We start from the raw sequence: 57,671 nt of genomic DNA, 5'->3' as shown, positions 1-57,671 counted from the left end.
GTCTGACAGCTGTACTGGCCGTAGGAATTATGCTCCCTGCTTCTGCTTCCGCGGCAGAGGTGTCCACATATAAAGCTACTATTAAACTTACGGATGCAACTAGCCTGAAAACATTGCTTGAAAAGTGGATGAAGGATAACGGAATTACGGTATCAAATGGCCAGGTTGTCAAACAACCAGCAGCACAGCCTGAAACGACGAAGCCAGAAACAACAAAACCAGAAACAACAACAAAACCGTCTCAACCAACGCAAGAAGAGAAACCAGCTGCTACGCCAACGAAAAAGCCTGAGAACAGCAGCAACTCTGGTAATGCGAACAACACGGGTAACACAGGTAATAACACAAGCAACACTGGTAATGAGTCAACTCAATCCGATTTTGCAGCACAGGTTGTAAAATTGGTGAACGCTGAGCGTGCCAAAGCAGGTCTGAGCGCACTGGCATCCGATGCACTTCTGGATAAAGTCGCTCTTGCCAAAGCAAAAGACATGAGTAACAATAACTATTTTGATCACCAATCACCAACGTATGGTTCTCCTTTTGATATGATGAAACAATTTGGAGTAACTTACAGCTACGCTGGTGAGAACATTGCCAAAGGTCAAAAAACGCCTCAGGAAGTCGTTACTGCATGGATGAACAGTGAAGGCCACCGGGCGAATATCCTGAGCAAAAACTTTACTCAAATCGGTGTTGGATACTACAACGGTTACTGGGCTCAAGAATTTATCGGCAAATAAGTCATTTGAATGAATAACGTTCAGATTTAATTCGAAAAAAGGTTATGTCAGCACAGCGAAATCTGTGTGAGGCATAGCCTTTTTCCATTTATAAATTTTAAAAAAGAAAGAGCGGCAAAATTTGCAAATTAACGACAGAACATTTATGTTATTTAGAAAAAGCGTCATCTTAATGTCAAACCATTTTAAATTATAAGCACCCAACCAGGTGTTCATGAGCGGAGATGTGATTAATGAAAAGAAAAACCCTTGATTCAGCGCCATGGATCTGGAGAACGATCAGTACAGTGTCCATTTTGGCAACGCTTCTGTTATTATTCGGTTTTGGTTATGCCATAAAAGACGTCATCTTTCCTGAGGGGGATCCAGCTTTAGGGATGGGGCAATCGACGAAAACACCGGCCGATGAGGCCAGCAAACCTGCAGCTCCAGTTGATGATGGTAAAATTCGAATGGCCGTTATTGGTGATTCTCTGGCTAGAGGCACGGGGGATGATGAAGGACTGGGCTTTGTAAGGCGTGCAGGTAATATTTTAAAGGAACAGGGACATGATGTTCAGGTTCTGAACAACCTGGGAGTTAATGGCCTGAGAACGGATGCATTACTAAGTAAACTGGATGAACAGGGTGTACGTTATGTACTCCAGCAATCCAACTTTATCTTATTGTCCATTGGAGCTAATGATCTCTTTCAGGGTGGTCAGGTATTGCAGGGTGAGGATCCGCCGACCGCCGAAAACCTGGCTGCAGCATTGCCTGAAACGTCCAAACGTCTCCAGGAAATTTTGAAGAAAGTTAAGGAGATCAATCCGGAAGCACAGATTGCGTACATAGGTCTTTATAACCCATTTGGGGATGTGAAGGAGCTGGAGGTTCCCGGCAATGCGGTTGTAGCTGCATGGAATGATGCTGCGCTTCAAATCTTGAACCAAGAGGATAAGATGACGCTTGTACCCACCTTTGATCTGTTTGAAAATCATCTGGGTGAGTATCTCTCTTCCGATCACTTCCACCCGAACGGTGCAGGATACGAGGAGATTGCGGTTCGGATCGCGCAGGAATATCAGGCTGAAACACCGGCAGAAGGGAGCACGAACTAATGGCAGAGCCGCAGAGCGATTATGTGCTGTCTGTGCAGCATCTTAAGAAGAAAATAGGACGCAAATGGATTATTAAAGATGTCACTTTTGAAGTGAAGCCTGGAGAAATTTTTGGTTTTCTCGGCCCGAACGGAGCCGGGAAAACAACAACCATTCGGATGCTTGTTGATCTGATCAAACCGACAGAAGGCAATATTAAAGTCTGTGGTTATGATGTGAATCGCGATCCTGAGCGCGCTCTTCAATATGTCGGTTCCATCGTGGAAAATCCGGAGGTGTATACATACCTGACAGGTTGGGAGAATCTGGAGCATTTTGCCCGGATGCAGCCTGGTGTAGATCATGCCCGTATTCAGGAAGTGGTGGATATTGTCCGTCTGGATCAACGAATTCATGATAAAGTGAGAACCTATTCGTTAGGCATGCGCCAACGGTTGGGTATTGCCCAGGCCCTGCTTGGACGCCCACGTCTGCTGATTCTGGATGAGCCTACCAACGGACTTGATCCCAAAGGGATTAAGGAGCTCCGGGTGTTTATCAAACAACTTGCAAGCGAAGGGATGGCTGTATTCGTCAGCAGTCACCTGCTGAGTGAAATTCAGCTTCTGTGTGACAGGGTCGCGATTATAAGTGCAGGCCGCGTTCTTGCCGTTGGAGGCGTAGATGAATTAATTGAAGATCACTCCAAATTCGCCATATGGCATGTCTCACCTCTGGAGGAGGGCAGGAAAATGCTGCTTGACGCAGGTATAGCATTAGTGGATCGTCCTGCCGAGGTAATGGATGATACCATTATCGCAGGGCTTGGATCCAATGCGGTTGTTGCTGAAATGCACGAGGATCGCATCGCGGGTCTTGTGAATCAGATGGTTCAGGCAGGGATTCAGGTTGAAGGTGTGCAGCGGGTTCAGCCGACACTGGAACAATTATTCTTAAAGATGACAGAAGGTGAATCCATTGAGTAATATCATGCCGCTCATCCGAAATGAAACGATTAAGATGGTGAAGAAGAAACGTCTTTATATTATATTTATTGTACTTGCGGTTCTGGTTCCGATGTTTACGTATGCCCAGATGAAATCTGCGGAAAATAACCGCGACAAGTTTGGTGGCGACTGGAGACTTGAACTTCAGCAGGCAATCACGGATAATCAAAATTCACTGGGCAGCGACCGGGTGCCTGAGGAATACAAAAAGTACCGCACGGTTTATATCCAGCAAATGCAATATTACCTGGAAAATGACGTGAATCCGGAGGAGCCCAATGGCGTAACTTTTACCCGGGAATTCATGAACAATGCGGTTGGCTTGTTTATTCCGCTGCTTATTATGGCCATTGCCTCGGATCTGGTGTCGGGTGAGCGCACAACAGGTACCATCAAGATGCTGCTGACTCGTCCGGTCAAACGCTGGAAAGTACTGCTCAGCAAACTGGTCACCCTGATTATGTTTGTGTCTATAATCGTCGTATCTGCGTATATTATCTGTTACGTTATATCAGGTGCAGTTTTCGGATATAAAGGTTTCGGCATGCCGATCTTTACCGGATTCAAGGTCGTGGGTACCGATGTGGATATGTCTGCCGTACACGCCGTGGATCAATGGCTGTATCTTCTCATGCAGGCAGGATTGATATGGTTTGTGAGCGTCATTGTGGCCATTCTGGCTTTCATGGTTTCCGTACTGGTTCGCAGCACGGCAGCAAGTATTGTTATTATGATGGCTGCGCTTATTGCAGGAACGATTCTTACGAATATGGCTGCCTCTTGGCAGTCAGCCAAATACCTGTTCATGGTTAATCTGGAACTTCCGGATTATTTGTCCGGCGGATTGCCACCGATTGAAGGAATGAATTTGGGTTTTTCCCTTATTGTGCTTAGTGTTTGGGGCATTGCCTCACTCATTGTGTCATTCCTTGTCTTTACGAAACGGGATATCTTGAATTAAAATGGACAAGGATAAGAAAACATCTGTTTGCATTTTAGGTATTTTTTCAGTTGCAAGTTAAGAAGGGGGAGCATGAATGGTCGAGCAAATCGATATGTCGGCAGGTTCGACAGGCGGAGGACAGGGGTCTTCAGGCTACGACGCGGACGACATTCAAGTACTTGAAGGACTGGTAGCGGTTCGGAAACGGCCCGGGATGTACATCGGCAGCACCAGTACTTCAGGTCTGCATCATTTGGTATGGGAAATTGTGGACAACGCTGTCGACGAGCATCTCGCCAAATTCTGCTCCAAAATCGATATCACGCTGCATAAGGACGGTTCTATTACGGTTCAGGATAACGGAAGGGGAATTCCGACAGGTATACATAAAACAGGAATTCCTACTCCCCAGGTCGTGTTTACGATTTTGCACGCAGGCGGAAAGTTCGGTGGATCAGGATATAAGAAATCAGGCGGACTGCACGGCGTAGGTGCTTCGGTAACGAACGCTTTGTCGGAGTGGCTTGAAGTCGAAATCTTCCGTGATGGCAAGATTCATCGTCAACGTTTTGAATATTGGCAGGACAAAAAGGGTGTTGAACATGTCGGAGAGCCGGTAACGGGACTCGAAGTACTTGGGAATACCAACCGGACAGGGACTAAAGTAACGTTTAAACCCGATATACGTGTCTTCCAAAATGGCATTCAATTGAATTATGATACGCTGGCAGAACGGCTTCAGGAAATTGCTTTTCTGAACTCGGGCCTGAAAATTGTTCTGAAAGATGAACGGTCAGGCAATCAGGATGAGTACATGTATGAAGGCGGAGCAAGCCAGTTTGTTGCGTATTTGAACGAAAATAAAGATGTGCTGCATGATGTCATTCACTTCTATGCGGAGAAGGACGACATCGAGGTCGAAGTGGCGATCCAGTATAACGCAGGGTATACCGAAACGCTGGCTTCGTTTGTTAACTCGATCCCGACCAGGGGCGGCGGTACACATGAGACCGGATTCAAAACGGCGTATACCCGTGTGATGAACGACTATGCAAGACGTACCAGCATGATTAAGGAAAAAGATAAAAATCTTGAGGGTAATGATCTGCGCGAAGGCATGATGGCTGTCATCAGCGTAAAGATGTCCGAAGTGGAATTCGTTGGACAAACGAAAGATCAACTCGGCAGCGCTTCCGCTCGAAGTGCGGTCGATTCGGTCGTTTCGGAGAACATGCAGCGGTTTTTGGAAGAAAACCCGCAGGTGGCTCAGACGCTGATTCGCAAAGCGGTTCAGGCCTCCAAGGCAAGAGAAGCTGCACGCAAGGCCCGTGACGAGATGCGTACAGGCAAAAAGCGCAGTGAAAGTTCCAACCTGAATGGCAAGCTGACTCCTGCACAATCCAAGGATTTTACCCGGAACGAGCTGTTTATTGTTGAAGGGGATTCCGCAGGAGGCTCAGCGAAACAGGGACGCGATTCGAAGATTCAAGCCATACTGCCTCTGAAGGGGAAACCGCTCAATCCGGAGAAATCAAAGCTGGCGGATATCCTCAAAAACGAGGAATATCGTGCGATAACGGCTGCGATCGGAGCGGGTATTGGGACTGAATTTGCCGTTGAAGACAGCAATTATTCCAAAATCATAATCATGACGGATGCGGACACGGATGGTGCACATATTCAGGTGCTGCTGCTTACTTTCTTTTATCGTTATATGAAACCTCTGATTGATGAAGGTAAAGTATTTATTGCACAGCCGCCACTGTATAAGCTCACCCGCAAGTCTGGCAAAATGGCAAGTGTTCGCTACGCTTGGACGGATGATGAGCTGGCGAATTACATGAAGGAGTTTGGAAACAACGTCGAACTTCAACGGTATAAAGGTCTGGGTGAGATGAATCCGGACCAGCTGTGGGAAACGACGATGAATCCGGAGACACGGACGCTGCTCAAGGTGGAGATTGTAGATGCTGCCAAAGCGGAGCGTCGTGTGTCAACACTTATGGGTGATAAGGTCGATCCGCGTAAACGCTGGATTGTAGAGAACGTCGACTTTACAGAGTACGAAGAATAGAAGGTGCTTGGAATGAGTCTATCAGAACAATTTTTGCCGGCCTTTCTCGAAGAGGTCGTTGGTGACCGGTTCGGTCGCTACTCCAAATATATTATTCAGGATCGGGCCATTCCCGATGTTCGGGATGGGTTGAAACCCGTGCAGCGTCGTATTCTATACGCCATGTACGATTCCGGTAATACGCCTGAAAAGCCTTATCGCAAATCCGCAAAAACTGTCGGTGATGTGATGGGTAACTACCATCCCCATGGTGACTCATCCATCTATGATGGTATGGTGCGGATGGCACAACCTTGGAAAATGGGCCATGTGCTCGTCGACGGTCATGGCAACTGGGGATCGCAGGATGATGACCCGGCTGCTGCGATGCGGTATACAGAGGCCCGATTGTCGCCGATCGCGATGGAGATGCTGCGAGATATCGAGAAACGGACTGTTCTGTTTAAGGACAATTTCGATAATACGGCCAAAGAGCCGGTTGTGCTGCCATCTCGTTATCCAAACCTGCTGGTTAATGGCGTAAGTGGGATTTCCTCCGGCTTTGCAACCGAGATACCAACGCATAATCTGCGTGAAGTCATTGATGCCTGCATCGCGGTCATGGAAAAACCATCGATTGAGCTGGACGAGATCATGATGTTCATGAAAGGTCCGGATTTCCCTACAGGCGGCTTAATCATGGGTGGCGAAGGTATTCTGGATGCTTATCGGACAGGTAAAGGAAGAATTTACATTCGCTCCAAAACGGATATCGAGAACATGCGCGGTGGCAAGCAGCAGATTGTCATCACCGAGATTCCATATCAAGTGGTAAAATCCAGACTTGTGACAGCCATGGAGAATATTCGACTTGAGAAAAAAGTAGAAGGTATTGCCGAAGTTCGCGATGAGAGTGGACGTGACGGTCTGCGTATCGTGGTTGAATTGAAAAAAGAAGCGGATGCGCAAGGTATCCTGGCTTATTTACTGAAAAAAACCGATCTTCAGGTAACCTACAATTTCAACATGGTTGCCATCGTGAACAAGGCACCTCAACAGCTTGGGTTGAAATCCATCCTGGAAGCCTATATTGCCCATCAGCGTGAGGTAGTGACATTCCGGACCAAGTATGAGCTGGAGAAGGCGGAAGACCGTGCACACGTGCTGGAGGGTCTGGTCAAGGCGCTAAACATTCTTGACGAAGTCATCGCAGCAATCAAGGCATCCAAAAATCGTCAGGACGCGCAAAATAATCTGATGTGGATGTTCGGATTCTCGGAGCGCCAGGCAGATTCCATCTTGACGCTGCAGCTGTACCGTTTGACCAATCTGGAGATCTCATCCCTTCAGAAGGAGCTTGACGATCTGATGAAAAAGATTGCCCAATTACGCTCCATTCTGGATAGCGACCGCAAGCTAATTGGTGTCATCCGCAAAGAATTGATGGAGATCCGGGAGAAATATGGGATCGACCGTCGTTCGGCCATCCAGGGCGAGGTGGAAGAACTTAAGGTTAATCTGGAAGTCCTCGTTAACGCGGAAGATGTATTTGTTACATTATCCAAAGAGGGCTATGTGAAACGTTCGGGAATGCAGTCCTTTACTCGTTCAGGCGGCGAACGCAACGGAAGCGGTGTAAAGGAAGGCGACTATATTTCACAGGTGCTTGAAGTCAATACGCTTGAAAACCTGCTCGTGTTCACGCAAAAAGGCCAGTACTTTTTGCTGCCTGTTCACCAGGTGCCGGAATTCAAGTGGAAAGACCCTGGTACAGCCATTGTCAATGTCATCCCGTTAGCGAAGGATGATCGTATCGCGAGTGTGCTCGCAGTCAAGTCTTTCGAAGAAGAAGGTCACAGTCTCGTCTTCGTTACACGTAAGGGACAGGTGAAGCGTACCGAGCTGAAAGAGTACGTCACCAAACGTTCCGGAGCTGTAGCTGCTTGCAAAGTGGGTAAGGACGATGAGGTATTGTCTGTACATCTGAGCACAGGCGGCAAGGATATTATGCTGATCACCAAGGAAGCGATGGCGATTCGTTTCCGTGAGGATGAAGTCAATCCAATGGGACGGGTATCCGGAGGGGTTCGTGGTATTCAGTTAAAAGAGACGGATGAAGTCGTTTCTGCCCTATGGGTGGAAGGTGATGAGGGTGAGATTGCCGTGCTGACCGACTTGGGCTATGGTAAACGTTCGCTGCTGCTGGACTATGCATTGCAAAGTCGTGGAGGCAAAGGTATTGCCACATTCGAATTCAAAGAAGGCAAGCGTGTGAAGCCGAACGGAAGCCGCATAGCCGGAGCCTTCTATTGCAGGGAACAACGAAACGTTACGGTAATGACCAAAGAAGGGCAGGCGTATCCGATTTCTTCTGAAGGTGTACCGATTACGGAACGCAAACATATTGGCAAACTGCTGGTTCATGTGGAGAAACAGGATGAAATCGTGGAACTTCTCATGAATTTCGATGAAAATCAGCCAGCATCAACATCGTAAAATGAGTAAAAGGACTTTTTGCACAGCAGTTGACTCTGTCGTGCAAAGAGTCTTTTTTTGTTGTTCAAGCTCGGATTAAAAGAGGCTGTCCATGCGAAGTTTAACAACCTTCGTCGATTACGGTCGATCGCTAGGAAATTGAAAAAATGCAGCAGGAATGCGGGTTTTTAGCGCGAAAAGTTAAGCTAGTGAAGTGAAAAACCGGGTTGCAGAGAGGAGCGATTCAAGATGTATAATTCCGATTTTGCCAAGTGCTGGTCAAGGCTCACCAAGGACTATAAGCTGCATATGGATCAGGAACTGGCCCCCTCTTTAACAGAGGCACAGCTGGCTGTATTGGAGGTTCTTGAGGATCATCAGAAAATGAAACCATCCGATCTGATTCCTTTTTTGGCTACAACACCTGCGGCCGTAACCATGCTGCTTGACCGTATGGAAAAAAATAATTTGATTCGTAGAGATCGGGATGACAACGATCGAAGAATCGTATGGGTTTCCTTATCTGACAAGGGACGAATGGAGACGGAACGTGGCGTGGCCATTCGAAATGATTTCATGAATTCCGTACTCAGCAATATTTCAATGCACAACCAACAGCTGCTTGTCTATCTACTGGGTAAGATGACAGCCCCCAAAACAAAGGAGCATGCGTTGTCTTCCACATCCTAATGAATGATGATGGACAGGGGATAATTCATGATTATATGATTTAGAGTTAATGCTACACCATAGCACTCCTGCGGATACAAGCAGGAGTGCTATGGTATTTTATTTTGTCTGGAGTGAGATGATTTGTCTGTTTCATAGGGCTATGAATAATTTCAGAAAATTTATATGTAAAGAGTTGACTATGTCATTATTTTTGTTATAATAAATAATTGTTCCCCTGATATTTCGTGTGCGAAATATTATATTCCAAAAGTAAAAAGGGTGAATTAATGATTGATACGTATGAGGTATTCTACATTATCAATTCGTTCCGGCAAGTGAATCAAATGCTGTTTCGGGCATTCTGGAATGAAAACAAGCAGATCGAGTTAACTTCGATACAATTTATGGTGTTATCCATTTTGAAGGAGCGTCCTTCCATTGGCATCAACGAGGTGGCTGAACTGTGCCATATGGGCAGCAGTTCCATGAGTGCTGTGGTTGAACGTTTGGTCAAGGGTGAATACATAGTCCGGACACGTTCCCATTCTGATCGCCGATCCGTCATGCTGCAAATTACGGATAAAGGAGATAAGGCACAGCAGGAAACACACCAGTTGTGGATGGAAAGAGTATCTCCCATATTGGATATTCCAAAAGAAGATCTCGAGCATCTGCTAAGAATTCATACTCAAATGATTGAAAAGTTAGAAGGAAGAGAGATGAACAACCCATGAGTACTACCGCTGCAGCTCCATCCTCTGCGATGGACAACATTAAGAAGGGACCGATTGTAGCCGCGCTGCTGATTGGTGCATTTGTAGCCTTCTTGAACCAAACCCTGATGAACGTGGCTCTTCCCAAAATCATGGAAGATCTCGGTATCGGGGCTAATACAGCCCAATGGCTGACAACGGGATACATGCTTGTCAATGGCGTGCTAATTCCGGTTACGGCTTATCTGATTGCCAGATTTTCAACACGTCAGATCTTTATTACGGCGATGACGTTATTTACATTAGGAACGCTCGTCTGCGGAATTAGTCCGAATTTCTCCATTCTGATGGTTGGTCGTGTGATTCAAGCAGCAGGCGCAGGTATTCTGATGCCTCTGATGACTGTCGTATTCCTGACCATTTTCCCGATCGAGAAACGCGGTCAGGCCATGGGTACAATGGGGATCGCCATGATCCTTGCTCCGGCCATTGGACCAACGCTTTCCGGTTATGTCGTTGAACATTATTCCTGGAGACTGCTGTTCTACATCATCTTGCCATTCTCCATAATTGCAACAGGAATCGGTATTGCATTTGTCAAAAATGTAACCCGTCAATCCAAACCGAAACTCGATTATCCAGGGGTTGTTTTGTCCACACTTGGATTTGGTAGCTTGTTGTACGGTTTCAGTGATGCTGGTACAGATGGATGGGGAAGTGCAATTGTTATCAGCTGCCTGGTCGTAGGTGCCATATCGCTGATCCTGTTCGTTGTTCGTCAACTGACAACGGATCATCCGCTGCTGGAGTTCCGCATTTTCAAATACAACATGTACACATTAACTACAATTATTAATATGCTAGTGACCATGGCGATGTTTGCCGGCATGATTTTGCTTCCGATTTTCCTGCAAAATATTCGCGGCTTCTCACCAATTGAATCAGGTTTGCTCATGATGCCTGGTGCGATTCTGATGGGGATTATGTCACCAATCACAGGCCGTATCTTTGACAAAGTTGGGGCTCGCTGGCTGTCCGTTGCAGGTCTTGCGATTACTGCAATTACGACATGGGGACTCAGCCGTCTGTCAATTGATACAACATATGGCTACATGATGTTCATCTATACTGCACGGATGTTCGGTATGTCGATGTTGATGATGCCGATTCAGACTGCAGGTTTGAACCAACTGCCACAGCGTTTGAATGCACACGGTACAGCGATGTCTAATACACTTCGTACGGTTGCTGGTGCGATTGGTACAGCCATTCTGGTTACGATCATGAGCAGTAAATTGAAATCCCACCTGGCAGATACACTTGCCTTGGGACAGATTAATCCTGAAGATCAAGCTGCTATGCTCGGTGCTACGGCAGATGCAACCATCTACGGGGTAAACTACGCATTTACGGTAGCTACCTGGATGACCGTTGCCGCAATGCTTCTGGCGTTCTTTATCCGTAAGACGAAGCCGGCGATTGAACCGACACCGGTGGAACAGCATCAAAAAGCGAATGCAACAGCTTAAATATATTACTGGTATCATCGTTTAATATTTATACGATCTACGCTTGTTTACAGAGCGATTGAATGAGAGAGAGCCCCAGCAGTTTGAACTGCTGGGGCTCTTTTTGTATTGGAGAAAGGGGACAAGAATTATTCCGGGTTATCCGATAAACCGTCAAGAAATACCGGCCCAGGATCATATCCAAACTGCTGGAGGTTAATGGTCCCATTCAGCTGAAATTCAATACCTTCGCTGATGAGCTCGGTCTCCTGCATCATGCGAGAGTGTTCATCCGGAATGGCAATCTCTCCTTTGGCGTTAACGACACGATGCCAGGGAAGTCGCTCCTTGCGGCTCATGGAGTGAAGAATGCGCACAACCTGCCTTGCAGCACGTGGGCTGCCCGCAAGAGCGGCTATCTGGCCATAGGTCATGACTTTGCCTTCCGGTATAGATGCAATAATGGCCACGACTTGTTTAGTGAACGGTGTCATTTGAATGCAAACTTCCTTTCTCCATCCAGGAGTACTGGCTCTGTTCTCTAACAGATCTTCGTTTTATCTTGAATGGTCGTAATACATCGTCGTCTCGATCAAGAAACATTGTTAAAAAAACCGTGTACCCAGAATATAGATTCGGATACACGGTTAGTCCATTATTCTTTAAACGCATCCTCATACACGCCAGATGGCCATTCCGTCCATGGGAACTCGCGGGGAGGCAGCGATCTTAATGTGATCTCTTCCTTGGTTACCGGGTGCGGAAAAGCCGCGATGGCAGACCAGAGAGCGATCTGCTGTCCAGGCTTGTTCACACCTGCACCGTACTTCTGATCTCCAAACAAAGGACAGCCAGATTCTTTCATTTGAACTCGAATCTGGTGCGATCTGCCGGTGTGAAGTTCGATGTGTACAAGACTGTATCGGTCCGTTTGACCGATAACCCGGTAATCCAGAACAGCGTCTTTCCCGCCGGGTGTACCTTTTGGTACAGCTGTTACTGTGTTCGTTCGCGCATCTTTCAGCAAAGTATGCCTTAACGTACCCTGCTGCGCAGGAAGTTTACCATGGACAACGGCCGCGTATATTTTGCGAAAATGCCGTCCGCGAACCGTTTCAGACAATCTGGAAGCCGCCTTGGAGGTTTTGGCGAAAATCATTGCACCTCCAACGGGACGATCCAGCCTGTGAACCAGACCGAGATATACATTGCCGGGTTTATTGTACCGTTCCTTCAAATCCTGCTTCAGGAGCGTGAGCAGATCGGGGTCTCCCGAGGCATCCTCCTGGGTAGGCACATTAACAGGTTTCGTAATGCCTAACAGGTGATTATCCTCATATAGTACAGGAATATCACCCGATGGCTGTACGTGATCAGACATCATGACTCCCAGCGTCCCAGAATGCCGCAAGGCAGGTCCAGACCACTGCGTGTAATCGGCAGACCGATCTCACCTGCAGTAATGCTGCCTCCGTATTGAGCAGACATCGTCATCGTCAGCATGTTGCGCAGAACTGTGGATGAGATGCCAGTAGTGTAGGAATTAACCAGCATGAATAGTGGATTATCCGACAAAATACTCATGCAAGATTTCAAGAAGGGGAATAGATTCTCTTCCAGCTTCCACGTCTCTCCATTAGGTCCCCGGCCGTAGGACGGAGGATCCATAATAATCGCATCGTAACGGTTACCACGGCGCTGTTCCCGTTGTACGAATTTGAATACATCATCCGTAATAAAACGAACAGGGCGGTCTGCAAGACCCGAGAGTTGAACGTTCTCCTTGGCCCACTGCACCATTCCTTTGGCTGCATCCACGTGAACTACTGAAGCACCGGCATAAGCTGCTGCAACCGTTGCACCGCCCGTGTAGGCAAACAGGTTAAGTACGGAGATGGGCCGTCCTGCATTCGAGATTTTATCCATCATCCAGCTCCAGTTGGCAGCTTGTTCAGGGAACAGGCCTGTATGCTTGAAGCTGGTCGGTTTAATGTGAAACTTAAGGTTTTCGTATCCAATGGTCCAGCGTTCCGGAATTGGCTTCTTCATATCCCAGCTGCCGCCGCCGGAAGAGCTGCGGTGATAGTGACCGTGCACCTGGCGCCATTCATTGGTTTCTTTTTCGAGAGGCCAAATAATCTGTGGATCGGGTCTGCGCAAGATGACATCGCCCCAACGCTCCAGTTTCTCGCCGCCTCCTGTATCGATTACTTCATAGTCCTTCCAGTTCGATGCTACGTACATAGTCGTTTATCCATCCTTCAAAAGTCATTTGGATACTATTGTACAACAAAAAAGGGGCTGTACGCCAGTTGGGGTGGGCAGAAGGGGCTTTTGTTGTTTTGGATTTGCTGTGTAACCATATCCTGAAAATGAAGAAAAGATGAAAATTTAATTTGACAATGATAATCATTATCACATATGATTTTGATAATTCAGATGTCCTTATGAACTGCATGATCTAGATGAATAAATTAAAGTGAGGGAAAAATAGATGGCTAAATTGTTGGTGGCTTATGCGAGCATGACTGGAAATACGGAAGAAATTGCAGAACTGATTGTAGAAGGAATTACACAGGGAGGGCATGAGGCAGTCCTCAAGGATGTAATGGATTGCAATGCAGCAGATGTGCTTGAATATGATGGTTTCCTGATTGGAGTATACACATGGGGCGACGGGGAACTGCCCGATGAATTCCTTGATTTTTACGAAGAGCTGGATGAACTGGACCTGAGCGGCAAAAGAGCGGCTGTCTTCGGCAGTGGTGACACATCTTATGAACAATTTTGCGGAGCAGTGGATATTGCAGCTGCGAAGCTGCAGGAGCGCGGGGCGGAGGTATCTCCAGAGATGCTGAAGATTGAGTACAGTCCGATGGAGCAGGAGAAGGATACATGCCGTGAATTCGGTAAACGCTTCGCTGCTGCCGGACTACAGGTGTCCTAGAAACTATGTTGAAACCTAATGTTCAGGCAGCCGTTCAACCGAGAGGTACGGAACATTCGGAGCGACTGCTTGAGGATTATAAATTGGAGGAGATGCTTCGCAGCCCGCATCGATTCATTCGCCCAGAATCGGCGCCTGCGGAGCGGTCCCCGCTGCAATGGAGACACCGCGTTCAGTATGCGGTCAGTCATGCGGTTAATGCCTTTTATAGTATGGACCCGGATGTGCGCAAGGAGGTTCCGGTACAATATCTGCTGGAAAAGTGGTGGCCGAAAAAGGCAGCAGGTTTCGACTCCATCCTTCATTACTGGGATGTGAAAAATAAAGTCATTGATGAACTATCATTGGCAATTGCCATGAACGATGATTTGAAGCATCCCATGATCCTGTTTGAACAGTGGAAAACCGAAGTTCCTGCACTTTCCATGCACTTGTCGATGATTGTCCAGACAGCTTGGCAACCGGAAGGGTGGGACTCTCTGCTGCTTCAAAAATTCATGGTGGTCCACGATCCAAACGTAGTTGAAGCTTTTCAGCATATGGCCAGTGTGTTTTGCTGGGAAGCCTTTGGGAAGCTGCCTGGCATGATTGAAATTTACTGTTTGCTTGAAGGTCGTAAAATTCGATTCATTCCGGGACGTCAATCCCTGATTCGTTCAATGGATTACATCAGGCTTGTACGTGACAGTATCCCACAAACGGAACATTCGGAAACGGAACATTTCACCTCCCGTGACAAAGCCCGGATACATGAGGAAGTTGACCGAAGAAGAAGTGAAGTGGAGCCCAAGAAAAACTGGCTCATGTAGATCTGCAAGGAGAGTGTCTGACAGAAAGTGAAGATAAAGGAGGAGCGATACAATGTTAACCGGTGTGAATCAGTTGGGGAGTGGCAAGAAGCGAGCAGGTAGCTGCGAATTCAGCCCACTTCCGGTACCACAGTCGGTGATTGGACGTTTGCTGGATGAGGCAGACCCTTCTCTGTACGTGATGAGCTCTAAACCCTGGCGATTTATGCTTTTTGCTGGAGAAGGGCGCCAGCTCTATCTGGAAGCAGTCAGACAGAGCTATCCTCCTCACTTGGCAGACCGATATGGTGACTGGGCCGCATATCAATATACAGAAGCCATCCCTGCGCATCTGATTGTCGTTGCACCAACGGGCAGTCAAGAGGATCATATGCTGCCTGCAAAAGCCTGGAGCAGGCGATTCTCCATGCTGGCAGCAGAACAGGGACTGCATGCCGTTTGGAAAATGAATGATTATCAGCAGCACCCCGTTTTTATGAATCTGATGGGCTTAACCAGTGAAGAGCAGGTAGTAGGAGTCTTTCATATCGGTTACGGAGACCAGCCTGCATTAAGAGACGTGGATATCAGCAGACCAGCCTCTGAACTGATGACAGTCTATGACCATCTGATTTAAAACGTTGCCTCTTGGGCGAACAGAAATTAACGATGCGTGTCTGCCAGAAAATGGCTAACGAGCTGACGGTACGTGTCTACTCCAGAATAGGTTGAGTACAAGCGGTTGGATACGGTAATACTGTTCCCGAAGAAAAAACGTTCGAATTGGGTCTGTCTGCCACCGAATGAACCTGCACCTAGCTCCCAGATCAAACGGAAAAGGGAAGTGCGCTGCTGTGCTGTCATATCCGTTCCTCTCAGGTAGATGTCCAAATGTGTTGCTGCATCCGTTTTGAACTCTTCCTCCTGAGGCACCATAATCATCCCGCTTGAAGCCATCAACTGGATAATTTCAATCATCTCGGGATACAGCTTCGGATACAGAATATTGGCAGCCATCAGTGGCTGTGGTGCAGGAAGTATAAAACCTCTACCATCAGGGATGGCACTAGCTTCAGTTGCGATGGCTAAGGCCTTAAGAGACTCAAGTCCGGCTAATACACGTGCCGTTTTTTCAACGACGTGTGCTTCAGAGGCAAGGTCAAGCGTATCGGTGAGCAACTGAAGTGTTCCCAGGATGAATTCAGTTTTGGCAATATATCGGCATAACACTTGATGTCCCGCGTGAATGTGGAAGTTGCTTCCGCTAAATAGACGCGAGGACATTTCTTCGTTTCCGGCAAAGAAAATCCGATCATGTGGCACTAAGACATGATCAAAAATGACGATGTTATCCATTTCTTCGTATCTGGAGCTGAGCGGAAAATTAAAGCGTGATTCAGATGCATAGGTATCCCGACAAACGAGGGTGATGCCTGGCAGATCATTAGGTACGGCAAATGCAAAGGCGAATGGATTCTCGTCGTCAAATGGGGCAGGTGAGGGAGACGGGTATACAAAAATTTCGTCACAAGTTGCACCCTGTGTAGCCATCATGAATGCCCCAGTGATAATAAGGCCATCTTTGGTGTGCTCAACCACCTTGGCTGCGATTGCATCCTCGGTAGCGTCCATCTGCCCGGATATTTTGCTGGCGTGTGGTTGTATAAAAGCATGAGAGAGGGTAATATCATTGTCACGACAGAAGGCATAGTAGTTCCTCAGATTTTCAGCGTACTGCGGAGATAAGTCGTTAAGGAGATCCGCTGCAGTATAGAATGACATGATGGCCGTGTTCATATAATCGGGTGACCGACCCAGAAACCCGTGATGAGCGTTTGACCAGACACTCATCGCTTCACGGCGTTTCCGCAGATCATCAACTGTGGTGGGCGGCAGAAACGATAGTCCCACCGGTTTACCGTCTACGGGGGATTCGTACGTCATCTTGCCTGCAAGCCGTGGATCTGACTGCATGTCGTAGAGTTGCGCTTGTGTCTCCATGAGGCCTTTGAAAGCAAGATGTTCTGATCTTTTACCCGTAATGAGTTCTCCCTTATACCAGCAGGGGACAGTCTGGGAATTGATTCGTTCAATGTACTGCTTGCCACTTTTAACAGGCATCGTTATTCACCTCTTGGATCTAATCGTTCATGGGCAGATTGACTGCTCTCGTAGTTTACGTGGGCAGCCTCCTTTATGTGCATCCTGACAGGGGAATAACGAACTTGGCAAAAAGGCTTGATAATAATTATCATTCTTGTTACAATACAAAAAGAAAAAGGAACCGGCCAGGGCTCCTTTAACTTAAAACAATGGTAAAGTTTTTATTTTACTTCAAAGGTTTTGCAGTCTGTTTCAGCAGACTTGCTTGCTTCTTGAGAACTGTGGCTCACGATATAGATCGAATCAGCATTACATTTGTTTTCCTCAGCCCAGTGAACGCAGGAATTTACTTCACACAATACGTCTTTTGCCATGATTAATAACCTCACTTTGAGTTAGATTACATTCGTTGGTATTAAGATAAGTCCGACTTTTTTCAAGTTGCCGCTTGAAGTTCGGAACATTTTGTCCTCTTAATAAAGAGGGCTTATTTGCGTTATACACAACGATGCACTTTCAGAATAGCAAATTTGGGCAAAGCATGCAACATGTGCAATGCCTATACAAAAGCTTTTTGCGCGAGGGAGGAAGACTGACTTTGCAAAAAGGTGGTCGTATGCTATGATTAAATAGTAATAATTACGATTAAGTTGAAGTTCAAATAAGAAACTCACCACTAACTCACAACAAACTATTTATAAGTCGTTTAAAGTGACGATTATAAATCTTAGTTGATCGTGACCTCTTTATTCGGTTTCTTAAACATCAATTACTTTAGGCTTGGAGATTCGCAATTTACTCTCCTGGCATGAACGAAGGAGAGTTATCAAAACATGAGCAAAACAAATCATATGAACCGTATTCCCCGTGCCAAGGGAATAGATATGGCTGCTTTTTATTCACCGAAAGAGTGCACACGCAAAGTGAAGCACATCGTCTTCTCACAGGAGAACGAGCGTGTCATTGAGGAATTCCTGACCATTCTCGGCATGAAGGAACGCTTTGTGGAACATGATGTTTCCATGCCAAACAAATTGGTTATGTTTGGTCCTCCCGGTACCGGGAAGACATTAACGGCATCCTACCTGGCCTCCCGGCTTAATCTCCCACTGGTTTTAGTACGACTGGACGCCATCATTCACAGTCATTTGGGAGAGACGGCTACGAATGTACGCAAACTTTTTGAGTATGCACGCCTGAATCCCTGTGTCCTGTTTTTGGATGAGTTCGATGCCATTGGCCGCACCAGGGAGAGCAATGATGAAGTGAAAGAGATGGCCAGGGTAGTTAACACCTTGCTGCAGTGTCTTGATGAATTCGAAGGCGATAGCGTACTTGTGGCAGCCACCAATTTGGAAACCCAACTGGATCATGCCGTATGGCGTCGATTTGATACCAAAATAACGTATGGCATGCCGGATGAAGAGAGCAGGCAGCGATATATCAACAAACTGGTTGGACAATTTGAGCATCAGCCAGACCTGAAAACCTATATGTGCAAGCAGTTAAAAGGGTGCAGTTACGCCGATGTGGAGCAGATTGTGCTCAAAGCCAAACGGAAAGCGATTATTACGGACAGTCCATTGCATGAACAATTGATAGCTGATGCATATGATGAGTATATGCCGCGATTATTATCTACATAGAAGCTGAGCCGAAACATTATTGTCCGATAAACAAAATGTAAAGATATAACGAAACAGCCCTGCCAGGAATCCATTCAGGAAACCGGGCCGGGCTGTTCTGCTGTTTAAGATGTTCTAAGCATTTACTGGTGAACGGTAAGCTTTTTCCGGAGTTGTTGCTTCAGGTGTCTTCCAGCGTGGCAGTTTCAGCGTAAACTGACTTCCTTTTGGGCTGCTTGAGGTGAGGGTCAGATCTCCACCTTGTGCTTGAGCGAGAAGGCGGCTGTATGTGAGCCCAAGTCCCAATCCCCGAGACCGAAGCTTCTTGAGCTCGCCGCGGTAGAAACGTTCAAATATTTTGGATTGATCTTCCTCGGCTATGCCTGTTCCGTTGTCCTGTACGTCTACGTAGAGATCGTGTTCTTCAGCTCGCAGGCGAATGTCGAACAACGTGGTTTGCCCCGAAGCTGTGGCCTGCAAACCATTATTCAGCAGATTGACGATAATTTGCTGAATCCGCAATGCGTCACCGATCGTATACAGTGCCCCCGCAGGTACATGCATTGCCACTTCCGGTGATTGATCTTCGTAAGCGATTTTCCACTGGTAAATAATCTCCCCAACCAGCAGACTCAGATCAACGCGCTCATGACGTACGGCAACACTGCCTGCACTCATGGCATTATAGTCCAGGAGATCAGCCACCATGCGTTCCATACGTTCGGATTCTTTTAATGCGATATCGAGAAATTCCTTGCCTTCCTGCGGGCTGACGATATCATCTCGAACGGCCATAACCAGTCCTTTGATGGAGGTGACCGGGGTTTTTAGCTCATGGGTAACCCCTGCCAGTGAGAGATTACGCCATTCCTCCAGCTGCTGTAATCGCAGGGACATTTCGCGAAAAGAATGGACGAGTTCATTCAATTCCTGCTCCCTGGTGTCCAGATTCAGGTTTACATCATAATTTCCGGTTCGAATCTGCTCTGCAGCATGTGCAACCTGGCGAATGGGTTTGGACAGTTTGTGGGACAGAAGATAGATTGTAAACCAGCCACACAGAATGAGAGCAGCAAACAGCAGACCTACGATCAGCAGAGTGTCGGGACTGTAAGTTATGGCTTTTTTGGACTGCAGCACCCATACTTTACCAAGCGTCTGGTCGGCATCCACTACATTGACGGTTACACCCGCAAATTTGTGGTTTCGCGGCTCCGACAGATCATCCGACAGTCTAGTGTAGACTTCCTGCTGGGTCATTTTCGGGTTCGAATAGATCAATTGATTGTTGTTGTCGAGAATCATGATGCAAAAATGATTATCGGTATTAAAAAGCTTGGTACGCTTGTCCACCAATCGATCCAGATCAGGAGGGATGTGCAGTTTGTTTTCAGTCCCGGATACCTTCTCCGCAATTTCAAGCCCCAGAAGCTCAGCGGTTTTGAGACCTTTCTCCAGGGAAGTGGTCCTGATCCAGTAGAGTGCCCCCGCAACAATAATGATGAAGCCGATGCAGAGGATTAGAAAGTATTGAAGCGTCCAATAGGAGAGAATGGATGTTTTTCGTTTAGGCGTTTTACGGCTTAGTTTGCGATCCAAAATTGATACCCCATTCCCCTTAAAGTCCGGATTTCTCCTGTTTCTGGCAGCCAGTGGGAGAGGGCCTGACGCAACCGTTTAATGGAAAGATCCACAGCCCGGTCACTTCCGTCATAGTCCATGCCCCATACCTGTTCAATGAGATGCTCCCGGGTGAACGTTCGATTCGGATATTCAGATAGGAACATCAACAGCGACAGGTCGCGTGGCGTTAACGCCACTTCTGCACCATTCAGCAGTACCTGTTTGGCTGCCAGATCAATGACCAGATTGCCGAAATAACGTTTACCTTCCCCTTCTGCTGTCCAATGTGGATTGCGGCGAAGTACGGCATTAACTCTTGCAACCACTTCCTCCGGCACGAAGGGTTTGCTCATATAATCGTCGGCACCGGCATTCAGCCCGTTGAGACGGTCCTGAATGTCGTCTAGTGCCGTTAGCATAATGACAGGGCAAGGGCTTTTTTCGCGAATCACTCTCAGCAGATCCCAACCATCCATCCCTGGCAGCATGACATCGAGCAGAACCAGGGCGGGTACGTCAGAATCAAATAAAGTGAGAGCAGTGGGTCCATCTGCGGCATGACGGACCTCAAAACCCGCTTTTCTCAGATAAGCAGCCAGCACACGCGCAATTGCTTGCTCATCCTCAACGATAAGTATGGATTTCAAGAAGGTGTCTCCTTTCACGACATAAGCTTGTGTACTGATTTTACATGAGCCAGGGCTTAAAGCCAATTAGGCAAATATTTTCAGGAAAAGAATGAGGTTTTCATCCTTTTTGACGTCATCCTGACACATTGGGTTGATAAGATTCTTGCAACAACCAACATATACAATGACCAATTGGAGGAGATAGAGATGAATAAAAAGACAAAAACATGGGTGATATCCGGCGTCGCTGCAATCGCAATTCTTGGGGGCGGAGGTTACTATGTCGCTAACAGTTATATGGGGAACAACGTAGCTATTGAGCAGGTACTACCAGCAAGCACTGCAGCATCCACAACGGAAGCAGGCACTGGTACAACGGTTGCAAATGAAGCAGCAAGCTCGGAGCAATTAAACGGGGATTGGACCATTAGCGAAGGCTCGAAGGTATATTTCTCGGTAACGACATCACAGGAGACCGTCAATTTTGTGGACGAGCAGGTAAGTGGAACCTGGGCGATTAATTTGGACGATGCTTCCCAGATGAAAGCGGAAGGTCAGATTGAGATGAGCGGAATTGATTCGGGTAACGGTCAGCGCGATGGTCACGTGAAAGAAGCTGATTTCTTCGATGTTAGCACACATCCGCAAGCGACTTTTACGGCCACTTCTTTTGAAGGTATGCCCGCGGAATGGACTGCAGGACGAACCGTGGATTTTAAAATGAACGGTACCCTTACGGTTAAAGGTGTCGAAAAAGAGGTTACTTTTGATGCAAAGGCTGCCTATGAAAATGATCAGGTACTGCTGTCTGCCACGACGACGGTGACTTTCGAAGACTTCGGTATGGAGAATCCTCACTCTGTTGTATTATCCACAGAGAATGATATTCAGGTCCAACTGGAACTGAAGCTTGACAAATAAGTGATTTGTTCATGAAACGGTTAAGACACGGATCCTAATTCAAATTAGGATTACTGTTGATCCGATTTCATCGGAAGGAATAATATAGATAGTAAAGCCTGTCCCAGATGCCGTAGGCAAAGGGGCAGGTTTTTTTGCGTCAAGGCTTTTTTTTAAGACAGGGGGAGCAGAACGACTTCATGGTTCGAATGGTTCGGCCAGCAGCACAGATATTAAATTGTTTGAAATAACTGCTGTTTCCTTTGGAAAATGCCGTGTTCCGGCTTACTGTGAAGCGCTTACAATAATATAGATTTCATCAATGATTCAATCATGTTCAGTCAATCGAAAAAGGGGGAGATCAAGAGTGAACAAGAAATACATCAGCGGCTGCCTGGTCTTACTCATGCTGTTCTGTGAGTTGGGCTTCTGGGTACGTCCGGCTGGGGCAGCAGGGGTAAACGTTGCATTGAATAAACAGGTTACCGTGAGTGCAGAGGATCTGCAGTACAATGGCAACAAGGAAAATGCCGTGGACGGCAGCGCCGATACCAAATGGAGTGCAGACAGCAGGAATGAAGCAGAACAGCCTCATTGGTTAATGGTCGATCTGGGAGGAACGTACCAGGTATCGGGAGCTGAAGTGACATGGAAAGATAAAGGCCAGGTGGTAAAGTACCATGTTGAAGTGTCAGCAGATGGCGCTCAATGGACAACGGCAGCGGATCACCGAACGAACGAAACAGCAGAAGACATCGCGAAGGTGAGTTTTCAGGCTAACGACGTGAGGTATGTGAAGGTTACGATTCCATATTATGCTGGTCCAGATTGGTGGCCAGGCATTGCCGAATTGAAAGTCTGGGGGCAAGAAGAGGGGCTTACGCCAGAACTCATTACATCGTATGCACCAATTTCTATTTCCACATTAAAAGGTGTTGCACCCGTTATGCCTGCTGAAGTGCAGGCTCATTATTCAAATGGAAAGACGGCAGATGTTCCCGTATCATGGAACGCGATAGATCCGATTCAGTATTCTTCCGCTGGAAGCTTCACTGTTACGGGGGATGTATATGGAGCGCCTACTCAACCGGTAGCTGATATTCAGGTTGGGGGATACCGGAATGATTTTGTACGTGGAGTGGACATCTCAACCTTAACGGCAATTGAAGACAATGGCGGTAAATATCTGGACAGTGATGGGACGGAAAGGGATCTGCTCGACATCCTTAAGGACCGCGGCGTCAATTATGTTCGTGTCAGACTGTGGAATGATCCACAAAAGTCAGGTGGGTATAATGATAAAGATGATGTAATTCGACTAGCTAAACGTGTTAAGGAAAAGGGAATGAAGATCCTGCTAGATTTCCATTATTCCGATGAGTGGGCTCATCCAGGTCAGCAGCTTAGGCCGAAGGCATGGGAGGGCTTATCCTTTGAAGAACTGAAACAGGCGGTATTCAATTATACGTCTGAGGTCGTAGGTGAGATGAAATCGTCGGGCGCCATGCCGGACATGGTTCAGATCGGGAACGAAATTAACAGCGGTGTTCTGAATGGCCTGAACAGCAATGTGAATTTTGATGAGAATGTTGCCTTACTGCAGAGTGGTGTAGATGGGGTGCGGGCTGTTGATGGTGGAGATCAGGTTCAGATCATGATTCATCTGGCAGAAGGCGGCAAACCGGAACTGTTTGATTGGTACTTTGGAGAAGTGGAGAAACGTGGACTGGATTATGACATCATTGGTTTATCCTACTATCCGTTCTGGCATGGGACCTTCGCAGACGTACGGCAGACGATGAATACTGTCTCCGACAAATATAAAAAAGAAGTCATCATTGCCGAGACCTCATATCCGTTTTCCTACAAAAATGGAGATGCCCATGGCAACATCATTGGAAGTCCAGAGGCGCTGAATGTGGGAGGAGCGACTTTCCCGGCTACGGTGCAAGGTCAGCATGATGCCATCGCCGGCATTATGGATATGATTGCAGAAGTTCCTGATGGCCGCGGAGCGGGCTTTTTCTACTGGGAGCCGGCATGGATTGCCGCCAATGTGGGTTGGATTGCTTCAGAGGGAGACGCGTGGGAGAACCATGCCATGTTTGACTATGATGAATATCCTGCCAATGGAGGGTACTCGTTCGAAGGTCGTGCCTTGGAGTCACTGAATGTGTACAAACGAGGGATGGATACCCTGCCTGTAGACCGCCAGCAATTATGGGCAGCCATTAAACGTGGGAGTGAAATGGTGGCTTCTGATTATACGCCGTCTAGCTGGATAACCCTGGCACCAGCCATTCAGACAGCGAAGGACACATATCACAAAGCATATACTTCAGAGGTTCTGACACAACAGGAGACCGATGAAGCTGCAGCAGCACTCGAAGCTGTTATGCAGCAGCTTGAAGTTATTCCGGCTGATCGGAAGGCGCTTGAAGGCAAAATTGCAGAAGCAAAATCATATCATGAAGCAGATTGGTCTACCGCAACATGGACCGTTTTCAGCAAAGCACTCGCCAAGGCTAAACAAGTACTTGCTGATCCAAGAGCGACCCAGACCGAAGTGAATCAGGTAGTGATCCATTTGGAGAAAGCCATTCAGGGATTGTCCGATGTAGACAAGACTCTGCTTATACAGCTCATCGAAGAGACTCAGCAGCAGAGTGAATCATCGTATACTTACCGAAGCTGGAGCCTTTTGCAGACGGCGCTGCAGGCAGCCATTGTGGTAAGAGACAAACCCGATGCTATCCAGTCTGAAGTCAATCAAGCAATGGGACAGCTTCAGCAAGCCAGTCGTGACCTTGTTCAACTCGAAGCCTTAACAACAGGAAAGACAGCAACAGCCTCCACCAGTGCAGGAACGGGCGGCGGACAGAGCAACTCACCTGATGGAGCGATTGACAGCAACCCGAATACATCATGGGGAACGGATCAAAGTGTAGGCAGCTGGTGGCAGGTGGACCTTGGCACCATTGCCAATATTCGTAAGTTAGAAATGTCCATGTGGAGTGGAGGCATCAAATACAGAATCGAAGTCTCTGAAGACAATGAAAATTATGTCACGGTGGTGGATACCACAAGTGATGTCGTTGTATCCACCAGTCCAAGACACATACTGCCGGAAAACACTCAGGCACGTTACATTCGGGTTACCATCACAGCCGGTTCGACATGGGTAGGATTCATGGATTTTGAGGCATATGGAACATTTCCTGCAGACAAAACTGCTCTTCAGATGACCGTGGACTCGGCGTCCAAGCTTCAGCAAAATCAATACACGGCTGCGAGTTGGAGCAGATTGGTGGAAGCGCTGACTACTGCCAAGGAATGGATGGACAATAACGAAGCTTCAATTCAGAATATCAGTGAAGCTGACAGCGCATTAAAAGAAGCCATGGGTCAGTTGGTCCGGCAGGAGTCAACACCTGGACCATTGCAACCAGTCCAACCGTCACAGCCATCCTCACCAGGAAATCCAGCGGTTACAGTACCTGCACCTGAAACGGAACTTCAGACCGAAAAGGGTTCTACCCTAATCAAAGGAGTTTTGACCGGGAAAGATCAGTATTCTGTTTCACTGAACGAACAGCAGCTGGTTCAATTAGCTAAAGGGCTGGAAGCAGGTAACCAGCAGTTGAGTTTGGTTGCAGACATTGCTGAGCCATACCAAGCAGTCACATTCCAATTGCCTGTGAGTTCACTCGGAGCATGGGTTCAGACGCAGGCGTTACAGTCACTGGAGCTGAGAGTGGGCCAGACTTCGGTACGCATACCGATGAAATCACTTCAGGAGATCCATGCATCGACCGCCAAAACACTGGATGTGGTGATATCGAAGGGGTCCACTGCGAATCTGTCCGAGCAGCAAAAAGCAGTGATTGGTAATCACTCCGTTATCGATGTCAAACTGTTGGTGGATGGCAAAGTGCTGCCTTGGACGGGTCGAGCTATTGAGGTCGCATTTGCGGGTATAGCTAAACCGGCGACAGCGAATACAGTTCCCATAGTTCAATCCATATCGCCAGATGGTCAGATGAAGACAGTCCTGTATTCCGCATTTGATGATTCTGCACAGGTCATGACATTCAAGCCGCTTCAATCCGGTTCATTCATTATTGGAGAGGTGAATGTGCCTCTGACGGATATACAAGCACACTCTTGGGCAGTGAATGAAGTGAAGAGTTTGTATGCTAAAGGAATTGTCTCCGGGATGTCCGGTGACCGTTTCGAGCCGTTGGGTGAGCTGACCAGAGCCCAGTTCTTGCATATGGTTGTTCAGGGAATTGGTGAGTCTCATATTCCGAACAAAAACGGATATTTGCTAAATGATGTATCCGAAGGACAATGGTATACAGATTCGATTCGTCTTGGTTCGGAGATGAACATTATTCAGGGACGCCCTGACGGATCTTTTGGAGTGCATGAACGGGTTACCCGTGAAGAAATGGCGGTTATACTGGAACGTGCCATGAATGCTGTGAAGCATGATGAAACGTCCGATTTGGATGTATCCACTGGTGCGGAGTTCAGGGATAACGAAGGTATCTCAGGTTATGCGAAGCAAGCCGTGTCATCCATGCAGCAGTTAGGTTTATTGAAGGGCATGGGCGATGGAAACTTCGCTCCCAAACAGACGGCTAACCGTGCACAAGGTGCTGTTGTCGTCGCCAGAATGATGGAACTGCTATATTGAAATAGGGAAGCAATGAAATACAGACCTGTCTTAAGGCTGCAGCCAAGAGATGGGTCTTTTCTTTTTTTTTAGGAATTCATTAATGTCATATTGACATTATCATTTTTGTTTGTTATCATTTCGATAATATCATAATGACATTATTAAGAAATGGGGAATGAGCGATGTTTGGATTCCGGTTCGTGAAGTTTCAACCCAGTGAATATGTAATGAAAATTAAAAACGGCAAGGTGCAGCGCGAAGGTGTAGGACTGTCCTTTTATTATTATGAGCCTACAACGTCGGTTGTTGTTCTGCCTGTATCATCCGTCGATGTTCCGTTTATGTTCGAAGAGATTACGGCGGACTATCAAACGGTGACAGTTCAGGGCCAATTAAGCTACCGCATCGTGGATTACCTGAAAATAACGCAAAGCTTAAATTACACGTACAACTTACGCAAAAACAAATATATCTCTGACGATCCTGGCAAGCTTGATCAACGTGTGATTACGACTGCCAAAGTATTAACCAAGAAGCACTTGGAGCAGATGCCATTGAAGGAGGCCATTCAATCCAGTGAACGGCTTGCAAGCAGCATGAAGCGCGAAGTGGTGCAAAGTGAGGAGCTTGAAAAATTGGGCGTTGAGCTGATGAGTTTATCCATACTGGCCATTCTGCCGAATAAGGAAACGATGCGGGCGCTGGAGGCACAGGCACGGGAAGAAATTTTACGTCAAGCGGATGAGGCTTTATATGTGCGCCGCAATGCCTCCATTGAGCAGGAGAGACGAGTGAAGGAAAACGAACTTAATACGGAAATAGCCGTGGAAACGAAAAAGCAGCAGATCAGGGAGACACAATTACAGGCGGAGCGTTCGGTCAAACAGAAAGAAAATGAAATGGAGCAGGAGCAGCTTCAATTCAACACGGCCATGGAGGAACGGAAACAGCAGCTCATTGAATTGACCATTGCCAACCAAAATGCTGAAGCGGATGCGAAAGCCTATGAAATTGCTGCCGTTATGAGATCATTGCAGGATGTTGAACCGAATGTACTTCAAGCAATGGCCAATATGGGAATGAATTCGGATAAACTGATTGCCCTGGCATTTCAGGAGTTGGCAGAGAATGCAGGGAAAATTGGTCAGCTCAACATTTCACCTGATCTGCTGCAAGGCTTAATGTCGACACCTGGAAGAGAGAGGGGAGGCCATGTACGATGAGACTGGGGCACTCCAATAAGTCTACACTTACACAGCATGCTGACCAAAACCATCTTGGCGATGCCAAGCTGATTCTGGTCAAACGCAGAACAAGATTGGAAGAACTCGTAGTGCGTTATAACACGGTGCAGCAGGCCCAATTTTACATTGAACGTCTTGGTGCCGATTTCAGTGATTATATTGAAGAGGATCGACGTTATCGACATTCCGTGCAGCAGGCCCAGCATCAGCTGGGTCAACTCGGCCGGGTACAGACCATTGACCGGGAACATGTGCCCAATTTTATATTCGGAGAACAGGACATCGTTGTGGTTGTAGGGCAGGATGGACTGGTGGCGAATACGCTCAAATATGTGACGGAACAGCCGCTCATCGGTGTGAATCCCGATCCCATGCGATGGGATGGCGTACTTCTTCCTTTTACGGTGGAGGATCTGAAGATGATTATTCCGGATGTGATGCGTAAACAGCGTTCCTTGAAAGAAGTAACTTTGGCAAAAGTGGAACTTAACGATGGACAGTTTCTGTATGGGGTTAACGATCTGTTCATCGGACGGAAGACCCATGTCTCAGCCAGGTATGAGGTCCGTTTGGGTTCCTCGGTAGAACAGCAGTCATCGAGCGGTATTATAGTTTCCACCGGGCTCGGATCGACAGGCTGGTTCAAGAGTGTGTTGGCTGGAGCAGCCGGTATTGTGGGGTCCGAAGCTTGGAAGCATATGCACATCAATGATGATGTGAACGCTGTTAGTCCGGTTGCCCGAGGGAATCAAAGGGAGAACTTTGGGTGGGATGCGCCCTATTTGTACTTTACAGTTCGTGAACCGTTCCCGAGCCGGACAACAGCAGTTAACCTGGTGTTTGGTCAGGTTCACCCGAAACAGCCCCTGCGGATCGTATCGCAAATGCCCGAGGATGGGGTCATATTTAGCGATGGGGTGGAACAGGACTTTCTCGAATTCAATTCCGGGGTGGAGGCCACCATTGGTCTTGCAGAGAAGCGGGGACGTCTCGTTGTCTGATCCTTTATTTCCGGGCCATTTCGGTCTAGAATGGGATACTAGATGTGAACAGGGCATTCTGGTGTGGAAAGAGAGGTTATACAATGCAATCGATATTATTGGTTGAAGATGATGCTAAGCTCGCAGGCTTATTGTCATCATATCTCAACCGAAATGGTTTCCAGGTATATGTCGTGGATGATTTCCGTCATGTTCTGGATGAATTCTTGGAAGTCGGTGCGGATCTGGTCCTGATGGATGTGAACCTTCCGCAATTTGATGGTTACTATTGGTGCAGACAGATCCGCACGCATTCCATATGTCCAATTTTATTTATTTCAGCACGTGACAGCGGAATGGATCAGGTTATGGCGCTCGAACATGGTGCGGATGATTATATCACCAAACCTTTCCAATACGAAGTGGTTCTGGCCAAGGTACGAAGCCAGCTGCGTAGGGCGTACGGAACATATGCTGCAGCTCAGCAAGAGTTAAAAGTCCGAAATGGACCCTTGGTGCTGTATCCCGAAAGGTTCGTACTTGAACATCAAAATCTAACTGTGGAGCTGACCCAAAAAGAATCTGTCCTGGTTGAAGCATTAATGAGCAAGGCCGGGCGGGTGGTGGGCCGCGAACGACTGCTTGAGCTGATGTGGGAAGATCAGCACTTTATCGATGATAATACACTGAATGTGTATATTACCCGAGTCCGTCGCAAGCTGAAAGATCTGGGTGTAGAGGATTTGCTGGAGACGGTGCGGGGAGCGGGCTATCGTTTACTCGATTTGGGCACGGCTGCTCAGGAGGGATTGTAAATGAAACTTTTCTTCAGAGACCAGTTACCCCTGATTGGCTTTTATTTGCTACAGATGCTGATAGTCCCTTCAGTATACTGGCTTTCGGGCGAAGCTCGTCCTATTCGTATTGTCCTGTACGGCATGTTGATCAGCACGGTTATCTTTGTCGTGTATCTGATTGTGCGTTATGCGCAGCTTCATCATGTCTATCGCGCGCTTCAAAAGCCAAACGATCTGGTCAGGGAACCTTTTCAGCCGCTGGGTTATGCTCCAATGGCGCAAGCCATTAGAGGGGTACTCCACGAACAAGAACGAAATCAACAGCAAGAAATGGGTGAACTGCGTACTCGAAACGAGCAGCAGGTCGTTTTTATGAATCGCTGGGTTCACCAGATGAAGACACCATTGTCGATCATTCAATTAACACTGGAGGATGTAGAGGATCAGACAGCTGGCAGCATTCAGGATGAACTGGACAAAATGCGCAAAGGGCTGGAGATGGTTCTTCATTCTTCCAGATTGGAGCAGTTTGAAGAAGACTTTCGTGTAGAGCGTCTCTCTCTTGGTGAAGTGATCCGAGGAAGTATTGCTGAAAATCGTCGCCTGTTTATTCGCAAAGGTATCACACCGGACATCCGGATTAAAGAGGAGCTCCACATATACAGTGATGCCAAGTGGTTACGTTTTATGTTTACCCAAATTTTGACCAATGCCGTTAACTACTCGGACAGCAGATCTGGCCAAAAGGTCATTATGACCGCCTACCTTAAGGGTGACCGAACCGTATTGGACATTCAGGATGAAGGAATTGGCATATCCGCGGAAGACATTCATCGCGTGTTTAACCCTTACTTCACAGGGGAGAGGGGAAGGCAGTATCATGAGTCCACCGGGATGGGGTTATATCTTGTTCGCGCGATCAGTACACGTCTGGGAAACCAGGTTGAACTATTCTCCAAACTGGACGAAGGGACACTGGTCCGCTTCAGTTGGGCGGATCAAAAGTAGAGCGCTTTGCCTGAGGGCGAGGTGCTTTTTTTGTAGATAAAAACAGTTGCAGTGCAAGGGGAACATAATCTTAAAGCTGTTGTAAGGAAAGTTTAAGGTTATTCGATAGCAGCGATGCGGGAGGTAGGTTACGATAAAGATAAGATCAAGGAACAATAAGATTGGTTCCATTGGAGGGAAATAGATATGGAGATGTTACAGGTCTCGGCACTGAATAAAATTTACCAGGGTAAAGTACAAACTCAGGCACTTAGCGATATTCATCTGTCTATTAAACAGGGTGAGTTTGTTGGCATTATGGGTCCTTCAGGAAGTGGCAAAACGACGTTGCTGAATATGGTATCTACGATAGATGAGCCTAGTTCGGGCAAAGTGCTCATTAACGGCAAAAATCCTTTTGAAATGAGAAAAAAAGAACTCGCCATGTTCCGGCGCAGGGAACTCGGATTTGTCTTTCAAGATTTTAATCTGCTGGACACCCTGACGGTTGCAGAGAATATCGTATTACCCCTAACGCTCGACAAGGTGAAGTATAGGGAAATGGAGAGCAGGTTGACTCGAATCACGAACCAGCTCGGGATTGATCATATTCTAGACAAACGCATTTATGAAATTTCAGGCGGACAGCGGCAGCGTACCGCCATTGCCAGAGCCATGATTAACATGCCATCGATCGTGCTCGCGGATGAACCAACAGGGGCATTGGATTCCACCTCCTCACAAGCCGTGATGGAATCACTTGAACAGATTAATCAGCAGGAGAAAACGACCATTATGCTGGTGACGCATGATCCACTCGCCGCCAGTTTCTGTCATCGCATCGTTTTTATCAAGGATGGGAAACTTGCTGCAGAAGTCCACCGTGGGGATAACCGTCAAACCTTCTTCCAGCGGATCATCGATACCCTATCCTTTTGGGGAGGTAATTCACATGAACTTTCCTCAGTTCGCGTTTAATAATATTCGGCGGAATGGACGGGCGTATGTTGCCTTTTTTCTGAGCAGTGTATTCATGGTTATGATCTTCTTCGCTTATGCGGTATTCAGCTATCATCCTTATGTGGCGAATATGCCGATTGGCAAGACAACGGCGTCTGGAATGCAAATCGCCTCAATTATTGTGTATGTATTTGCGATCTTTTTCGTCATGTACTCCATCGGTGCCTTTCTAAAATCACGGAATAAGGAATTCGGCATCTTGATCATATTGGGTGCAGAACCAGGACAGATTCGAAGACTTGTCATCATGGAAAATATGCTGATCGGTTCCCTGTCCATTGTGGCTGGCATAGGTGGTGGCATGTTGTTGTCCAAGCTGTTCCTTATGCTCACTACACGGTTTATCGGTATGGAGGATCTGCCCTTTTATTTCCCGACAAAGGCAATTTTGATTACGGTGGGTGCCTTTTTGCTGTTATTTTTCTGTATTTCCCTGTTCACATTGCTCTTTATCGGTAACAAGCGGGCGCTTGAGTTGTTAAAAGGTACGAGTAAACCCAAAAAGGAACCCAAAGCATCCTGGCCGCTCTCCCTTATAGGGCTGGCCTTACTGTCGGCTGGTTTTATAGCTCTATACAGTGATTTATCTGGTGGAAATATACTGATCGCTGCGGTAGCAGGTATAGCCGGGACCTACTTCTTCTACTCTCAGCTCTCGGTTCTGGCTATTCGATTAATGAAACGCAACCGTAAGCGGGTGTGGCACGGAACTCGATTGTTGTGGATTTCGGAGATGAGTTACAAGATTAAGGACAATGCACGAATGCTGTTTATGGTGACGGTCGTGATTGCCATCGCATCGATGAGCGCTGTAGTCATCCTATCCCTGGATCAGCAAAATCGCCAGGTATTCAAGGACAATGCGTTCCCGATTCGTTACAATGTATACAGTGCATTAGATCAGCCCAATATGGCTCCAGTTAATGAAGTGCTTGATGAAGCAAATCTGGAATATCAGGAAGTCTACCTGAAGTATTTTTATGCGAGCACGAATGACAGCGGGGTAACACTGTTGTCACTAGGTGAGTACAATGCGTTGAATACCATACGGAAGAAACCGACGTATACGCTGACAGATCACGCAGCAATTTTCATTGACTCTCGAAATGAGGACAGGCCGCTGGAGCATGAGAGATTTCATCCTTATACGATTGGGGAGCAGCTCGTATTAAATACCGTATCAGAGACTCTTGAGCTCAATATAGAGCATACTGAAAAGGATCCGGTATTTGGCGATCTTCTCTATTCAACAGCGATGGTGGTAATCAATGATGAGGAATACAACGAGCTCACGAAATCCATGGATAAGCGAGTGCTTTCAGGCAAATATCTTTATCAAATCCCATCATGGGGCCAATCTGTACCGGATCGTGATTCATCCGAAGCTCTGGTCAGTCATCGTTTGAAAGACATCGATGAAGTAATAAGGGAACACTCTGCGGATAAGGAGTTTTCCGGCTATTTCACGACTCGTTATACGGATTTTGAGGAATTCAGACAGACGACAGCGCTGATTACCTTTTTGGGTATTTTCATTGGTCTGATTTTCTCAATCTCATCAGCCAGTTTTCTATATTTCCGATTGCACACGGATCTCGAAGCAGATGGAAGAATGGTACGTTCGCTTTCGAAGATGGGACTCAGTTTCCAGGAGATGAAGAGATCATCTACGAAACAGATTGCAATTCTCTTTTTCTTTCCCCTTTTAATCTCGATTGTGGAAACACTGGTTGTGGTTAGACCGTTCCTGACTCAATTCGGGATTGCCAACTATACCGTTCCTGTGTTAACCGTGTTTGGTGCGTTTTTGTTGGCACAGACTCTTTATTTCTTTGTTATTCGTGCAAAATATATCTCTTCGTTGAGAAAAATGATGGTATAGATCATATTGAGGGCAATGCTGATCAACACTTAATCATTGAGCCAGCCGGGATTCCTTGATTCTAATCAAGGTGATCCCGGCTATTGTACTTTATGATGAATTCATCTTAAGATTAGAGAAGGAGGAATCATCATGAGCAAGATTTCTTTGCAAGCCGTCAAGGAGTTTCAGACCGAACGTTTTACCAAACGCATTCTGTTTCAGCAGAATGGTGGGGTCACGTTTGCGCTGCATTTTCTGCCCGGACAACAACTGCCTGTCCATAAACATCCTGGATCGGATGTGCTGGTTCTTATTATTGAAGGAGAAGGAACAATTATATTGGATGGAGTCGAACAGAAAGTACAACAGGAAGATGTAATCTGCTGTAGTGGAGAAGACACATTTGCATTCCATAACACGGGAAACCGTGAAGCTCGGTTGTTTGTTGTATTAAACAAGGTGCCCGATGAATCGTACGCCCGTGACATATAAAATGGTTCGGAGTCACTCAAGGCCTGTAGATTTTTCATAAAAATTATCAAAACGTATACCTAGCAAAAAACGTACTACACTCTCATGTATGCAGAGTTGTAGTACGTTTTTTATCGTGTCTATATGCTCATCAGGAGCCACTTGGATTACCCATTTAAAAATATCCGAGCATTTCCTTGGCTTCTTTCGACATCATATCGGGAGACCACTGAGGTTCCCATACCAACTGTACATCTACATCTTTATGGTCTGTATGCTCCTGCAGTACCCATTTCACAGCACCGAGAATCGTATCATGCAGCGGGCAGCCTGGTGTAGTCAAGGTCATGCGGACCGAGACCCGTTCCGGCTCCTCCTGCACTTCATATACGAGCCCAAGGTCAACAATGTTAACGCCTAGCTCCGGGTCGTATACTTCCTTAAGGTACACAAGCAGTGGGTTTACCTGTTGCGTCTGTTCCATATGTTCCACGCTCCATTTCTATTCTTAATGTTGGAACACCCTTGCGATCATGAAGATATAAGCCATGGAGAAAATCGATAAAAGAGTACCACCGACCATCATCACCTCTGCCAGATTGATCAATACCCCACTGACAAGCAGAAGGCTGGAAGTAGCCATGGCAATCAAACCCCAGCTCACATGACGCTGATTTAACATACCAGCCATAAGAGGTGTTCCTGGTTTTCCGGCTTGCTTGCCATATTTGTGTGTCCACCATAAGAAGGGGACAATCTTCGAAGCATAACCCAGAATGGTTAATGAGACCCATCCACCAAGATAGACCCAGCCTGCCAGAAGGACTACCCGCGGATGAAGCAGCAGTTCCGGTCCTTGTGATGCATAGATCAACAGAGCGACCATTAATGCTGCCAGTGCACGGCTTACATAGACTGACCAGCGTATGCCTGGGCCGGGATTGTTTTTGTGACGTTTCTCCTGTATTTGTTCCAAATGGTAGACGTACACAAGCATACCTGCTGTCAGCAGCAGGAGTGCGAGCCAGAGCAAGCCTCGTTTCATATCAGCTAGAAATGCCACAACGCCTGTAATGACAGCTGCATTCCACAACAACAGGACTATCTTTTGAAGCCGAACCGGATAATGGTGCGAAAGATAGAACATGGGCAGCATTTTGTAGCTGAATCCTGTAATTAACATGCCGAACCACCCGATGGTCCCCATCCAGATATGAGCCCCGAATATTCGTTCATGCAGTCCGTTCCATTGTCCGAATGCAAAATTCAAGCCCATTAACATACCCGTCAGGCCGGTAAGAACCAAATAAAGACAAGCACAAGCCGTACTTACCGTAATCGGATTCCATTGCGCTGCTCGAAATAACGTGACCGCCATATTCCATCCGAACAACAGAATTCCAATCAGGGCACAGGTAGCGAAACCTGCAAGCCAGCGTACATCTGCCTGAATGAATCCATACAACATGCCAGTGACGCCAATGCTAAACATCACGTAATGGATGTAACCAAGCCGTGTACTATAAATATCCGATTGCAAAATCACATGAATCAGTTGATATACAGCCCCCATGGCCAGCATGGTCGCCCATCCCAAGACAAACAGATGGGCATGGAACCATCCTTCCGGCCCTCGTAACTCATCACCAAGCCAGCCTGTCAGGGACAGAAGGGAAAACGCATGGTACGCGATAAATCCGAGGATGCCTGTTACGATAAACCAAAATGGCAGCCTGGACATGGCGTTACCCTCCCTTATCCTTTTACGATTCTTAGCTTGGCTGTACCATCCGCCTGATCCTCTACGGTGTAAGAGCATCCGAGATTATTCAGTTCTTCCATCAAAAATACAGGAACACGGTCATTATGGATGAGAACCGTTTGACCAGGCTCACAGCGCTTTAGTGCGGCGAGGGTTCTCATCATTGGCTGTGGCGGCTCCAATCCCCGGTTATCCAATGTGATGGTTGGGGACAGGGGCATCTCATCAGAGCTGTAAGTAAATTCAGTTGAGTCAGGCTCTCCGGCACAGCCAGTAGGAGTTTCTTCCTGGTTCAGGTCTTTTGCAGTATGAAACGTCCCTTCCTTGGACCACGTTTTATTTTTCCGATGTACGAATGTGGTACGCCAGTGCTCAGCATTGACTCGTTCCGATGAATGGGAATAGCCTCTCATTTTTAGTATGCCGAGCAGGGGTGTCGGCTTGAAAGGAGCGTGGAGCACAAAAACATCCATGGGGTCCAGCCCCTTGACGGTGTTCATGATGAGTTGGAACGGCTCAAGCTTTTTGCTTAAATGCGGCCGGACATCGAGTTCAATGATTCGGTTATCCGTTGAAGACATATGGCTCACATCCATTCCTATAAGTTCGTGCTCTGTTTGGTCCATCCATTTACAATTTACTGATTTTGACCTGGAAGACAGATGGCCCCTGTTCGATATATTCCCAGGTGAAACCTTCTGGATGAGTGGACTGAAATTGAAATCGCAAAGGCACCGGATCATGGTCATTGATAAGCAGCATGGCCTCATTTTGCGGCAATTGTTTGAACGTTTCGAAGATGATTTTATGTTTCAGATGCGGTGGATACTCGGTTGCGTTAATTGTTGCTGCATATGTGTTCATAGGTTGTTCCTCCTGGATCGGTTTAGTGTGGTGTTGCAAACTGAGTATAGAAAATATGTACGGTCCCCTGTGTGAGCGTGCTCACACATTTTGTTTTGTCATAATCTTGCCTCATTTTTTACGGATTCCTGCTTGGAACCGGGATTGCGGGAGATTGAGATATAGATCATGTGCATTATGTTTCACTCATTGTGATATTTTGCACAGTTACGTTACAGAGACATCCTTATATTTAGCGACAAGATGACAAGTGATGAGAGGAAAGGTGAATCCCTCCATCCCGCCATAGTGAAATTACACCCAGAGGAAGGGGGAGTTTGAGATGCAAGCTGGACTGGTTGATCCTTTTGGAAGAGTTCATGATTATCTGCGCATCTCGGTTACGGACCGCTGTAATCTGCGCTGTGTATACTGCATGCCGGAGGAAGGGATGCAGTTTGAACCACCGGATCAGATCATGACACATGAAGAAATTGTCTCGGTTGTTCAGGCGCTTGCTCCGCTTGGGATCAGGAAATTGCGTCTGACCGGCGGGGAGCCTCTTGTCCGAAAAGGACTTGATGGGCTAATTTCCCGTTTATCTGAGATTCCTGGCATTGAGGATATCGCTATGACAACCAATGGCATATATCTGGCCGCATGCGCGGATCGTCTGAAAGAAGCCGGGCTGACAAGAGTAAATATCAGTCTGGATTCCCTGCAACCTGAACGGTTTACCCGAATTACCAGGGGAGGCAAGCTGAAACGGGTGCTCGATGGTGTAAGAGCCAGCCAAAAAGCCGGTCTGCAGCCAATCAAACTGAACGTGGTGCTTATGAAAGACGTGAATGATGACGAGGTTGAGGACTTCTTGCGCTTGACTCTCGATGAAGAGATACATGTTCGCTTCATCGAATACATGCCCATAGGGGAGAGCGGAGAAGCCTGGAAATCGGGTTTTATGTCACTGCAGCATGTACTGGATACATGTGAGAACAGCTGGAATTACAAAAGCTGTGATGTCTATAGCCATGGACCGGCAGATAGTTACCGTATTGAAGGAGCGGCGGGCACATTCGGTCTGATTCATCCTGTAAGCAGTCACTTTTGCGGTACATGTAACCGATTGAGACTTACGGCAGACGGCAATATCAAGCCCTGCCTTTATTGGTCGGATGAATTCAACGTACGTCCACATGTCGGTAATGCCAGTGCGGTTCAAGCCATGTTTCTTAGAGCGCTGGGGGTTAAGCCCGAAACGCATGACATGCTCAAAGCTCTTAAAGGCGAAGAAATTCGAGGTGTTCCGTCTCTCCGACATATGTCCCAAATTGGAGGTTAGCTGGATGTAAGTGATAAATGTCGGCAAGGGATGTTATTCCGATCTGAAACTACATGTCATATTAGCAGGAGGAAAACAATGAGTAAGCAAAGCACACCGTGGATGGGGAAACTTAAATATTTTGCGAAACGTGAAAAGAATGCAGAAGGATGGAGCGAGATGTCACCCGAAAACCGGGACTGGGAGGACGTCTATCGGCGACGCTGGCAGCATGACAAAGTCGTGCGTTCGACACATGGCGTGAATTGCACCGGATCCTGCAGCTGGCAGATCTATGTGAAAGACGGGATTGTCACTTGGGAGACGCAAGCTACCGATTATCCTTCCACGGGTCCGGATATGCCGGAATTTGAACCAAGAGGGTGTCCGCGCGGAGCGAGTTTTTCCTGGTACCTTTACAGTCCGCTGCGTGTCAAATATCCATACGTTCGGGGAGCATTGCTGGATCTGTGGCGTGAGGCACTTCAGCTGCATGGTGATCCCGTCAAGGCTTGGTCCAGTATTGCAGATGATCCGGATAAGGTCAAAAAATACAAGTCTGTTCGAGGCAAGGGCGGATTGATTCGTGCGTCATGGAGTGAAGTAACGCAGATTATCTCGGCCTCCCTTATTCATACAATCAAGCAGTACGGACCTGATCGGATTATCGGCTTTTCGCCTATTCCTGCCATGTCGATGGTCAGTTATGCCGCAGGTTCAAGATTCCTGTCCCTGATGGGATCGCCACTGCTCAGTTTCTACGACTGGTACGCCGATCTGCCTCCGGCCTCACCGCAGATTTGGGGTGATCAAACCGATGTGCCGGAGAGCAGCGACTGGTACAATTCCGGGTATATTCTCGTCTGGGGTTCCAACCTGCCAATGACTCGTACACCTGATGCTCACTTTTTGGCTGAAGCACGCTACCGGGGAACGAAGGTCGTATCCATCAGCCCGGATTACGCTGAATATGTCAAATTTGCGGACACATGGATGTCAGTCAAACAGGGAACCGACGGAGCTCTTGCCATGGCTATGGGACATGTGATTCTCAAAGAATTCTATATTGAACAACCTACGGAATACTTCATGCAGTATGCCAAACAATATACGGATTTTCCTAATCTCCTGATCGTTGAGGAGAAGAACGGGGTTCATACAGCAGGGAGATTTCTTGTCGGGGAAGACTTAGGCATTACGGGCAACAATATGGCCTGGAAAACACTCGTCTATGACGAAAACAGCGGTACATATGCGATGCCGAAAGGCAGCCTGGGATTCCGTTGGGGTGAGGAAGGGACCTGGAATCTGAAAATGGAACAGGTCGAGAATGGGGAACCCATTGATCCACGGTTATCTCTTCTAGGGGTACATCATGACTTGGTCACGATTCAGCTGCCTTATTTTGACGACGAGGGAAGACATGTTATGGAACGTCAAATTCCTGTTCGTCAAATCTGGCTTGAGGATCACTGGATTATGGTTACAGCGGTGTATGATCTGGTTCTTGCCAAATACGGAGTAGAACGTGAAATGACACGTTCCGCAGATTCTGCCGAAGTAATCACAAACTCTGACATGCGGCGTGCTCGAAGGACTACAGCGTATGATGCAGTGAATGGTCAGCTGAATGACGAGCACGAGAAGCCTTTCACCCCCGCATGGCAGGAACAGATTACAGGCGTTCCGCAGGAAACTGTGGTGCAGATTGCACGTGAATTTGCCCAGAATGCGATCGATACCCAGGGGCGTTCCATGATTATTATGGGAGCTGGAATCAACCATTGGTATAACTCGGACGTGATCTACCGAGCGATTATCAATCTGATTCTTATGACCGGTTGTCAGGGCGTGAACGGTGGGGGCTGGGCTCACTATGTCGGACAGGAGAAGCTTCGTCCTGCGGAGGGGTGGCAGACAATTGCCTTTGCCCGTGACTGGACAGGGCCAGCCCGTCTTCAGAACGGTACATCGTTTTTCTATTTTGCAACAGATCAATGGAGATACGAAGAAACGAAAGTAGGCGAGCTGTCTTCGGCACTGGAGGGTGAACCCCGATTCCAGCATGTTGCTGATTATAACGTCATGGCTACTCGCATGGGCTGGCTTCCGTCCTATCCACAATTCAATCGGAATTCGATTGATCTGCATCAGGATGCTATAGATTCCGGAGCTGTAACGAAAGACGAAATCGGTGCATATGTGGCATCCGAATTGAAAAGTCAAAAACTCAAGTTCTCCATTGAGCAGCCGGATAACCCTGCGAATTTCCCGCGAGTACTGTTCGTATGGAGAGCGAATCTGATCTCCAGCTCGGGGAAAGGTCATGAGTACTTCCTGAAGCATTTGCTTGGTGCGACGAACGGTTTGCTGAACGATGATGATCACGGACTCCGGCCAGAACACGTGGAGTGGGTGGACGAAGCACCCGAGGGTAAGCTGGATCTGATGATCAACCTGGATTTCCGCATGGCGGGAACAGCGATGTATTCCGATATTGTTTTGCCAGCGGCAACCTGGTACGAAAAAAGTGACCTGAGCAGCACGGATATGCATCCATTTGTACATCCGTTTAATCCGGCAGTCGCCTCGCAGTGGGAGTCCCGTTCGGACTGGGACACATTCAAGGAGATTGCACGTGTCTTCTCGGAGATGGCTGCGCAGCAATTCGACGGACCCCAGCATGAGATTGTGGCGACACCGCTGCTGCATGATTCACCTGATGAGCTGGCTCAACCTTATGGCGAGATCAGGGACTGGAGTGCAGGAGAATGTGAACCTGTTCCGGGCAAAACGATGCCTCACATTCAGATTGTGGAACGTGATTATGCGGCGGTATATAACAAGATGATCACTCTTGGCCCTGTGGTCAAGGATAAACCCATTGGAACCAAGGGGATCTCTTGGTCAGCAAGCGAAGAATATGAGAAGCTCAAGGGTATTTTGGGTACGCGCAGGCAAGCGGGAGTGGGGCAAGGGTGTCCTGATCTGAGTACGGACCGAAATGTGGCGGAAGCCATTCTAACGCTCTCCACAACAACAAATGGCAAAATGGCGGTACGTGCTTGGGAGTCGCTTGAGCAAAAAACGGCCTTACATCTGAAGGATTTGGCTGAAGAGCGATCGGAAGAATGTTTTACTTTTGATGAGATTACTTCCAGACCCAAAACGGTTATCACTTCACCCGCATTCAGCGGCTCGGAGAAGGGCGGCCGACGCTACTCGCCATTTACAACCAATGTGGAACGGCTTATTCCCTGGCGCACGTTGACAGGCAGACAGCAATTTTACATTGATCATGAGATGCTTCGCGAGTTTGGAGAGACACTGGCGACGTTCAAACCTGTACTGAAACATACACCTTTTCATCCGAGCAGCAAACGTCCAATCGAAGGTGGCAAGGAAATTGTCCTGAACTATCTGACTCCGCACAACAAGTGGTCGATTCACAGCATGTACTATGATGCACTGCCCATGCTGACCCTGTTCCGAGGTGGCCCGACAATCTGGATGAATCATGAGGATGCCGAAGAGGCAGGACTCGTCGATAATGACTGGATCGAATGTTTTAACCGGAACGGTGTAGTCGTTGCCCGTGCAGTCGTCACCCACCGCATTCCTCGTGGAATGGCGTTCATGTATCACGCCCAGGATCGACATATTAACGTTCCCGGAACGAAAATATCGCAAACACGTGGAGGTACGCACAACAGTCCGACGAGGATTCATGTGAAGCCGACCCACATGATTGGCGGATACGCCCAGTTAAGCTATGGATTCAATTATTATGGCCCAACAGGCAACCAGCGTGATCTGAATGTCATCATAAGAAAACTGCAGGAGGTGGATTGGCTTGAAGATTAAAGCACAAGTCAGCATGGTCATGAATTTGGATAAATGTATCGGATGCCATACGTGCAGCGTAACGTGCAAAAACACGTGGACGAACCGACCGGGCGCGGAATACATGTACTGGAATAACGTGGAGACCAAACCAGGGGTAGGTTATCCCAAACAGTGGGAGGATCAGGAGCGGTATCGCGGCGGTTGGGAAATGAAGAATGGCAAGCTTGAGTTAAAGTCGGGCACACGTGCCAGACGATTGCTTAACATTTTCCACAATCCCGATCAGCCGACCATCGACGATTATTACGAACCCTGGACCTATGAATATGAGAAACTAACGAGCAGTCCGGAGAAAAAGCATCAGCCTGTGGCGAGACCCAAATCCCAAATTACGGGTGAATACATGAACCTGGAGTGGGGACCCAACTGGGAGGATGATCTGGCAGGTGCCCATGTAACGGGGATGGAAGATCCCAACATGAAGGGTGTCGAGGAATCGATCAAAATGGATTTTGAACAGGTGTTTATGATGTACCTTCCGCGAATTTGTGAACACTGCCTCAATCCTTCCTGTGTGTCTTCCTGCCCTTCAGGAGCGATGTACAAACGGGAAGAAGACGGCATCGTACTGGTCGACCAAAACGCATGCCGTGCCTGGAGATTCTGCGTGTCCAGCTGTCCTTACAAAAAAGTGTATTTCAATTGGCAAACCAACAAAGCCGAGAAATGCACCTTATGTTTTCCGCGGATTGAGGCGGGTTTACCAACGATTTGTTCAGAGACCTGTGTCGGTCGTATCCGTTACATTGGTCTGATGTTGTACGATGCAGACCGTATTGAAGCGGCGGCTTCTGCGGAGAATGAACAGAATTTATATGAATCCCAAATGGATATCTTCCTGGATCCGCATGACCCTGACGTAATTCGTGAAGCAAGGGAGGCCGGCATTCCGGAAGATTGGATTATCGCTGCTCAGCAGTCGCCTATCTATAAAATGGTTGTGGACTGGCGCATAGCGCTTCCGCTTCACCCGGAATACCGGACCCTACCGATGGTATGGTATATTCCGCCACTGAGTCCAATCACGAATCGGGTTGAAGGACAGGGGAGTTCACTGGATGCGAGTGATATCTTCCCTGCCATTGACGATATGCGCATACCTGTGGAATATCTGGCCAATTTGCTCACTGCAGGAGACACGGAACGAATTCGTGATGTACTGCGCAAAATGGCGGTAATGCGGATTCACATGCGGAATCAGCAAACCGGAAAAACCAGTGATCCTGCATTGCTTAAGCTAGTGGGGATGGACACGCAGGAAGTTGAAGACATGTACCGACTGCTCGCCATTGCCAAATATAATGACCGCTTCGTGATCCCGCCTGCTCATCGGGAAGAAGTAGCGGATCTCTTCAAGGAACAAGGGAGCTGCGGGCTTGATTTTGCAGGGGGTCCAGGTTCCTGCGGTGTATTCTGATGGGAGAGGAGACAACGACTACGATGGCGACCAATACGAATACGGAATGGAGTCAGGCATCGGATGAACCAATGGATGAGGCCAGAAAAGCATGCAAGCTGACCTCCTATCTGCTGCAATATCCAGATCCTGCATGGAGGGAAGGACTGCAGGGTGTCCGAACTGCTGTGCAATCCCTCACGAGTGAAACAATGAAAAAAGTTCTTCTGACCTTCGTGGGCGAAGCGGAATCAGTGGATTCCACGCATTGGCAGGACAGATACGTACGGACGTTTGATTTTGACAAAAAATCAAATCTGTACTTAACCTATGCTCTCTATGGTGACGAAAGAGACCGTGGACCGGCACTAATTGAATTAAAGCGCAGATACGAAGCTGCGGGATTTTACATGGAATTGAATGAACTGCCCGATTATTTACCCATGGTGCTTGAATTTATAGCGGAGGCTCCTTCTGAAGATGCTTTTGGAGTGATATCGAGTTGTTATAAGTCTTTGGTAACGATCACAGATAGTGTATTAGGGCAGAAGAGTCCCTACGGTCCATTGTTGGAGCAAGTTCTGAAGGTTATCCCTGAGTCAGCTCATGTTGACGAAGAAGTTCATGACCACTCTGCAGCAGCCCATACCGTGCCAAACTGGATGGGGAGGGGAAGCCGATGAGTACACCGGACTTGTTCTTATGGGGGGCTCTACCATACATGGTTCTCATTTTTTGTGTCACTGCAACCATATGGAGGTACGTGACGAATCCGTTCAGTTGGACATCCAAGTCCAGTGAGATGTTAGAAAAACGCATGCTGAAATGGGGAAGCTTGCTGTTTCATATTGGCATCTTCGCAGTGATCTGCGGCCATATTGCCGGATTAATTATTCCGGTAGAATTCTATCGCGGGATCGGGCTAAGTGACGAAGGTTATCATCTGATTGCCATAGCGGGCGGGTTGCCTGCGGGGATTATCGCATTTGCCGGGGGAGTCATACTACTGGTGCGTAGATATGTGGCCACCAAAGTACGAGCGACGAGCAGTGTAGGGGACTGGATGGCCCTCATCATGCTTCTTGTTGTCATCATAACCGGCATATTGGCGACATCTGTAAATGCGATGAACCATACGGGCTTTGATTACCGTACGACCATTAACCCTTGGCTGCGCGGTTTGATGGTATTTCAGCCTGATCCAACGCTGATGCAGACCGTGCCTATGAACTTTAAAGTACACATCCTGCTTTCGTTTGTCCTGTACTGCGTTTTTCCGTTTACGCGTCTTGTGCATATGCTGAGCATGCCGCTCGGCTACCTCAAGCGAAGCTACGTATTGTACCGCAGACGTGACGGATCTGTTTATCCGGATCCAAAATCAAAACCGAACAAAGAAAGGGCGATGTAGATGCAAAACAAAGGCAAAGTCCAACTGCCCTTACAGACGGCAAGTTTGATTCTGGGCTTCATGGTGTGGGTTATACTGTCTTCCTTAATGCCATTTATTAAGGAGGATATTGCGTTAACCTCTTCGCAGCTAGCCTGGTCTACAGCCATCCCTGTCCTCATTGGCTCCGTTGCCCGTATCCCCATTGGATACTGGACGAACCGATATGGGGCGCGCAATATTTTTATGATCAGTTTTGTTCTGCTGCTCGCGCCCGTATGGTGGATCAGTCGATCCACTTCTTTTCTGGATTTGATTATAGGTGGTTTTTTTCTCGGGATTGGCGGGGCGGTATTTTCTGTAGGCGTAACTTCACTGCCCAAATATTATCCAAAAGAGAAACATGGGTTTGTTAATGGGATCTATGGTATCGGTAATCTGGGAACGGCATTGTCTGCTTTTGGTGCCCCGCTGATTGCGGATCACATAGGATGGTCCAAAACGGTTCTTCTGTACAGCATTTTGCTGCTGGGAATGGCCGCTTTGAATTTTGTATTGGGCGACAAACAGGAAACAAGGGTTAACGTGCCGCTAATTCAACAATTAAAAGCGGTATCGAGTAGCCCTAAATTATGGCTGCTCTGTTTATTTTACTTCCTGACCTTTGGTTCCTTCGTAGCATTCACCGTGTACCTTCCCAATTTCCTGGTCAGTCACTTTCAGATGGATAAAGTGGATGCAGGGATACGCACAGCGGGATTCATCCTGGTTGCTACCATTATGCGTCCGGTCGGTGGCTGGCTTGGAGACCGATTTAATTCTTTTAAAATACTGATGTTTGTATTCGGTGGTTTAACGGTAGCGGCGATCGTATTATCCTTCGCGCCGTCAATCTACATGTATACGGTTGGCTGCCTGACCGTCGCCTTATGCGCTGGTACAGGAAACGGAACAATTTTTAAATTGGTCCCAATGTATTTCGTTAAACAACCAGGTGTCGCTAACGGTATTATATCTGCAATGGGGGGACTCGGTGGCTTTTTCCCGCCACTAATGTTGACGCTGCTCTACAGCATGACAGGTCACTATGCGATTGGATTCATGGCACTCTCCATGGTTGCACTGGTAAGTTTGGTACTTGTCTTCTGGATGTTCTACGAAGAGAAGCTTCAGCTGTCCGCAAGCATACTGGAAAATACGATTGAGGCTATCCTGATTACGGATACAAACAGCGTTATTCGCTCAGTGAATCCGGCATTTACGGCAGTCACCGGTTATCGATCCGATGAAGCGGTGGGACAGAAGCCGAGCTTGCTGAAATCAGGTAAACAGGATAAATCGTTCTACGAACAGCTGTGGGCTGATCTGAAGCAGCAAGGGTACTGGCAGGGAGAGATATGGAATCGGAAGAAAAACGGAGAGATATATCTGGAATGGCTGAGTATTACAGCGATCCGCAATGAAGCAGGGGAAGTAAAGTTCTACGCGGGCATGTTCAGTGATATGGGAAAAAGGGATCTTCCTTCAGCATAGTAGCCACATGACAGGATAAATACAGCAAAAGACCTTAACAACATGCCACTCTTGTTAAGGTCTTTTCATTCCTAATTAGATGTATACCATGCTAGGGTCTAGTATCACGCTGATGCTTCAAGGCCTGCAGATCATGGATGATGATCTGTCTCCGATCGACTTCGAGCAGATTTTCCTTGGTGAGCTGATTCAACAAACGATTGGCGGTTTCCCTTGTCGTGCCAATGGAATTGGCAAATTCCTGGTGCGTCATGGGCAGGTCGATAATGATTTTTTGACCGGAAAGCTGACCGTGCTGCTCTGCCAACATCAGCAGGAAGGACAGCACGCGGTTCCGGACATCCTGGCCGGAGAGCACTTGCAGTTTATCCTGCAGTTCGCGGATTTTATCGCCGAGGACCCGCATAATTTTGATCGCAATGGATGGTGTATTTAGCATAAGACGTTCAAACAATCTGACCGGAATGGCAATCAGTTCAGCTGGAGTAATGGCTTCTGCTGTAGCGGGATAAGGATGGGTATTGAAGAACCCCGTATGTGGGAACATATCTCCCGTTTTCAGGAAGGAAACGATCTGCTCGTGCCCATTCTCATCCGTTTTATATGCTTTTACGATGCCGGTTCGGATAAAAAATACAGCTTCCTTTTCGCTACCTTCGGCAAAAATGACCATTTTTTTATGAATGCTTCTGGAAATGGCGATATCTTCAACCTGCTTCAATTCCTCAGGACTTAGATCCTGAAAAATGGGGAACTGTTGAAGAAACTCTGCTGCCGTATCTTTGTTTTCCCTGCGCATTATGATTCTTCCTTTCTATATCATTATCAATTAGGAGGTCAATGGTGAAGTGACAGTACATAAAATTGTTATTCCTCATGAACATGGCGGTTGGGCCATGGTAAGTGTGCCTTTTGCGGCAGGCGTAATGGCCAGCGGACCACAGTGGCTGCATTTGCCACTATTCATGGCATGGCTTGGGCTATACCTGGCGGCGTACCCTTTGCTGCAATCTCTTAAAAGAAAAGCGGATCTTCGACGCCTGTACACATGGGCGGTGATATATGGTATGGCTGCAGTGGTATGTCTGGTCCCCCCGTTAATCGGACATCCTTCCATACTGGCATTTGCCCCGGTTCTGGTCGTATTATTGCTCGTTAATATCTGGCATGTCAGACACAAGGCTGAGCGTTCGCTCACGAATGATCTATGCGCCATGTTGATGTTCTCGCTTGGAGGTGCAGCAGCATATCTCATTGGATCAGGAGTATGGGATTACCGGATGGCGATCGTGCTGTTGTTTTCCTTTTTACATTTTACAGGAAGTACGTTCTTTGTGAAATCAGTCTTCCGGGAGCGAAACAACAAACGCTGGGTAACAATGACCCGTCTACTGCATATTATCCTGCTCATCATTCCCGTCATCGCCGGATATCCATGGATGAGCTTAGCGTATATCTACTCAGCTGTTCGAGCATTCGTATATGCTGGTCGCACTTTGCGTCCGATGAAAGTGGGTATGATTGAGATTGCTGGCGCGGTGCAATTCCTGATTTGGTTTACTCTCTTTTAATCAGCATCATTTTATCATAACGCGATATTAGAAATGAACGAGTGACATAGATCACATGGGAAGTGATGAGGAATACTAACGATCAGACAAGATAGGTTGTATCGTGCAGCAAGTGCTACCCGATATGTTTTTGCGGCAGCAAGGCAGGTTAATGAAAGGATAGATGTGATATAGACATGAGAGGGGATGACCCGAATGTGGACTGCATTCATGTGGGGAGGCATCTCCGCTTCAGCAGTAGTTATTGGTGCACTTGCTGCACTGTTTCTCAAGATTCCGAAACGAGTGATTGGCTGGATTATGGCCTTCGGTACTGGGACATTAATTGGGGCAGCTTCATTTGAGCTGATTGGAGATGCATTGAATGATGGCGGAATTGTCCCAACAGCCATAGGGTTTACGGCGGGTGCTGTAGTGTATACCTTGTTCGACCTGCTTATTTCCAGTAAGGGTGGTGCCGAACGTAAACGTTCAGCACATCCGAAACCCGGAGGCAGCAGCCAAAGCGGGCTCGGCATTTTTGCGGGAACAGTGATGGATGCCATTCCTGAATCCATCATGCTTGGTGCTAGCTTGCTGACCGGAAAAGGCGTGAGCGTAGTGCTCATCGTTTCTATATTCGTCAGCAATATCCCGGAGGGTTTGTCCAGCACTGTTGGTTTGCGAGGCAATCATTACACCAAGTCCAGAATCATATGGATGTGGCTTGGTGTACTATTGATTTCTGCACTTGCAGCCTTGTGCGGATATCTTTTTCTCGAACAGCTTCCGGATGAGATGGCTGCGGCCATTGGGGCATTTGCAGGCGGCGGTATTATAGCCATGATCTGTTCTACCATGATGCCTGAAGCTTTTGAAGAAGGTGGTCCTGTCGTGGGCTTCATTGCTTCCATGGGGCTTCTTGTATCCCTACTGCTTGATCTGTAAGATCTCCACGAAAAAAGCAACATAGCAAAAAAAGAGTATCCGCTCAAGTAGGTACGGATACTCTTTTGCTTACCAATGCATATACATTGTTCCCCAGTGACCATTGACTAGTGATTGCTTGAACAGTTCCCTCCACAACCACATGCTTCCTTATATACTTCGCCCGGTTTGGGCAGTCGGTTTAACTCAACGGACTTGGTGAAATACTGGCTGATCTGCTGATGCATCTGGCTAAACTCACGCTGTGCATACATGAATCTGCGAATAAGCGGGTGATCGTAGATTGCACGTTCTTCTTGTTCGTACACCTGCATTTCAGATGTCAGCAATTCAATATTCTGACGTTCTTTTTCCTCCAGAGACTGATGCTTCTCCATAAACTGCTCATATTGCGCTGTAGCCTGCTCATCTGCGGCAAACTGATCAATCATCTCCCGCATCTCACGGTAACCTTCATCCTGTAATAACACGGAGCATAATTCCTCCATTTTTAGCATGATCGCCTGTTTGTCCATTTTTACGATTGTACTCATCTTGTTAACCTCCTGTAGAGTGGTTTCTCTTACGTATCACTGTATACCTGATCCCCATAGTGCACTGTGACGATACTCACATCTTGTGTGAAATATGTAACGTTTCCTGTCAGGATTCTCTATACCGAGTTATTGGATTCGTTGCTGAAGCTCTTCCAGTTGAAGAAGGTGAATGACATTCCCAGCTACCTGAAGCAGACCTTCGGACTGCATAATGGCCAGTTTGCGGCTCAAGGTTTCGGGCGTAATGCCTACCAGTAATGCTAGATCCTTTTTAAAAACAGGAAGCTTGATTCCATTTGTCTCTATATTTTTCACATGAAAATTCAATAATAGTTTAGCAATTCGTTGTTCAGGGTTCATGGAACTGAGGGCGGTATTCCATTCTTCAGATTGTTCAAGAAGTTCGGTGACAGCTAGAAGAAAATGATAAGCAAGCTTCGGATCATGTTCTATCAATTGGTCAAAATCCTGCCTATGAAGGGTGCATAAACTTGATGTTTCCAATACTTCTGCATGAAATCCATACGGTTTTTGATGTAACAGAGCGTCATGCCCGAAGAAATCACCAGGAAACAGAAAACGGACAATATGCTCCTTGCCGTTTTCGGTGTATTTGGATAATTTCACACATCCCTGATGAACCATGTATAATTTAGCTGAACCTTCTCCTTCCTTCACGACCATTTCCCCTTTATGAAAGACCTGCGATTGCAGCAGGGAAACGAGCAGGGATGATGCTTCAGGTCCAAGGTGCTGAAAAAGGGGGACTTTGACATGGCAGGGAGTCTTACCCTGAGAACTACATAGCATGATCAAAATTCACCTCGCAGGGTTCAAATTTTTTATTGTTTAAGCACGGAGACGGACTTAATGCTGCATCGCTTTACCACCGTGATCCTTGCCATCAGAGGTAACTCGCAAAACAGCTGAAGCACCCTTGGATACATGGTTAAACTGATGAGTTACAATGGGATAATCGCCCTCTTCTGTTACGGTAAACTCAACGACTGCACCTCCGCTCGCAGGAAGCATAACGGTCTGTAATCCATATTGGATATTGCGGGGATTTCCATCCGTGTAAATCCGGTCCATAATGGTCCCTACCACATGGAAGGACGAAACTTCGTTCGGCCCTGCATTGCTGACATATATTCGAACCGTATCACCCGTTTTAGCGAGCAAAGGAGAATTGACCAGTCCATAGTCGTTGCCATTAAAGACAACATAATCCGGCTCATCATTCATAAAAGCATCGTAGCTATGCTCTTTGTACCATTCACTTTGTACGAGTGTGTATTCCCGATCAATCTGTCCGTCAGAAGGGTAGCCGGCCTTCGGTTCAACAATAATCATGCCATACATCCCGTTTGCAATATGGGCAAGTACCGGACTGGTTCCGCAATGATACATGAAGACTCCGGGCGACGATGTGCTATAAGTGAATGTACCCTCCTCACCTGGCATAACGTCGACGAATTTGCTGCTTGGTGAAGCGTGTACGGCATGGAAATCCATAGAATGGGGCAAGGAAGAATCTTTATTTTTCAAAGTGAAAATCAGTGTGTCACCTTCGGTTACGCGCAGAACGGGTCCAGGTGCAGTGCCGTTAAAAGTCCAGGCATTATAGACGACACCTGCGGAGATCTCGATATCGGTCACTTGGGCCGTCATCTCGATGTATACGTTAGTGCCTTCTCTACGGATGATGGGGTCAACAGGTTGATGACTGATTGAGTCAACAGGAGCAGTATCGTGATGATCCGGTTTATCTATTTCTGCAGCATTGCAATGGGATAGGACGGCCGTACTTAATGCCAATGCGAAAGACAATTTGATGAGACTCATCCAGGAGAACATGGGAACACAACCTTATTTAAGTGATATCATTCACAAACTAATCAATATCTTGCTGCAGCCATGTCTAGTGTACGACAGTTCAGTGGAGACAGGTGTGACGTGAAACACATTCCCCAGAGGCTCGATATTCAAAATTTCCGCAGACATAGTCATGTTTCTTGTACTACGCGATGGAGTTACTTATAATTTTAGGTAGCGCCGGATGGGAAATATTGAGGGTTGAAATTTCTGTTTACTGCCATGTGGATGAAAGCCGAATAAAATTCAGTCAAGAAAGGAGTCGTTTTATTAATGAAGCGATTTGTGGACGAAGGGGCCTATAAATATAATTTTTATTGGGTACTCCGCCGAGGTGAGCGTGTGGATGTCACATGTCAATCGTGCGGTGGTCATGCGTATATTGAAGAATGTCAGGATGAAATCACGTGGAAGTGCCCGTCATGTTATGCGCATGGGGTGGAGAAACAAGTGTATCAGTATCATGCCAAGGGTAGTTGTGCTCTCTGTGAACGATGGTTCAATGTTGAAGTAACAGATGAGAAAAAAGTATCACATAAATCAACGCACATCCATTGTCCACACTGCGGCGCAGTCAATCAGGCCGAGCTGCATAGCAAGCCGGTTAGCAGAAGATATATTATGGATACCCGTGACGGGAGAGACCCCGTTTTTGGGATGGAGTTATATTTCCTGGACCACGTTCGAGGCAAATTGGTATGGGCTGTTAATCGGGCACATTTAAATTATCTGATTTCGTATGTTTCCGCTGATCTGCGGGTACGACGTGGAAATGTGCCGTTAAAAACAGCATCACACTATTTACCTGTATATATGAAGGAAGCAAAAAACAGGGATCAAATGGTGCGTACACTCACCAAGCTTCAGCACAAGACGGGCTAAGGTTGGTGCTGTACATGTTTGAAGGAGGAAAGGAATGAAATTGCGCGGCAAGATGCTTACTTTGGCTATTATTTTAGGGATCCTGATGATCCCGGCTTTTTTTATTTTGCAGGCGTTCGGCGTGTTCCAAAAAGAAAAAGTTTTATCGGACTATGCGCTCGCGATAGATGTGGATGGAAAACCGTATGCTGCATGGCCGCTTATTAACAGTTTCGCTGCCATGGATAAGAGTGGAGACCATCCCCAGCTGTATTACCGGGTAGATATGAGCGATATTAACTACCTTTTTCAATTGGCTTATCAGGAGTACGACATTTCACCCGACAATGAGAATCCCTATTTGGCAGGGAAGGTGGACTACCATAGCGTTAAAACCACGTATGTGAAATCGGAAATGGAATATTCCAATGCCAAGGATTACACCACCTTCCTTCATTTTTACAACAAAGAAGGACAGGAGATTTATACTTATGAATCTACGGGCAAAGGCGATGGGAATCTGGTACAATCCATTATTCACCAAGGGATGACACGCTCCCATAACGGAGGAAGTGAACCGGCACGTGACCCGTACCTGAACATTACGGCACTATTTCACGATAAGCTGAATGTGGATGTCAACCTGACCGTAGATGAAGAAAAGAAAATCGTATGGATACGAATGAATAAAGCGGAGGCGAGACCATGAATTTGTTTGGCGTACATAATGGACCTGCATATCTGGAAGGGATCATTAAGAAAGTAACGGATGGGGAGAACCAGGAAGTGGAGTGGAAAGGCAAGCTGCAAATGAGTGATGGGCATGACAAGTTCCATATCTTTTATTATGGTGACTTGATGGAAGATGATCTAATAACCTGGCAGGATTCGACACCGTTAATTGTATATGCCGAGCACACGGTGACCGGAGAGCGTTACCTGCTTATTGATGCAGCCAAACATGGTTATGATGCGATGCTGTGTGAAACTTATCCTGAGGAAGAGCTAAGCAAAAGGACACTGCGTCCTTATCTGGATGTAGAAGGAGAAGATACGTTTGAAGTTCACTTGTCCGCCTTTTATAACGTTCCATGGGATGAGGAATTCGGTGAAGATGTGGATGAAGACGGAACCTACGAATTGATTACGGGTGAACATATGGATTTTGACCAGGTTAAACGGGATGGATATGATGCATTCTCGATTAGCATCGTGAATCGTAAAGGCGTAACAACGAAAATTGTTCAGGAGGAGCTTGCCTGATTGTTCATTTGAATTATAGGACAGAGATCTGATTGGAAGATAGGAGATGTCGTTCATGTACGTGGTAACTCATAGGTTAAAACCGGTATCTGCGGAGGAGCTTGGACATTTTGAGCAGCAGTATTCTGTATCATTGCCTGCATCCTATCGTCAGTGGCTTGAACAATACGGAGAAGGAACCTATTCGGGTTGGATGAATATCCAGCGGCCCGATCAGGAGGTATTGAAGCCTTTTGCAGAGTGTGATTTTTGGATGCACACCGACGATACGCCTGTCAGTCAAGATCAGCTGAAGGAGTGCATTAGTATTGGCAGCTCTGTGGATGGAGATTTTCTGGCCATTCATCCGGAGATTGACGGGCTGCTGTGGCTCCCTCGCCACGATGAACAGATTACGTTGTGGGAACATTCCGAATCGGAATTTGGGGATATGCTGGATAAGATCTATGGTGGATACTACTGCCAAGCTGCTCCAAGCACGCTAAGATATTATGAACCGTGGAATGAGCTGAGGAATCATACCTTTTACCACTTGCAGGATAACGGGGAAGGGCTCTCCCTCCACCACTTGTCCAAGTTATGCCAATCGCAGTTCAAGTGGGATGCCGTGATGGAAAATGAATATACCTGTAAGCTGTTTATGGCTTCGATCGGTGGATATCTGCGTTTTAATTACGCGTATGGGAGAGAAGTTGCTCTTTTCTATGAGGAAACGGACGGCAACCGAGGCACGACAGATTATGACATCGAACAATTTTTGCTGGCACATCACTGTAAAATGATGAATTGACACGGAGTGGAGGAATCATGGATGAGTTGGTTAAACGAACAGATCGCGGAGCAGTGGAGGAATGAAGGGAGATGCTATGCCCAGAGTGTAAATGATTTTGTGCGCAGAGGTATGGCGGGAGAAGAGCCGGATGAATCCGAACTGACAGACGACGGAAGAGCCGGAATCAGTGCGCAAGTATGGGACATGGTGAAGAAGGCCAATGAGCAGAACGATCTACAAAGACTGCGCAAGGAGTTGCCCGCAGCGACATGGCCTTTCAGTGAAACCTTCCAGTCATCCATGCAGGCCGTGTGTGTAGCCGGATATCTGAACAACAGTACCGTTGTGTTCAATAGTGGTTTTCATACGGATCAAGGATGTGTTTATACTGCGGATTCCGAGCAAGTACTTTCTTTTCCGCAATATCAATTTGCGGGTCAGTCCCCGGATGCTGCACAGTATGCTCTAGCAGGCAGTGAAGGGATTCGGGTGATAACACATCCAGATCGTCATCTGGAAGGAAAAGAAGTGGCCATGTTCCGCTGGGACGAGATTCAATCGGCCATTCATCAGGCGCTGCCTCGAATTGAATCTCTTGCAGACTGTGAATACCCGGAGCGTACACTTGAAGGGCTTATTCCATTTAATGAAGGTCAGGCACTCCTCATTTTGTCCACTTACGGAATTTATCTGGTGAAACATGGCAAGGTATCTCCAATTCATCCTGATCCTGCAGAGGTGGAGGAGCATGAATTGGAGGATACACAAATTTCCATGGGTCACGCTACGGTATCACAGGATGGACGATGGATTGCGTTTGGCAGTCAGGTCAGTGATCATATGCTTCTGGATCTTGAACGTAATCATACTTATTCGCTCTATCCGGAGTCCAGCTACCCGCATCATGCGTTATTTACCAGAGATAGCCTGAAGGTATGGTTTAATGCGTGTCATTTTTATAATGGAGTTACAATGCAGGTGGAATTGAGTGAAGTGGAAGGCAATCAATCCAGAGAAGATTGGCCGATAATGGATGAGATTGCTCGTGTCTATGCTTCGGTAGAAATACCTGAAGGCATGGTTCTTGGTGATGCTTATGGTTATCTCAAATGTATAGATAAGAAGGGTCAGGAAGTTTGGAGACATTTTGTAGGCAGCACCATCTACTCACTGGCGCTTTCGCCTGACCAATCCAGGCTTGCTGTAGGTACGTTTGGAGGCATGGTGCATATTCTTGATCTGCATGCTGACCATATGGATGACTATAGTATTGGAACAGGAACACTCCGTGAAGTAGAGCGCTTCATTGTGTGGCGTGGAGAGCAGCCTTTAAGATGGTAGAGCGGCGTGCTGTATAACATGCAAACAGAAATGGGGAACGCTCATTGAGAATTGAAGAAGCTGTCCTTTTGTTGAAATGTCATGCCTTTGTTCATAACGATCTGGATCATCCCAAGATGGAGAACGGCTTTCTGGGAAGCCTGCGCCCTTTTCGCGGAAAGTTAATTGAAGATAACTTTCACGAGTTAATGGAAATTGTCCGCACGTTGGCACCACAACTTAAGCAGCCCGTACTAAACCGGGAAGTGATCTCCTGCTTATGGAGCATCATGCATTTGGGGCGAGCGTGGGCGATATTGCCTGATGGCATGCTGCGCAGGAACAGACTTATTTCGGATGAGCAGATTGCTTTAATGGAAGAATGGCTTGACCTTCTATCTTACGCCGTCATGATTCTGATTGAAGATGGCGGTGAAGAAGAAGCGTTCTGGGGATATAAGGAATATGTGAGGGAACAGGCAGAAAATGGTGAGAAGGGGAGAAGGTTGTGAAGTCAGATATACGCGAAAGAATGCATGAACTGATGAATCATTTGAATGAATTATTGGATGTTAAAGTGAAGGATGAAGAGATTAGGCAGCTTTACAACGAGTATCAGGAGAAGAAAGGAGCCTCTGAGGATCGTTTGGCTGCTTTTGAAACCGAGATGGATGTCCGGCTGCCCGAAGATTTTCGCGAATTCTACAAATGTAAAGATGGTAGCGGTTATGCCTTTCATATCCTGTATCCCGGAGATGCCGAGAGAGAGGAATGCACCCCGTTTTACATGATGTCACTTGATGAGATACGGGAAACCAAGCAATATTTCTGTGAGCGTGATGAGAAGCTGAGTGAGTATTATTCCGCAGAAGAGATCAGCAAACTTGACCCCGAGATCAAACCTTATTTATTTCATAAACCGTGGATTCCCTTTGCGACAATGGCCGGTGGTTCCCTGTATTTGATGCTGGACTTTGACCCGTCAGAACAGGGGAGTTATGGCCAGATTATTATTTATGTACATGATCCCGATTTTGTTTATTTTATTACAGACACGTTCACTAACCTGCTGAAAGACTCTAATCGAAACCTGGAGATTATGGATGAGATTGAGTATTAGATAACTAGTGAAATTATAAATTGCAGGAACTGCCTGTAGCAGCTCCTGCACGATTCCAAATGTTATCCCTGCTGGAAAAAGCGATGACCGTGAAAACCTCCAGGACCTCCGCCATGTGGTCCACCGGGATAGCCGCCTCCAGGGAATGGTCCGTGATGTCCGCCTGGGTACCCGCCTCCCGGATATCCTCCATGCCACCAAGGACCGCCAAAGGGGATGGGCAAAGGCAGTGGGTAATATGGCGGGTATGGATAAGGGTACGGATAAGGATAGGGATAAGGGGGTGGCGGTGTTGGTGGATAATATGGATAAGGATACCCCGCAGAGGACGGAGATGAAGTCGAACCAGGTCCGTATGCCATGTGATCAGCCTCCTGTTATTGAATAGATGATATCAGCCTATGCCACAATGCAATCGCATGACACTGTAGAAATAGTCAGAGATATTGAACATGTAGGGGGATAGACATGAGAATAATACCTTTTCATACGGCTCCAACTGGCGATGCCTATAGATCTTTAATTGATGAATTAATTGATAAGACGGCTCGCTTTTTCCTTGTGGACAGACGACAAGGCAGAGGGGACACTCCAGTGGAAGTCGCCAGAGTTTTCGAGAGATTGAAGCCGTATCTGATTGAGCGTTGTACCATGGAAGAAATGATGACGAGGACAAGAGCATTCTACACAGAAGGAATCTATTACATATATGAATGTACGCCAGCCTCTGGAAAGATTCTGAAGGAAGAGGCCGATGGTTTCCTCGATTGGCTGTATCCCTCTTTGCCAGAGGACCTGTGCTTTCTGAATGAGGACGGAAGCGACTATTTGTTTACGGAAGCACATGAAGATGGATGTGGAATGCGAATTACAGAACAAGAAGCGAGAGACCTTATGAAGCGTATTTCTGGTTTAATGTTTGTTATGGAAAGGTTCCCTTCCTAATGACTAGCTAGAGACTGACCCAAAGGCGGATTGGAATTTTTGAAAAGTGCAATACTTTAAAGTTCAACTTGCTTTAAGTCCTGGAATAATTTACAACTAGCAAGCTGGCTAACAAAATGATATATTATTCTTCCGGCCGCAAAAGGCACGGAAAACTCAAAAAAATAATTTGAGAAATATCTTTACAAGATATAATGATATATGGTATATTCTAATTCCGGCCTTGATAGAGTCGGAAACGAAGTTTGATCTTTGAAAACTGAACAACGAGTGAGTTACGATCTTACTTGTAAGATCGAAAAGCGGAGGAAATTGGTACAAGTCATTTTGACTGTATGATTTCGGAAGCAAAATGAGATTTTTAATCTCGTCAGATTCAAAATGAGCTAATCGCTCTTTTCAATACTGGCTGCAAGACATTCATCCACTCAGCCGAGTTGGACCGATTGTCATGCAGGACGATGTTGCTTTGCAACAT

Annotated in this window: 54 protein-coding genes (1 of these 54 running past the window's edge); 38 read left to right on the top strand and 16 right to left on the bottom strand. The window is 47.1% G+C overall.

All coding sequences use genetic code 11. The features are described from left to right. The 9 genes from CHH60_RS26105 to CHH60_RS26065 all read left to right on the top strand — a co-directional run. Window positions 1–743 carry the 3' portion of a CAP domain-containing protein gene (locus tag CHH60_RS26105; protein WP_095361866.1) on the top strand. The gene continues 37 nt to the left of window position 1, outside the view, so the window shows 743 of its 780 coding nt (coding positions 38–780); its start codon lies off the left edge, out of view; it ends in the stop codon at window positions 741–743. Window positions 744–976: 233 nt separating this feature from the next. Further along, entirely contained in the window at window positions 977–1,843 is an 867-nt protein-coding gene (locus CHH60_RS26100; protein WP_095361865.1) for a GDSL-type esterase/lipase family protein, read from the top strand. Beyond that, window positions 1,843–2,808 carry an ABC transporter ATP-binding protein gene (locus CHH60_RS26095; RefSeq protein WP_095361864.1) on the top strand — a complete coding sequence of 322 codons (966 nt, stop codon included), beginning with the start codon at window positions 1,843–1,845 and terminating at the stop codon, window positions 2,806–2,808. Before CHH60_RS26100 ends, CHH60_RS26095 begins: the two co-directional genes overlap by 1 nt. After that, on the top strand, window positions 2,801–3,790 hold the full coding sequence (locus CHH60_RS26090; RefSeq protein WP_095361863.1) for an ABC transporter permease: 990 nt from the start codon (window positions 2,801–2,803) through the stop codon (window positions 3,788–3,790). The genes CHH60_RS26095 and CHH60_RS26090 overlap by 8 nt, the downstream gene beginning before the upstream one ends. Before the next feature lie 76 nt (window positions 3,791–3,866). Next, window positions 3,867–5,846, top strand: a complete 1,980-nt coding sequence (gene parE, locus CHH60_RS26085; protein ID WP_095361862.1) for a DNA topoisomerase IV subunit B — start codon at window positions 3,867–3,869, stop codon at window positions 5,844–5,846. 12 nt (window positions 5,847–5,858) lie between these two features. Further along, the gene (gene gyrA / locus CHH60_RS26080) at window positions 5,859–8,321 is read left to right on the top strand and encodes a DNA gyrase subunit A (protein WP_095361861.1); all 2,463 of its coding nucleotides are present in this window, start codon (window positions 5,859–5,861) and stop codon (window positions 8,319–8,321) included. 228 nt (window positions 8,322–8,549) lie between these two features. Beyond that, window positions 8,550–8,990: a MarR family winged helix-turn-helix transcriptional regulator gene (locus CHH60_RS26075; protein ID WP_095361860.1), complete on the top strand. Its 441-nt coding sequence runs from the start codon at window positions 8,550–8,552 to the stop codon at window positions 8,988–8,990. 269 nt (window positions 8,991–9,259) lie between these two features. Further along, complete coding sequence (locus tag CHH60_RS26070; protein ID WP_095361859.1) at window positions 9,260–9,706, top strand: MarR family winged helix-turn-helix transcriptional regulator; 447 nt, start codon at window positions 9,260–9,262, stop codon at window positions 9,704–9,706. Beyond that, complete coding sequence (locus CHH60_RS26065; protein WP_095361858.1) at window positions 9,703–11,214, top strand: DHA2 family efflux MFS transporter permease subunit; 1,512 nt, start codon at window positions 9,703–9,705, stop codon at window positions 11,212–11,214. The genes CHH60_RS26070 and CHH60_RS26065 overlap by 4 nt, the downstream gene beginning before the upstream one ends. A gap of 128 nt (window positions 11,215–11,342) precedes the next feature. On the opposite strand, the gene CHH60_RS26060 is transcribed toward CHH60_RS26065, so the two are convergent. The 3 genes from CHH60_RS26060 to CHH60_RS26050 all read right to left on the bottom strand — a co-directional run bounded on the left by CHH60_RS26060 (window position 11,343) and on the right by CHH60_RS26050 (window position 13,437). Then, window positions 11,343–11,687 (bottom strand): MGMT family protein, encoded by a 345-nt coding sequence (locus tag CHH60_RS26060; RefSeq protein WP_095361857.1) that lies wholly within the window; start codon window positions 11,685–11,687, stop codon window positions 11,343–11,345. Between the two features lie 161 nt (window positions 11,688–11,848). Next, the gene (locus CHH60_RS26055) at window positions 11,849–12,574 is read right to left on the bottom strand and encodes an RluA family pseudouridine synthase (protein WP_095361856.1); all 726 of its coding nucleotides are present in this window, start codon (window positions 12,572–12,574) and stop codon (window positions 11,849–11,851) included. Beyond that, entirely contained in the window at window positions 12,574–13,437 is an 864-nt protein-coding gene (locus tag CHH60_RS26050) for a class I SAM-dependent methyltransferase (RefSeq protein WP_095361855.1), read from the bottom strand. Before CHH60_RS26050 ends, CHH60_RS26055 begins: the two co-directional genes overlap by 1 nt. 250 nt (window positions 13,438–13,687) lie before the next feature. Between CHH60_RS26050 and CHH60_RS26045 the strand changes: the two genes are divergently transcribed. From CHH60_RS26045 to CHH60_RS26035, 3 genes are read left to right on the top strand one after another with little or no spacing between them, the layout of a single operon-like run. After that, on the top strand, window positions 13,688–14,140 hold the full coding sequence (locus CHH60_RS26045) for a flavodoxin (RefSeq protein ID WP_095361854.1): 453 nt from the start codon (window positions 13,688–13,690) through the stop codon (window positions 14,138–14,140). Window positions 14,141–14,145: 5 nt separating this feature from the next. Beyond that, window positions 14,146–14,949, top strand: coding sequence for a hypothetical protein (locus CHH60_RS26040; protein WP_095361853.1), 804 nt, complete (start codon window positions 14,146–14,148; stop codon window positions 14,947–14,949). A 52-nt stretch (window positions 14,950–15,001) separates the two neighbouring features. Next, window positions 15,002–15,565, top strand: a complete 564-nt coding sequence (locus CHH60_RS26035) for a nitroreductase family protein (RefSeq protein ID WP_095361852.1) — start codon at window positions 15,002–15,004, stop codon at window positions 15,563–15,565. Window positions 15,566–15,591: 26 nt separating this feature from the next. On the opposite strand, the gene CHH60_RS26030 is transcribed toward CHH60_RS26035, so the two are convergent. Together CHH60_RS26030 and CHH60_RS26025 are read right to left on the bottom strand one after the other, a co-directional pair. Beyond that, the gene (locus CHH60_RS26030; protein WP_095361851.1) at window positions 15,592–17,049 is read right to left on the bottom strand and encodes a 4-hydroxyphenylacetate 3-hydroxylase family protein; all 1,458 of its coding nucleotides are present in this window, start codon (window positions 17,047–17,049) and stop codon (window positions 15,592–15,594) included. Between the two features lie 203 nt (window positions 17,050–17,252). Further along, entirely contained in the window at window positions 17,253–17,405 is a 153-nt protein-coding gene (locus CHH60_RS26025; RefSeq protein ID WP_095292667.1) for a DUF1540 domain-containing protein, read from the bottom strand. Between the two features lie 459 nt (window positions 17,406–17,864). On the opposite strand from CHH60_RS26025, the gene CHH60_RS26020 reads away from it, so the two are divergent. Then, window positions 17,865–18,677, top strand: a complete 813-nt coding sequence (locus CHH60_RS26020) for an AAA family ATPase (RefSeq protein WP_095361850.1) — start codon at window positions 17,865–17,867, stop codon at window positions 18,675–18,677. 114 nt (window positions 18,678–18,791) lie between these two features. On the opposite strand, the gene CHH60_RS26015 is transcribed toward CHH60_RS26020, so the two are convergent. Together CHH60_RS26015 and CHH60_RS26010 are read right to left on the bottom strand one after the other, a co-directional pair. Beyond that, on the bottom strand, window positions 18,792–20,255 hold the full coding sequence (locus tag CHH60_RS26015) for a HAMP domain-containing sensor histidine kinase (RefSeq protein WP_095361849.1): 1,464 nt from the start codon (window positions 20,253–20,255) through the stop codon (window positions 18,792–18,794). Further along, complete coding sequence (locus CHH60_RS26010) at window positions 20,240–20,926, bottom strand: response regulator transcription factor (protein ID WP_095361848.1); 687 nt, start codon at window positions 20,924–20,926, stop codon at window positions 20,240–20,242. The genes CHH60_RS26015 and CHH60_RS26010 overlap by 16 nt, the downstream gene beginning before the upstream one ends. A 189-nt stretch (window positions 20,927–21,115) precedes the next feature. On the opposite strand from CHH60_RS26010, the gene CHH60_RS26005 reads away from it, so the two are divergent. The 9 genes from CHH60_RS26005 to CHH60_RS25965 all read left to right on the top strand — a co-directional run bounded on the left by CHH60_RS26005 (window position 21,116) and on the right by CHH60_RS25965 (window position 33,873). After that, complete coding sequence (locus CHH60_RS26005; protein WP_095361847.1) at window positions 21,116–21,829, top strand: YceI family protein; 714 nt, start codon at window positions 21,116–21,118, stop codon at window positions 21,827–21,829. A 346-nt stretch (window positions 21,830–22,175) separates the two neighbouring features. Next, window positions 22,176–26,507, top strand: a complete 4,332-nt coding sequence (locus CHH60_RS26000) for a glycosyl hydrolase 53 family protein (protein ID WP_176476215.1) — start codon at window positions 22,176–22,178, stop codon at window positions 26,505–26,507. 164 nt (window positions 26,508–26,671) lie between these two features. Next, window positions 26,672–27,712, top strand: a complete 1,041-nt coding sequence (locus CHH60_RS25995) for an SPFH domain-containing protein (RefSeq protein WP_095361845.1) — start codon at window positions 26,672–26,674, stop codon at window positions 27,710–27,712. After that, a complete protein-coding gene (locus CHH60_RS25990) occupies window positions 27,709–28,734 on the top strand; it encodes a sugar kinase (protein ID WP_255248093.1) in 1,026 nt (341 codons plus the stop codon). The genes CHH60_RS25995 and CHH60_RS25990 overlap by 4 nt, the downstream gene beginning before the upstream one ends. 83 nt (window positions 28,735–28,817) lie before the next feature. Next, window positions 28,818–29,528, top strand: a complete 711-nt coding sequence (locus tag CHH60_RS25985; RefSeq protein WP_095361844.1) for a response regulator transcription factor — start codon at window positions 28,818–28,820, stop codon at window positions 29,526–29,528. Beyond that, window positions 29,529–30,518 carry a sensor histidine kinase gene (locus CHH60_RS25980; RefSeq protein ID WP_095361843.1) on the top strand — a complete coding sequence of 330 codons (990 nt, stop codon included), beginning with the start codon at window positions 29,529–29,531 and terminating at the stop codon, window positions 30,516–30,518. It begins immediately after the preceding gene. 186 nt (window positions 30,519–30,704) lie between these two features. After that, the gene (locus CHH60_RS25975) at window positions 30,705–31,475 is read left to right on the top strand and encodes an ABC transporter ATP-binding protein (RefSeq protein WP_095361842.1); all 771 of its coding nucleotides are present in this window, start codon (window positions 30,705–30,707) and stop codon (window positions 31,473–31,475) included. Further along, complete coding sequence (locus CHH60_RS25970) at window positions 31,450–33,399, top strand: FtsX-like permease family protein (RefSeq protein WP_095361841.1); 1,950 nt, start codon at window positions 31,450–31,452, stop codon at window positions 33,397–33,399. The genes CHH60_RS25975 and CHH60_RS25970 overlap by 26 nt, the downstream gene beginning before the upstream one ends. Window positions 33,400–33,531: 132 nt before the next feature. Further along, window positions 33,532–33,873, top strand: a complete 342-nt coding sequence (locus CHH60_RS25965; RefSeq protein WP_095361840.1) for a cupin domain-containing protein — start codon at window positions 33,532–33,534, stop codon at window positions 33,871–33,873. A 154-nt stretch (window positions 33,874–34,027) separates the two neighbouring features. Here CHH60_RS25965 and CHH60_RS25960 read toward each other — a convergent pair whose 3' ends face one another. From CHH60_RS25960 to CHH60_RS25945, 4 genes are read right to left on the bottom strand one after another with little or no spacing between them, the layout of a single operon-like run. Beyond that, window positions 34,028–34,336, bottom strand: a complete 309-nt coding sequence (locus CHH60_RS25960; RefSeq protein ID WP_095361839.1) for a metal-sulfur cluster assembly factor — start codon at window positions 34,334–34,336, stop codon at window positions 34,028–34,030. A 24-nt stretch (window positions 34,337–34,360) separates the two neighbouring features. Further along, window positions 34,361–35,593 carry a hypothetical protein gene (locus CHH60_RS25955; RefSeq protein WP_095361838.1) on the bottom strand — a complete coding sequence of 411 codons (1,233 nt, stop codon included), beginning with the start codon at window positions 35,591–35,593 and terminating at the stop codon, window positions 34,361–34,363. A 14-nt stretch (window positions 35,594–35,607) separates the two neighbouring features. Further along, a complete protein-coding gene (locus CHH60_RS25950) occupies window positions 35,608–36,195 on the bottom strand; it encodes a DUF2249 domain-containing protein (protein WP_095361837.1) in 588 nt (195 codons plus the stop codon). A gap of 49 nt (window positions 36,196–36,244) precedes the next feature. Beyond that, entirely contained in the window at window positions 36,245–36,478 is a 234-nt protein-coding gene (locus tag CHH60_RS25945) for a DUF2249 domain-containing protein (protein WP_095361836.1), read from the bottom strand. 322 nt (window positions 36,479–36,800) lie between these two features. Between CHH60_RS25945 and moaA the strand changes: the two genes are divergently transcribed. From moaA to CHH60_RS25915, 6 genes are all read left to right on the top strand, one after another. Then, on the top strand, window positions 36,801–37,799 hold the full coding sequence (gene moaA, locus CHH60_RS25940) for a GTP 3',8-cyclase MoaA (RefSeq protein ID WP_095361835.1): 999 nt from the start codon (window positions 36,801–36,803) through the stop codon (window positions 37,797–37,799). A 78-nt stretch (window positions 37,800–37,877) separates the two neighbouring features. Next, on the top strand, window positions 37,878–41,642 hold the full coding sequence (locus tag CHH60_RS25935) for a nitrate reductase subunit alpha (RefSeq protein ID WP_095361834.1): 3,765 nt from the start codon (window positions 37,878–37,880) through the stop codon (window positions 41,640–41,642). Further along, window positions 41,632–43,101, top strand: a complete 1,470-nt coding sequence (gene narH / locus CHH60_RS25930; protein ID WP_095361833.1) for a nitrate reductase subunit beta — start codon at window positions 41,632–41,634, stop codon at window positions 43,099–43,101. Before CHH60_RS25935 ends, narH begins: the two co-directional genes overlap by 11 nt. A 23-nt stretch (window positions 43,102–43,124) precedes the next feature. Then, window positions 43,125–43,763, top strand: coding sequence for a nitrate reductase molybdenum cofactor assembly chaperone (gene narJ, locus CHH60_RS25925; protein ID WP_176476214.1), 639 nt, complete (start codon window positions 43,125–43,127; stop codon window positions 43,761–43,763). Next, entirely contained in the window at window positions 43,760–44,491 is a 732-nt protein-coding gene (gene narI / locus CHH60_RS25920) for a respiratory nitrate reductase subunit gamma (RefSeq protein ID WP_095361831.1), read from the top strand. Before narJ ends, narI begins: the two co-directional genes overlap by 4 nt. Then, entirely contained in the window at window positions 44,492–46,003 is a 1,512-nt protein-coding gene (locus tag CHH60_RS25915; RefSeq protein ID WP_095361830.1) for a nitrate/nitrite transporter, read from the top strand. It abuts the gene before it with no gap. Between the two features lie 91 nt (window positions 46,004–46,094). On the opposite strand, the gene CHH60_RS25910 is transcribed toward CHH60_RS25915, so the two are convergent. Further along, window positions 46,095–46,802 carry a Crp/Fnr family transcriptional regulator gene (locus tag CHH60_RS25910; RefSeq protein WP_095361829.1) on the bottom strand — a complete coding sequence of 236 codons (708 nt, stop codon included), beginning with the start codon at window positions 46,800–46,802 and terminating at the stop codon, window positions 46,095–46,097. A 49-nt stretch (window positions 46,803–46,851) separates the two neighbouring features. On the opposite strand from CHH60_RS25910, the gene CHH60_RS25905 reads away from it, so the two are divergent. Then, window positions 46,852–47,574: a YwiC-like family protein gene (locus CHH60_RS25905; RefSeq protein ID WP_095361828.1), complete on the top strand. Its 723-nt coding sequence runs from the start codon at window positions 46,852–46,854 to the stop codon at window positions 47,572–47,574. Between the two features lie 195 nt (window positions 47,575–47,769). Next, window positions 47,770–48,501, top strand: a complete 732-nt coding sequence (locus CHH60_RS25900) for a ZIP family metal transporter (protein WP_095361827.1) — start codon at window positions 47,770–47,772, stop codon at window positions 48,499–48,501. Between the two features lie 107 nt (window positions 48,502–48,608). On the opposite strand, the gene CHH60_RS25895 is transcribed toward CHH60_RS25900, so the two are convergent. The 3 genes from CHH60_RS25895 to CHH60_RS25885 all read right to left on the bottom strand — a co-directional run bounded on the left by CHH60_RS25895 (window position 48,609) and on the right by CHH60_RS25885 (window position 50,882). After that, the gene (locus CHH60_RS25895) at window positions 48,609–49,034 is read right to left on the bottom strand and encodes a YlbF family regulator (protein ID WP_095361826.1); all 426 of its coding nucleotides are present in this window, start codon (window positions 49,032–49,034) and stop codon (window positions 48,609–48,611) included. Between the two features lie 129 nt (window positions 49,035–49,163). Continuing rightward, entirely contained in the window at window positions 49,164–49,847 is a 684-nt protein-coding gene (locus tag CHH60_RS25890) for a Crp/Fnr family transcriptional regulator (RefSeq protein WP_095361825.1), read from the bottom strand. A 57-nt stretch (window positions 49,848–49,904) separates the two neighbouring features. Beyond that, window positions 49,905–50,882 (bottom strand): multicopper oxidase domain-containing protein, encoded by a 978-nt coding sequence (locus CHH60_RS25885; protein ID WP_255248092.1) that lies wholly within the window; start codon window positions 50,880–50,882, stop codon window positions 49,905–49,907. Between the two features lie 303 nt (window positions 50,883–51,185). On the opposite strand from CHH60_RS25885, the gene CHH60_RS25880 reads away from it, so the two are divergent. Genes CHH60_RS25880 through CHH60_RS25850 form a run of 7 tightly spaced genes read left to right on the top strand, consistent with a single transcriptional unit; the run spans window position 51,186 to window position 56,248 of the window. After that, a complete protein-coding gene (locus CHH60_RS25880) occupies window positions 51,186–51,794 on the top strand; it encodes a hypothetical protein (RefSeq protein ID WP_095361823.1) in 609 nt (202 codons plus the stop codon). A gap of 34 nt (window positions 51,795–51,828) precedes the next feature. Beyond that, window positions 51,829–52,482, top strand: a complete 654-nt coding sequence (locus tag CHH60_RS25875) for a hypothetical protein (RefSeq protein ID WP_095361822.1) — start codon at window positions 51,829–51,831, stop codon at window positions 52,480–52,482. After that, complete coding sequence (locus CHH60_RS25870; RefSeq protein ID WP_095361821.1) at window positions 52,479–53,036, top strand: hypothetical protein; 558 nt, start codon at window positions 52,479–52,481, stop codon at window positions 53,034–53,036. The genes CHH60_RS25875 and CHH60_RS25870 overlap by 4 nt, the downstream gene beginning before the upstream one ends. Window positions 53,037–53,091: 55 nt before the next feature. Beyond that, a complete protein-coding gene (locus CHH60_RS25865) occupies window positions 53,092–53,826 on the top strand; it encodes an SMI1/KNR4 family protein (protein WP_095361820.1) in 735 nt (244 codons plus the stop codon). A 21-nt stretch (window positions 53,827–53,847) separates the two neighbouring features. Continuing rightward, window positions 53,848–55,149, top strand: coding sequence for a hypothetical protein (locus CHH60_RS25860; protein WP_095361819.1), 1,302 nt, complete (start codon window positions 53,848–53,850; stop codon window positions 55,147–55,149). A gap of 44 nt (window positions 55,150–55,193) precedes the next feature. After that, on the top strand, window positions 55,194–55,640 hold the full coding sequence (locus CHH60_RS25855; RefSeq protein WP_095361818.1) for a hypothetical protein: 447 nt from the start codon (window positions 55,194–55,196) through the stop codon (window positions 55,638–55,640). Further along, a complete protein-coding gene (locus tag CHH60_RS25850; protein WP_309147211.1) occupies window positions 55,637–56,248 on the top strand; it encodes an SMI1/KNR4 family protein in 612 nt (203 codons plus the stop codon). Before CHH60_RS25855 ends, CHH60_RS25850 begins: the two co-directional genes overlap by 4 nt. A gap of 62 nt (window positions 56,249–56,310) precedes the next feature. Here the strand turns inward: CHH60_RS25850 and CHH60_RS29645 are convergent, their stop codons facing one another. Beyond that, window positions 56,311–56,610: a hypothetical protein gene (locus CHH60_RS29645; protein WP_176476213.1), complete on the bottom strand. Its 300-nt coding sequence runs from the start codon at window positions 56,608–56,610 to the stop codon at window positions 56,311–56,313. A 106-nt stretch (window positions 56,611–56,716) separates the two neighbouring features. Between CHH60_RS29645 and CHH60_RS25840 the strand changes: the two genes are divergently transcribed. Further along, entirely contained in the window at window positions 56,717–57,193 is a 477-nt protein-coding gene (locus tag CHH60_RS25840) for a hypothetical protein (protein WP_095361816.1), read from the top strand. Window positions 57,194–57,671 lie beyond the last annotated feature (478 nt).

Origin of the sequence: Paenibacillus sp. 7523-1 (assembly GCF_002276415.1) — a bacterium.
Lineage (GTDB): Bacteria > Bacillota > Bacilli > Paenibacillales > Paenibacillaceae > Paenibacillus > Paenibacillus illinoisensis_A.
The sequence above is the reverse complement of the archived record's forward strand: the minus strand, read 5'-3'. Positions and strand labels throughout refer to the sequence as shown.

Bases quoted from the DNA above. Each gene is read 5' to 3' on its own strand.
- CHH60_RS26060 (WP_095361857.1), bottom strand. From the start codon at position 11,687: ATGACACCGTTCACTAAACAAGTCGTGGCCATTATTGCATCTATACCG.
- CHH60_RS25995 (WP_095361845.1), top strand. From the start codon at position 26,672: ATGTTTGGATTCCGGTTCGTGAAGTTTCAACCCAGTGAATATGTAATG.
- gyrA (WP_095361861.1), top strand. From the start codon at position 5,859: ATGAGTCTATCAGAACAATTTTTGCCGGCCTTTCTCGAAGAGGTCGTT.
- CHH60_RS25895 (WP_095361826.1), bottom strand. From the start codon at position 49,034: ATGAGTACAATCGTAAAAATGGACAAACAGGCGATCATGCTAAAAATG.
- CHH60_RS26040 (WP_095361853.1), top strand. From the start codon at position 14,146: ATGTTGAAACCTAATGTTCAGGCAGCCGTTCAACCGAGAGGTACGGAA.
- CHH60_RS26070 (WP_095361859.1), top strand. From the start codon at position 9,260: ATGATTGATACGTATGAGGTATTCTACATTATCAATTCGTTCCGGCAA.
- CHH60_RS25970 (WP_095361841.1), top strand. From the start codon at position 31,450: ATGAACTTTCCTCAGTTCGCGTTTAATAATATTCGGCGGAATGGACGG.
- CHH60_RS25870 (WP_095361821.1), top strand. From the start codon at position 52,479: ATGAATTTGTTTGGCGTACATAATGGACCTGCATATCTGGAAGGGATC.
- CHH60_RS26030 (WP_095361851.1), bottom strand. From the start codon at position 17,049: ATGCCTGTTAAAAGTGGCAAGCAGTACATTGAACGAATCAATTCCCAG.
- CHH60_RS25985 (WP_095361844.1), top strand. From the start codon at position 28,818: ATGCAATCGATATTATTGGTTGAAGATGATGCTAAGCTCGCAGGCTTA.
- CHH60_RS26050 (WP_095361855.1), bottom strand. From the start codon at position 13,437: ATGTACGTAGCATCGAACTGGAAGGACTATGAAGTAATCGATACAGGA.
- CHH60_RS26035 (WP_095361852.1), top strand. From the start codon at position 15,002: ATGTTAACCGGTGTGAATCAGTTGGGGAGTGGCAAGAAGCGAGCAGGT.
- CHH60_RS25885 (WP_255248092.1), bottom strand. From the start codon at position 50,882: ATGAGTCTCATCAAATTGTCTTTCGCATTGGCATTAAGTACGGCCGTC.
- CHH60_RS26095 (WP_095361864.1), top strand. From the start codon at position 1,843: ATGGCAGAGCCGCAGAGCGATTATGTGCTGTCTGTGCAGCATCTTAAG.
- CHH60_RS25900 (WP_095361827.1), top strand. From the start codon at position 47,770: ATGTGGACTGCATTCATGTGGGGAGGCATCTCCGCTTCAGCAGTAGTT.
- CHH60_RS25880 (WP_095361823.1), top strand. From the start codon at position 51,186: ATGAAGCGATTTGTGGACGAAGGGGCCTATAAATATAATTTTTATTGG.
- CHH60_RS25875 (WP_095361822.1), top strand. From the start codon at position 51,829: ATGAAATTGCGCGGCAAGATGCTTACTTTGGCTATTATTTTAGGGATC.
- CHH60_RS25860 (WP_095361819.1), top strand. From the start codon at position 53,848: ATGAGTTGGTTAAACGAACAGATCGCGGAGCAGTGGAGGAATGAAGGG.
- narI (WP_095361831.1), top strand. From the start codon at position 43,760: ATGAGTACACCGGACTTGTTCTTATGGGGGGCTCTACCATACATGGTT.
- CHH60_RS26025 (WP_095292667.1), bottom strand. From the start codon at position 17,405: ATGGCAAAAGACGTATTGTGTGAAGTAAATTCCTGCGTTCACTGGGCT.
- CHH60_RS25990 (WP_255248093.1), top strand. From the start codon at position 27,709: ATGAGACTGGGGCACTCCAATAAGTCTACACTTACACAGCATGCTGAC.
- CHH60_RS25910 (WP_095361829.1), bottom strand. From the start codon at position 46,802: ATGCGCAGGGAAAACAAAGATACGGCAGCAGAGTTTCTTCAACAGTTC.
- CHH60_RS25965 (WP_095361840.1), top strand. From the start codon at position 33,532: ATGAGCAAGATTTCTTTGCAAGCCGTCAAGGAGTTTCAGACCGAACGT.
- CHH60_RS26100 (WP_095361865.1), top strand. From the start codon at position 977: ATGAAAAGAAAAACCCTTGATTCAGCGCCATGGATCTGGAGAACGATC.
- CHH60_RS26075 (WP_095361860.1), top strand. From the start codon at position 8,550: ATGTATAATTCCGATTTTGCCAAGTGCTGGTCAAGGCTCACCAAGGAC.
- CHH60_RS25950 (WP_095361837.1), bottom strand. From the start codon at position 36,195: ATGTCTTCAACGGATAACCGAATCATTGAACTCGATGTCCGGCCGCAT.
- CHH60_RS26055 (WP_095361856.1), bottom strand. From the start codon at position 12,574: ATGTCTGATCACGTACAGCCATCGGGTGATATTCCTGTACTATATGAG.
- CHH60_RS26020 (WP_095361850.1), top strand. From the start codon at position 17,865: ATGAGCAAAACAAATCATATGAACCGTATTCCCCGTGCCAAGGGAATA.
- CHH60_RS25915 (WP_095361830.1), top strand. From the start codon at position 44,492: ATGCAAAACAAAGGCAAAGTCCAACTGCCCTTACAGACGGCAAGTTTG.
- moaA (WP_095361835.1), top strand. From the start codon at position 36,801: ATGCAAGCTGGACTGGTTGATCCTTTTGGAAGAGTTCATGATTATCTG.
- CHH60_RS25945 (WP_095361836.1), bottom strand. From the start codon at position 36,478: ATGAACACATATGCAGCAACAATTAACGCAACCGAGTATCCACCGCAT.
- parE (WP_095361862.1), top strand. From the start codon at position 3,867: ATGGTCGAGCAAATCGATATGTCGGCAGGTTCGACAGGCGGAGGACAG.
- CHH60_RS26045 (WP_095361854.1), top strand. From the start codon at position 13,688: ATGGCTAAATTGTTGGTGGCTTATGCGAGCATGACTGGAAATACGGAA.
- CHH60_RS26065 (WP_095361858.1), top strand. From the start codon at position 9,703: ATGAGTACTACCGCTGCAGCTCCATCCTCTGCGATGGACAACATTAAG.
- CHH60_RS25960 (WP_095361839.1), bottom strand. From the start codon at position 34,336: ATGGAACAGACGCAACAGGTAAACCCACTGCTTGTGTACCTTAAGGAA.
- CHH60_RS25935 (WP_095361834.1), top strand. From the start codon at position 37,878: ATGAGTAAGCAAAGCACACCGTGGATGGGGAAACTTAAATATTTTGCG.
- CHH60_RS26005 (WP_095361847.1), top strand. From the start codon at position 21,116: ATGAATAAAAAGACAAAAACATGGGTGATATCCGGCGTCGCTGCAATC.
- narJ (WP_176476214.1), top strand. From the start codon at position 43,125: ATGGCGACCAATACGAATACGGAATGGAGTCAGGCATCGGATGAACCA.
- CHH60_RS25890 (WP_095361825.1), bottom strand. From the start codon at position 49,847: ATGCTATGTAGTTCTCAGGGTAAGACTCCCTGCCATGTCAAAGTCCCC.
- CHH60_RS25840 (WP_095361816.1), top strand. From the start codon at position 56,717: ATGAGAATAATACCTTTTCATACGGCTCCAACTGGCGATGCCTATAGA.
- CHH60_RS25980 (WP_095361843.1), top strand. From the start codon at position 29,529: ATGAAACTTTTCTTCAGAGACCAGTTACCCCTGATTGGCTTTTATTTG.
- CHH60_RS29645 (WP_176476213.1), bottom strand. From the start codon at position 56,610: ATGGCATACGGACCTGGTTCGACTTCATCTCCGTCCTCTGCGGGGTAT.
- CHH60_RS25975 (WP_095361842.1), top strand. From the start codon at position 30,705: ATGGAGATGTTACAGGTCTCGGCACTGAATAAAATTTACCAGGGTAAA.
- CHH60_RS25865 (WP_095361820.1), top strand. From the start codon at position 53,092: ATGTACGTGGTAACTCATAGGTTAAAACCGGTATCTGCGGAGGAGCTT.
- CHH60_RS25955 (WP_095361838.1), bottom strand. From the start codon at position 35,593: ATGTCCAGGCTGCCATTTTGGTTTATCGTAACAGGCATCCTCGGATTT.